A 57,671-nucleotide genomic window follows, 5' to 3' on the forward strand; every position below is an offset into this window, starting at 1 on the left:
GTCGAGAACAGTTCTCGACAGGCTCGAACCGAACGGGGGTTGTTACAGGGTGCGAAAGGCGTTGGTGATCGGATAGCGCCGGTCGCGCCCGAAATTGCGGCTGCCCAGTTTTACGCCGGGCGGCGACTGGCGGCGCTTATATTCAGCCACATAGAGCAGTCGCTCGATCCGCGCGACCGTCTCCTTCTCAAATCCGCGCGCGACCAGTTGCTCGACCGACAGTTCCTCCTCGACCAGGCCGTATAGGATCGGGTCCAGCACCTCATAGGGCGGCAGGCTGTCGTCGTCGCGCTGGTCATCGCGCAACTCGGCGCTCGGCGGCTTGGTAATCACCCGATCGGGCATGACCGGACCGGTCGGCCCGAAATGTTCGCCCAACGAAGGGACATTCTCGTTGCGCCAGCGCGACAGGTCGAACACCGTCGTCTTATACGCGTCCTTCAGCACCGAATAACCGCCCGCCATGTCGCCATAGATGGTCGCATAGCCAACCGACATCTCGCTCTTGTTGCCGGTGGTCAGCAGCATGTGGCCAAATTTGTTGGACAGCGCCATCAGCGTGACACCCCGGATGCGCGACTGGATATTTTCTTCGGTCAAATCGCGCTGCCGCTCTGCAAAAACCGGTCCCAGCATCGTGTCGAACGCCCCGACCGCCGGTTCGATGGGAATAGTGTCATATCGCACGCTCAGCAGCCGCGCGCATTCCACCGCATCGTCCAGACTGTCCTGACTGGTAAAGCGCGACGGCATCATCACGCACCACACCCGGTCTGCGCCCAGCGCATCGACCGCCACCGCCGCTGAAAGCGCACTGTCGATCCCGCCCGACAGGCCCAGCACAACGCCGGGAAAGCGATTGCGGTTCACATAATCGCGCAGGCCCAGCACCATCGCGTTGTAGATGTCGCCGGGACGCTCATCGAGAGGATGCAGGTCGCCGGTCTGGCACACCCACGCCCCCTCGCGCTTGTCCCAACGCGTCAGCACCAGCGCCTCGTCCCAGTCAGGCAATTGCTGGGCAATCGACAGGTCGCCATTCATGACGAAGGACGCGCCATCGAACACCAGTTCGTCCTGCCCGCCGACACGGTTCAGATAGATGAGCGGCAGGCCGGTCTCGCGCACCCGCGTCCCCGCCACGCCGTTGATCCGCCGGTCGTCCTTGTCGACCTCGAACGGGCTGCCATTGGGGCTGATTAAAATTTCCGCGCCTTGCGCCTTCAGATGTGCCGTCACGAACGGGAACCAGATATCCTCGCAGATCGGCACGCCGATCTTCACGCCGCGAAAGTCGATCGGTTCCGGCAACGGTCCCGGTGCGAACAGCCGCTTTTCGTCGAACGTCCCATAATTGGGCAATTCGCGCTTCTGCCGAATATGCGTCACCGCGCCGCCGTCTAGCAGCGCCACGACATTGAACAGGACGCCCTGCGCCGCGACCACCGTGCCGACCAGCATCGCCGGGCCGCCATCGGCGGTTGCCTGTGCCAGTCGGTCCAGTTCCTGATTCGCCCGCTCCACCAGCGCGGGTTTCAGCACCAGATCCTCGGGCGGATAGCCGATCAGCTGCAATTCGGGAAAGACGATCAGGTCGGCATCGCCCGCGCGCGCGCGCCATGCGAGCATCGCATCGGCATTGGCGGTCAGGTCGCCCACCGATTGCGTCATCTGGGCCAGGGCGATCACGAGTTTGTCGGTCATGACCGCGCGCCCTAGAGCATTTTATGTCAAGGCGCAAAAGCGCCTTTCAACTCGCGACCGGCGCGTCTAAAGGGACCGCGTTTCGCGCATCGTCATCAATTCGTCACGCCTTATGCAATCAGGGGGATTGGCCATGAAGCTCATGACCGGCAATTCCAATAAGCCGCTCGCGGCCGCTATCGCCGACTATATCGAAATACCCCTGACCGACGTCAGCGTGCGGCGCTTTGCCGACGAGGAAGTTTTCGTGGAAATCCATGAAAATGTCCGGGGCGAGGACGTGTTCGTCATTCAATCGACGGCCTATCCCACCAACGACAATCTGATGGAACTGCTCATCATGATCGACGCGCTCAAGCGCGCGTCGGCCAAGCGAATCACGGCGGTCATCCCCTATTTCGGCTATGCGCGCCAGGACCGGAAGCCCGGCCCGCGCACCCCCATCAGCGCCAAGCTGGTCGCCAACCTCATCACCACCGCAGGTGCCGACCGCGTCCTGTCGGTCGATCTGCACGCTGGGCAGATTCAGGGCTTCTTCGACATCCCGACCGACAATCTGTTCGGCGCGCCGGTCATGTCGGCGGATATCCAGGCGCGCTTTGGCGATCGCAACATCATGGTCGTGTCACCTGACGTGGGCGGCGTGGTGCGCGCCCGCGCTCTGGCCAAACGCCTCGACAACGCGCCGCTCGCCATCGTGGACAAACGCCGCGAACGGGCGGGCGAATCGGAAGTCATGAACATCATCGGCGATGTGTCGGGCCGCTTCTGCATCCTGATCGACGACATCGTTGATTCGGCCGGCACGCTCTGCAACGCAGCCGCAGCGCTCAAGGCGTCGGGGGCGGAGGATGTCGTCGCCTATGTCAGCCATGGCGTATTGTCGGGCGGCGCGGTGGCCCGTGTCGAAACATCGGAACTGCGCGAACTGGTCATCACCGATACGATCCAGGGCACCGATGCGGTTCTCAATGCCAAGCATATCCGCCACCTGCCCATCGCCCCGCTGCTCGGTGAAGCGATCAAGCGCATTGCTGACGAAAGTTCGGTATCCAGCCTGTTCGACTAAAGGCGTCAGCCGTGGGGCAGTAGAACCCACGGCACCGTCAAAATCATGATCAGCGCCACGACGATCCGCTGCCCGCGCGACACGCCCATCGGCTTGTCGCGCCACACCATCGGGCATGTCAGCACCGCCAGGCCGAACAGCATGTCGGATAGCGTCGCCGATCCATTGACCGGCATGTCCTGCCGCATGGCAAGCCCGGCGAACAGCGCCACGAAACTCAGGAACCAGCCGATCAGCGCCATGCGCTCTCCCTTGTTGATCGAAGGATAGAACGGTCGGGTTGCATAAGGCTTAACCGCCCACTGGCGCACAGCGGCCAGAGCGGCTAGTCGGAGGGCATGACGACCCGTGACGATCTGGCTCTAGCCCACCGCCTTGCCGACGCCGCCGGCGATGCGATCCGCCCCTTCTTCCGCGCCCGCTACGACATGGAGATCAAGGCGGACAAGTCGCCCGTGACGGAGGCCGACCGCGCCGCCGAAGCCGCGATCCGCGCGATCCTCGAAAAGGAACGCCCCGATGACGGCATCATCGGCGAAGAATATGGATCGGTGCGCGAAGATGCCGAACGGGTCTGGATTCTCGACCCCATCGACGGCACGCGCAGTTTCATCGCCGGGCGGCCAATCTTCGGCACGCTGATCGCGCTCACGCAGGCAGGCTGGCCGACCATCGGCATCATCGATCAACCGATTGCGCGCGAACGCTGGGCCGGGATGGCGGGCCAGCCCACCACCTTCAACGGACAGCCGGTGCGCACCCGCACCTGCCGCGCGCTGGAAGGCGCGGCAATCGCCACTACCAGCCCGCACCTGTTCGATGACGGCGACGTGCCTGCCTATATGGCGCTGGTCGCGGCGGTCTCCGGCGGCGCACCCCGACAGGGACCGGTCTATGGCGGGGATTGTTATAATTACGGCCTGCTGGCGTCCGGCTTCCTCGACATCGTCATCGAATCAGGCCTGCAAAGCTATGACTTTGCGGCGCTGGTGCCAGTCGTCGAAGGGGCAGGCGGCCTGATGTGCGACTGGAACGGCGATCCCCTGACCGCCGACAGCGACGGGCATGTGCTGGCGCTGGGCGATCCCGCCCGGCTGGAGGATGTGCTCGAAGCCATGGCCAGCGCGCAGACGGGCCATCATCACGATCACTAATGCGCGATAGCGTCAGAAAATCCCCAGAAACTTCTTCTCCTGCGCTTTCGCCTCGCCCTTATTGCCCTTGCCCGCCTCATCCTTGGCCGTCGTGCCACGACCCACATCGTCGCGTGGATTGCCGCGCTTGGTCCGCTGTCCCTGCGCATTGGCGCCAGACAGGATCGGCCCGCACGCCGCACCCTTGGCATCGCCCACATCGGCAAAGGCCAATACCGCCGCCAAAGGTGTGCCAACCACCGCCAGCGCTGCTGCCGCTCCGCCCCGCGCCATCAGTTCGGGGCTGATCACATTGATGCCGGGCTGTGCGAAATAGCCGTTGATGCCGACCGGCGACTGGCCGGAAAACAGGCTGACTTTCTTGCCGTCAGCGCGGAAGGCGATGTCGATACTCTCATTCTTGAACGAAAATCCGCCGCGCCCCGTCATGACATTCTTGCGCGTGTCGATCAGGATCGGGTCCGCCGCCGCCACGCCATTGCGCACGGTAAAGGCGATCAGCCCGCAATTGATCTGCACCGGCTGCTTCAGCTTGCCCGAAAACATTTTCGTAACGAAAGTACCGACATCCAGTTCGGACAATTGCACATTGCGCGCCCACATCGACCCGGCGGGCAGTATGATCGCAATCCGGCCATTGGCGGTGGACAGTGAATCATGCAGCGTATCGCCCAGCCCCGTCATCTGCACCCGTCCCTTGATCGTGCCGGACGTCCCCGATTCCGCCACGCCCCATCGCGCCAGCAATTTGCCCATCGGGGTTGGCGACAGGCGAATGTCGTAAGCGGTGCGTACCGGCTGCTGCCGTGCATCGATGCGTATGTCGGATGAAACCTGACCACCCGACATGGCGAAAGTCAGCGGCGACAGCGTCAGCAGGCTATGGTCGAGCGTCAGCGTCACCGCACCATCGGAGATCGGTATGTTGGGCGCGCGCAGCGTTTTGACCGTATAGCGCACATTCGCGTCGAAATTGCGGATCGCCTCGATCCGTAACGGCGTATCCGGCAGGACGCGAGGTGCGCCGCTCACGGTTTCGATCGCGCCGCTCGCGCCCTGCGTCGCAACCCTTTGCAGATCATATCCGATGAACGGTGCGACATCTATGATGTCCAACTTCTGCGTGGCCAGATCCGCGTCGATCAGCAGCCGACCGTTGGGCAGCGACGCTGTCATCCTGCCCGCCAGATCGCTGTCCCCGAACCGGCCCTTCAAATGGGTAAAGCGCCATTCCTGACCCACTTTGGTCAGGGCCGACGTAAAGCGATAGTCGCGCGTATCGGGGATGGCCGCACCCAGAAAATCGAACAATCGACGAAGATTTTGCCCCTTCGCCACCAGCCGCAGGTCGCTGCCCTCCAACTGTGTCACGCCCGGCAATGTGCCGGTCACATCGACCACCGTAGCGCCCGCCACCGCGCGCCCGACGAGGCTGTTCTTGCCGCCACTCACCGTCGCGTTGGGCGACAGCAGCTGCCCGGTCAGTGTAAAGGGCAGCGTCCGCATCGTCCCAGTGCCAGATAGGCTGATGGCCTGCGCGAATCGGGTATCGCGCGCCTTGGCCGTTTCAAAGGCGATGTCTGTGCCCAACTGCAACTGCGGATCGCGATAGCGCAGCGTCGTTCCAGCCAGCAAAGCGCGGGTGATGAGCGGCATGTTGACCGGCTCGCCCTTTTTATCGGGATCGCCCAGCGTCCACGTATTATGCCGGTGATCGCGCGACCATTCCATGTCCACGGCCGCGTTGCGCAGTTCCAGCCACGGCACGCGCACCTTGTCGCCAAAGATCAGGCTCAGCGGCGCAATGCGACTGTCGATCAGGTCGGCGCGCAGAAAATCAGGCTTGCTGGCCCAGGGCAGGTTGGCAACGCGCAGCCCTTCGGCCCGAAACTTGATCGCGATCGGCGCGAAATAGAGCTGGAAATCGCCATCGACAGTTACCGACCGCTCCAACCGGCTGGTCAGCGTGCGCTCGAACGGCCCTTTGAGGAACCGGCCCTTGGTGATGAACAGGATCAGCCACAGCGCAAACAGGACGCCCACGATCCACAGAGCGATCCTGGCAATGAGCGGTAATCGACGCCAGCGATCACGCACGCGTTGCGCCAATGGGCGTGATCCAGCATCGGGGGTGGGTATAGCGTCATCGACCATCGCGCCCTCAACGCCGCACCGATCCATTGGGTCCGAATCATCTTGCTTTCCCGCGCTTCCCCGCTTAAGCGCGCCCTTCGCGATATTCAGTGAGACCGCCCGGCTAACTAGGGCTGCCGGGGCTGTCTGTAATCGTCGCGCCAGAAAAGGAGACGAAAATGCCCAAGATGAAGACCAAGAGCGGTGTGAAGAAGCGCTTCAAGTTCACCGCGACCGGCAAGGTCAAGCATGGTTTCGCTGGCAAGCGTCACCGTTTGATGAGCCACAACTCGAAATATATTCGCCAGAACCGTGGTACTTCCGTGCTGTCCGATGCCGACGTGGCTCACGTCCGCCTCTGGGCGCCCTACGGCCTCAAGTAAGGATTAGGGACATATGGCACGCGTAAAACGGGGTGTAACCACCCGCGCCAAGCATAAGCGGCTTCTGGTACAGGCGAAGGGCTATTATGGCCGTCGCAAGAACACGATCCGCATCGCCCGTCAGGCTGTCGAAAAGGCTGGCCAGTATGCGTATCGCGATCGCAAGGTCAAGAAGCGCAGCTTCCGTGGCCTGTGGATTCAGCGTATCAACGCTGGTGTCCGCGCCGAAGGTCTGACCTATTCGCAATTCATGCACGGCCTCAAGCTGGCCGGCGTCGAACTGGACCGCAAGGTTCTGGCCGACATCGCGATGCACGAAGGCGAGGCGTTCAGCGCCATCATCGCTCAGGCCAAGGCTGCGCTGCCCGCAGCATAAGGCCAATCGATCGCAGGATCGTCAAAAGGGCGCCGGGGCAGATGCTTCCGGCGCCCTTTTTGTTTCTCAACCTCCGTTTGTTTCGAGCGAAGTCGAGAAACCCCAGCGCTAATGCTTCTCGACTTCGCTCGAAACGAACGGAGGTGAGCGGCCCCTTGAAAAGGCATGTCCCATGTCGCTGCATCTCTGGTGGTTATATGTCACGGCGGTCTTCCTGATCTCCGCCACGCCCGGTCCCAACATGCTGCACGTCATGACGCAGAGCATCGCTCATGGCCCGCGCAAGGCGATGATGACGATGGCGGGCCTGATGAGCGCCGTCCTGCTGTGCCTCGTCGCGTCGGCGCTGGGGCTGGGGGCTTTGCTGAAGGCGTCGCCGGACCTGTTCGATGTGCTGCGCTATGCAGGCGTCGCCTATCTCATCTGGCTGGGCGTCAAGGCATGGCGCGCGCCCGTGGGCGGCAGCGATGATGTTGCGGCGACCCGCGCCCGTTCGGCAGGCGCACTTTATGCGACCGGGCTGCTGACTGGCCTCTCCAACCCCAAACTCATCATCTTCGCCGCCGCGCTCTTCCCCCAGTTCATCGACCTCCATCGGCCCTTCTGGCTCCAGCTTGGCGTGTTGATCGCCAGCTTCGTGGTCATCGAAAGCCTCTGGTACGCGATCTACGCGCTGGGCGGCCTGCGCCTCGCCCGCTGGCTGGCCCCCACCAACCGCCAGCGCCTCTTCAACCGCGCCACCGGCCTGATGTTCATCGGCTTCGGCGGGGCATTGCTGGGCGCGCGGGCGTAAAACCCGCCCACCACTCATCGAACCCGCCCTCCATCGTCATCCCCGCGAAGGCGGGGACCCATCTCCAGGGTCATGTATGAAGCGCGAAATCAGCCCGACAGTCTATATGTTGGCCAGCCGCAAGAACGGCACGCTATACATTGGCGTAACCGCCGATCTCCTAAAGCGGCTCTACGAACATCGAAACGGCTTGATCGAAGGCTTCACCAAAGACTACGGCGTACATCGACTGGTCTGGTTCGAACCGCATGATCGCTTGGACAGCGCTATCCTTCGCGAGAAGCGAATCAAGAAATGGAACAGGGCGTGGAAGATCAATCTGATTGAAGGTGAAAATCCCGATTGGGACGATCTGGCTTTGGGCTTTGGCTTCGGACCTCTGCCCTTTCTACGCAGCGAATGACCGACGGGTTGGGAGCTAGGTTCCCGCCTTCGCGGGAATGACGGGATGGTGACGGAACATATGACTGATATTGCCAATCTGAAAGCCGGCCTGATCGCCGACATCGCCGCCGCCGACACGGTGGACGCGGTGGAGGCGCTGCGCGTCGGCGCGCTGGGCAAGAATGGGGTCATCACCGGCCTGCTCAAGACGCTCGGCCCCATGTCGCCGCAGGAACGGCTGGAACAGGGGCCGCCGATCCAGGATCTGCGCGAATCGGTCACCGCCGCCATCGCCGCGCGCAAGGCGGCTCTGGAAAGCGCCGCGCTGGACGCGCGCCTGTCAGCCGAAACGATCGACATGACCCTCCCTGCCGACATCGGTCCGCAGGGCAGCGTGCATCCAGTCAGCCAGGTCATGGACGAACTGGCCGAAATCTTCGCTGACCTGGGCTTTTCCGTCGCCACCGGGCCGGAGATCGAGGACGACTGGCATAATTTCACCGCGCTCAACATTCCCGAAACCCATCCGGCGCGCGCGATGCACGACACCTTCTACTTCCCGGACGAGGAAGGGCAGAAGCGGATGCTGCTGCGCACCCACACCTCCCCGGTGCAGATCCGCACGATGATGACGACGCCCCCGCCGATCCGCATCATCGCGCCGGGCCGCGTCTATCGCAGCGACAGCGACGCGACTCACACGCCGATGTTCCACCAGATCGAAGGACTGGTGATCGACAAGGGCATTACCCTTGGCCATCTCAAATGGACGCTGGAAACCTTCCTCAAGGCTTTCTTCGAGCGCGAGGACATCGTCCTGCGCCTGCGCCCCAGCTATTTCCCCTTCACCGAACCCTCGGTCGAGGTCGATGTCGGCTATACGCTGGTGAACGGCCAGCGCGTCATCGGCGGCGACGGCGATGCGCCCGGCGGCGGCTGGCTCGAAGTGCTGGGCAGCGGCATGGTCAATCGCCGCGTGATCGAGGCGTGCGGGCTGGACCCCGATGAGTGGCAGGGCTTTGCCTTTGGCACAGGCGTCGATCGTCTGGCGATGCTCAAATATGGGATGAACGACTTGCGGGCCTTCTTCGACGGCGATCTGCGCTGGCTCAAACATTATGGGTTCACGGCCTTCGATGTGCCGACGTTGAGCGGAGGCGTAGGCGCATGAAGTTCACCCTGAGCTGGCTCAAGACGCATCTGGCCACTGACGCCGACCTGCCCACCATCCTCAAGACGCTCAACGCCATTGGGCTGGAAGTCGAAGGCGTCGAGAACCCGGCCGAAAAGCTGGGCGCGTTCAGGATCGCCAAAGTCCTGACGGCCGAACGCCATCCGCAGGCCGACAAGTTGCAGGTGCTCACCGTCGATCACGGCACTGATTTGAATGGGGGCACCCCGCTTCAGGTCGTGTGCGGCGCGCCCAACGCCCGCGCGGGCCTTGTCGGCGTGTTCGGCGTGGAGGGCGCTGTCGTGCCGTCCAACGGCATGGTGCTCAAGAAAACCGCGATCCGTGGCGTCGATTCCAACGGTATGATGTGCTCTTTCCGCGAACTGGAACTGGGCGAAGATCATGACGGCATCATCGAACTCGCCCCCGACGCGCCGGTGGGGCAGGTCTATGCCGACTGGGCTGGCCTTAACGATCCGGTCATCGACCTGTCCATCACCCCCAATCGTCAGGATTGCATGGGCGTGCGCGGCATTGCGCGCGATCTGGCGGCGGCGGGCCTCGGCACGCTCAACGCCATCATCGTGCCGCCGGTCGAGGGCGTCGGCCCCGGCCCGGACGTCCGCATCGAAGACGCCGAAGGCTGCCCCGCCTTCTACGCCCGCACCGTGCGCGGCGTCACCAACGGTCAGTCGCCCGACTGGATGGCCAAACGCCTCAAAGCCATCGGGCAAAAGCCGATCAGCACGCTGGTCGACATCACCAACTATATCATGATCGACCTTGGCCGCCCGCTGCACGTCTATGACATGGCGACCCTGAAAGGCGGCCTCGTCGCGCGCAAGGGGAAGCCGGGCGAGCAGGTGCTGGCGCTCAATGGCAAGAGCTACACCGTCGATGACACGATGACCGTCATCGCCGACGATGAAGCCGTCCACGACATTGGCGGCATCATGGGCGGTGAACATTCCGGCGCGACCGACGCCACCACCGACGTGCTGATCGAATGCGCCTATTTCACGCCCGAACGCATCGCCATGACCGGGCAGAAACTCATCCTGACATCGGACGCGCGCGGCCGGTTCGAACGCGGCGTCGATCCCGCCTTCCTCGACGACGGCCTGTCGATCGCCACCAGCCTCGTCACCATGCTCTGCGGCGGCACGCCTAGCGAAGCGACCCGCGCAGGTAGTCCGCCGACCACCCCAAAGATCGTCACCTATATGCCCGACCAGTGCCTCGCGTTGGCCGGGGTCGATGTGCCGGGCCACGAACAGCGGCGCATCCTGGAATGGCTTGGCTTCGGTGTGGAGGGCGACTCTCCCCGCATCGATTATGAAGACGGCATGCCCGTCAGCGTGCCGGGCCATTGGGCGATCACTGTCCCCTCATGGCGGCGCGACGTCGATGGCTGGCCCGACATTGTCGAGGAAATCGTGCGCATCGTCGGGCTGGACCATGTGCCCTCCACTCCGCTGCCCCGCGCCCCCGGCGTTGCCCGCCCAACCGCCACGCCCGAACAGCTTGTCGAGCGCAAGGTGCGCCGCACGGCGGCTGCGCGCGGTCTGGCCGAAGCGATCAACTGGTCCTTCCTGTCCGAAAAGGAAGCCGCCGCCGTCGGCGGTGGCCAATGGACGCTCGCCAACCCGATTTCCGAAGACCTCAAGGTCATGCGTCCCTCGCTACTGCCCGGCCTTTTGTCGGCCACGCGTCGCAACATGGATCGTGGCGCGGCGTCCGTGCGCCTGTTCGAACTGGGCCGTCGCTATTTTCGTCAGGGCGAACGCGCCACCGTCGGCTTCATCCTGACCGGCGACAAAAGCCCACGCAGCTGGCAGGGGGGCAAGGCTCAGCTCTTTTCCGCCTTCGACGCGAAGGCCGAAGTCATCGCCCTGCTGTCCGCCGCCGGTGCGCCGGTCGCCAATCTGCAAAGTTTCGGCGAAGCATCCGCGGCCTACCATCCGGGTCAATCCGGCACGTTGCGGCTGGGGCCAAAGGCCGTGTTGGCGGAATATGGCGTGCTGCATCCCGGCCTTGCCAAGCAGTTTGGCCTGACGGGTATAGTCGTTGCAGGCGAAATCTTCCTCGACGCCATTCCCGCCAAACGCAAAAGCGGCTTCATGCGCGCGCCCTACGCCCCACCCGCGTTGCAGGCGGTGAAGCGCGACTTCGCCTTCATCGTGCCGGACATGGTGGAGGCGGACGCACTGGTCCGCGCGGTGCGTGGCGCGGACAAGAAAGCAATCGTGGACGCTCGCCTGTTCGACGTCTTCACCGGCCCCGGCGTGGATGAAGGCCACAAGTCGCTGGCGATCGAAATCACGCTCCAGCCGGGCGACAAAAGTTTCGGTCAGGAAGAACTGGACGCCATCAGCGCGGCAGTGGTGAAAGCCGCGCAGAAACTGGGCGGCACGTTGCGCGGATAGAACTAGATGTTGAATGGATGACCCTACTTCCGTTCGTTTCGAGCGAAGTCGAGAAACATAAGTTTTGTGCTATGTGTTTCTCGACTTCGCTCGAAGCGAACGGATGAAGATAGAGTTATTCGGCTCTAAGATTACAATTGTTCATCGCCGCAGTCTGAGGAACAGCACCTACCCCCGCTTCGCCCGCAACGCGATCACCATCCCCGCCACCGCCAGCACCGCGCCCGAAGCCGCCAGCCCCGTCCAGCGATAACCCTCCACCAAAGTCGAGATCAGCATAGCGATCACGGGAATCAGCACGCTGGTATAGGCTGCACGCCCCGCACCCACGCGCTGGATCAGCCGGAAATAGAGCGGGAAAGTCACGACCGACCCGGCTATGCCCAGCCAGCCAATGCCCAGCAGATAGCCCGCCCGCCATTCCACGACCGGCGGCCCCACCGTCGTCCATGCAAAGGCCGCATCCACCGCCGCGCCGATCAGCATCGCCCATGCCAGCACGGCGATCATCGGCAATCGCCGCGCAATCTCCATCCCCTGCATCACATTGGCTGCCGAAGCGCTCAGCAGCCCAGCCAGCGCGAACCCCGCGCCCAGCAGCACCATCGTCGGATCGATGCTGGCGGCGCGATATTCATGCCCCAGCATCATCGCGATCCCCGCCATCGCCACCGCCGACCCGGCGATGAACGCGCGGCCCACCGGCTGGCGAAAGATCAGATACGCCAGTATCGAATTGGGGATCAGCAGCATGGCATAGATCACCGCGACCACGCCGGATGTCAGATAATGCTCCGCGCGATAGACGAAGTTGAAGTTCAGCACGAACTGCGCGATCCCCACCATCGCGGCATAGGCGATGCCCGCCCCGCCAATGCGCAGCGATACGCCCCGCATCCGCGCGAACGCGGCCATGGCGACGCCCGCCAGCGCGAACCGATAGCAGACCGACCAGCTTGCCGGGACCGACCCGATCTGGTCGCGAATGACGATCCAGGTCGAACTCCAGATCAGCGTGACCAGGATGAAGGGCAGGACGATGCCGCCCTTCGCATCGTCGTCAGCCATGGTCCAGCGCCCGCAAGGCGGCGGCCAGCGGCGCGACGCTGCCTGCATCCTGCGACCAGTTCGTTACCAGCCGCGCCGCGCCTTCGCCCCAGTCGTAAAAATCGAAACCCTGATCGCGCAGCGCCTTCGCCTCCGCAGCCGAAAGACGAATGAACAGCTCATTCGCCTCAACCCGATGCAGCAGCCGCGTCTCCGCCCCTTGGGCCAGCGCCTGCGCGGCGGCATTGGCCGCGCGCGCATTGTCCAGCCAGAGTCCGTCTTCGATCAGCGCCAGTATCTGCGCGGCCAGATAACGACCCTTGGAAAACAGATGCCCCGACCGCTTGCGCCACCGCGCCGCCAATGCTGCGAGATGTTCCCGCTCCGGGCCGAAGAACAGCAGCGCCTCGCCGATCATTCCGCCATTCTTGACGCAGCCGAACGACAGCGCGTCCACGCCCGCACGCCATGTGATGTCGGCAGGCGCGCAGTCCGCAAAGGCCACCGCATTGGCAAAACGTGCGCCATCCATATGCAGCGCGATGCCATGCCTACGCGCGATCTCGCCCAGCGCAGCGACGTCATCGGGGCTGTAGGTCAGCCCATATTCGGTCGCATTGGTGATGCTGATCGCTTGGCCCGGCACCTGATGCACGTCGGGCCGGATCGTCGCCAGCCTGTCCGTCACCACGTCGGGCGTCAGCTTCGCGCCAGCACCCGGCAGCGGCATCAGGCTCGCGCCATGCGTGAAGAAGCCCGGCGCGCCGCATTCGTCCACGACGATATGCGCCTCTTCATGGCAGATGATGCCGCCATAGGGCTGGCACAGACATGCCAGCGCAATGCTGTTCGCCGCCGTGCCGCTGGCAACCCACAGCGCACTGACCGGCGTTTCGAACAGGTCGGAAAAGGCGCCGTCGATCCGCGCGCTCCACCGGTCGCCATCATAACCATGGTCGGCATGGTCGGCCCCCGCGATCGCGGCCATGACCTGTGGGCAGACGGGTGTCGCATTGTCGGAAAAAAAGTGCATGTCGGCGCGATAGCGGCGCATCGCTGGTGCGCCAAGAGGCCAGCTTGATGCCAAAGGCCTGATGGGTCAGTATAGTTGACGTTGTTTCGCGTCACCATCTGTGACATAGGCTCTCCGTCCAACCCCAAGGAGATCCATCATGGACGTCGAGCAGACATCGCGTTTCACCGTTACCCAAAGCCAGAAGGCTGTAGCGGCGAATGATCGCGCGGTCCTGCTGGAAGATCCGGGTTTCGGGCGTCTTTTCACCGACCATATGGTCACGATTCGCTATACCGAAGGGCAGGGGTGGCACAGCCATGCCGTTGGTCCGCGTGAACCGTTCCAGATCGATCCCGCCTGCGCCGTGCTGCATTATGCGCAGGAAATCTTCGAAGGAATGAAGGCCTACCGCCGCGAAGATGGCAGCATCGCCATGTTCCGGCCGGAGGAAAACGCCCGCCGCTTCGCCGATTCGGCTGAACGCCTTGCCATGCCTGCATTGCCAGAAGACGTGTTTCTCGAAGCGGTCGAGCAACTGGTCCGCATTGACGCTGACTGGATCCCGACGGGCGAGGGCAGCCTCTATCTGCGCCCCTTCCTCTTCGCGAGCGAGACCTTCCTGGGCGTGCGCCCGTCCAACGAATATATCTTCTGCGTCATCGCATCCCCTGCCGGCGCCTATTTCAAGGGCGGCAAGAAGGCCGTGACCCTGTGGGTGTCCGACCATTATACCCGCGCCGCGCGCGGCGGCACCGGCGCTGCCAAATGCGGCGGCAACTATGCCGCCAGTCTGGTCGCGCAGAAAGAAGCGATCGGCCACGGATGCGATCAGGTCGTGTTTCTCGACGCGGCTGAAAATAAGTGGGTCGAGGAACTGGGCGGCATGAACGTTTTCTTCGTCATGGACGATGGGTCTATCGTTACGCCTCCGTTACGGGGCACCATCCTGCCCGGTATCACCCGCAACAGCATCATCGCGCTCGCCCGGACAAAGGGGCATGACGTGCGTGAAGAACCCTACAGCTTCGCCCAGTGGCGCGACGACGCCGCCAGCGGCAAGCTGCGCGAAGCCTTCGCCTGCGGCACCGCAGCGGTCGTCACCGCGATCGGCACTGTCCGCAGCAAGGATGGCGATTTCACCATCGGCAATGGCGACGGCGGCATCGTCACCGAAAGCCTGCGCAGCGAACTGACGGGTATCCAGCGCGGCACGGTCGCCGATCCGGCCGGATGGGTGCGCACGGTTTAACCCGACTGGTCATAGGTGCAGGGTAGGGGAAGGGTGCTTCCCAATCCCCGCCCGAACGCCTAGACAGGCGGCCATGGAACGCTTCGACGTCGTGATATTGGGTGGTGGCCTCGTCGGCCTGACCCTTGGCATCGCCCTTTCGCATCACGGCGTCAAAACCGCCGTGATCGACCCCGCCAACCCGGTGGACACCGCCGCTGCAGGCTTCGATGGCCGGGTATCGGCGATCAGCTCGACCAGCTGCGCCATGCTCTCGGCCATCGGCGTCATGCCGTATCTGGAGGATAAGGGCTGTCCGATCGACCGCATCTGGGTCAGCGACGGACTGGAACCGGGCGCGCTCGATTTCGTCCCCGACAGTGACGATGGCGTGATGGGCACCATGTTCCCCAATCGCGATCTGCGCGTCGCCCTTGAACAGGCGGCTCAGGCCGCCGAACGGGACGGCGGCAACCTCACCCGCTTCCAGCCCAACCGCGCCGTCCATGTCGACCGTAGTGCAGAAGCTGTGGTCCTCACTCTGGAAAATGGCACGACGATCCGGGGCGCTTTGCTCGTTGCAGCGGAGGGACGCAACAGCCCCACGCGCGAAGCGGCGGGCATCCGCACCACCCGCTGGCAGTATAAACACACCGCCATGGTGGGCGCGATCGACCATGAAGTGCCCCACGCGAACACCGCCTATGAAATCTTCTATGTCGGCGGCCCCTTCGCGCTGCTGCCGATGTTGCCCGGCACCCGATCCGCCGTGGTGTGGACCGTCCCCACCAATCAGGCGCCCGCGATGCTCAAATTGTCGGACCGCGCCTGGCTCGCCGAAGCGCAAAAGCGGATCGGCGGTTTCCTGGGCGACATCAGCATGGCCGGACCGCGATCTTCCTACCCGCTGGGCTTCCACCACGCCGCCACCATCACCGACACCCGCCTCGCGCTGGTCGGCGACAGCGCACACGCCATCCATCCGATCGCGGGGCAGGGGCTGAACCTGGGCCTGCGCGACGTCGCTGCTCTGGTCGAGGTGCTGGTGGAGGGCATGCGCCTGGGCCTCGACCCCGGCGACGCCCAACTGCTCGCCCGCTACCAGCGCTGGCGCGGGCTGGACGCGCTTTCGGTCAGCGTGGCGATGGACGGCCTCGTGCGCCTCTTCGACATTCCCGGCCGCCTGCCAGCCCTCGCCCGTCGCGCGGGCCTCGCGGTGGTGCAACGCACCTCGCTGCTCAAGGGCCGCTTCATGGCCGAAGCCCGCGGCCAGTCCGGCGCACTGCCAAGATTACTGACGGGCGAGTTGGTCTAAAGCCCGCGATCCCGTTTCCTCCGGGCGGCCGAGAAATGGCTGATGGCCCGCCTCTCCAAAGCCGCCTTTCAGGTCCGCGCCATTCATTGATGGCGCGGTAGGATCGTCGTGGCGGCAGACCCAACGCCACCACGACGATCCCTTCAAACCTGCCGATTGGCGACCAGATTGTCCACGACCGATGGATCGGCCAGCGTGCTGGTGTCGCCCAGCGCTTGTGCCGACACCTCGCCCTCAGCGATCTTGCGCAGAATCCGGCGCATGATCTTGCCCGACCGGGTTTTGGGCAGGCCGGGCGCGAACTGAACCGCATCGGGCGTCGCGATCGGTCCGATTTCGGATCGCACCCATTTGACCAGCGCTTTGCGCAATTCATCGCTCGGCTCCTCATGCGCGTTCAGCGTCACATAGGCATAGATGCCCTGCCCCTTGATGTCGTGTGGGAAGCCGACGACGGCGGCTTCGGCGACCGATTCATGCAGCACCAGCGCGCTCTCGACCTCGGCGGTGCCCATGCGATGACCCGACACGTTGATGACATCATCGACCCGGCCCGTGATCCAGTAATAGCCATCGGCGTCACGCCGTGCGCCATCCCCGGTCGTATATTTGCCGGGGAAGGTGCTGAAATATGTTTGAAAGAAACGATCATGATCGCCCCAGACCGTGCGCATCTGTCCGGGCCAGCTTGCCGCGATGACCAGATTGCCCTCTGCCGCGCCATCCAGCAGCTTGCCCTCCGCGTCCACGATCTGCGGCACAACGCCAGGCATCGGGAATGTCGCGGACCCCGGCTTCAGGTCGGTCGCGCCGGGGGTGGGGGCTATCATCGCGCCGCCTGTTTCCGTCTGCCACCAAGTATCGATGATCGGGCAACGCCCTTCGCCCACGATATGGTGATACCAGCGCCACGCTTCGGGATTGATCGGCTCGCCCACCGTCCCCAGCAGGCGCAACGACGCGCGACTGGTGCGGGTCACGAAATCATCGCCTTCCTTCATCAGCGCGCGCAGGGCGGTCGGCGCGGTGAAAAGGGTATGCACCTGATGCTTGTCCACTATTTCCCAGATGCGACTGGGCGATGGATGGTTGGGTACGCCTTCATACATTACCGTCGTCGCGCCGTTGGCCAGCGGGCCATAGACGATATAGCTGTGCCCCGTGACCCAGCCTATGTCCGCCGCGCACCAGTAAATGTCGCCGGGACGATAATCGAAGCACAGTTCGTGGGTCAGCGCGACCCACAGCAGATAGCCGCCGGTCGTATGCAGCACGCCCTTGGGCTTGCCGGTCGAACCGGACGTGTAGAGGATGAACAGCGGGTCTTCCGCCTTCATGGGTTCGGGCGGACAGTCCGCATCGACCTTGACCGCTTCCTCATGCAGCCACAGGTCGCGACCCTCCTGCATCGTCGCTTCGGTGCCGGTCGCCTTGACTACGATCACCTTCTTGACGCTCGGACAGTCTTTCAGCGCGGCATCGACATTGGCCTTGAGCGGCACGGCCCTGCCCGCGCGGCATCCGCCGTCAGCGGTGATGACGATCGTCGAATCGCAATCCTGAATACGCCCTGCCAGCGCATCGGGCGAAAAGCCGCCGAACACGACGCTATGCACCGCCCCGATCCGCGCGCACGCGAGCAACGCGAAAGCCGCCTCGGGGATCATCGGCAAATATAGTGTGATGCGGTCGCCCTTGCGCGCGCCGGCGCCCTTGAGCACGTTGGCCATGCGGCAAACCTCCTCATGCACCTGGGCATAGGTGAAACGGCGCACCGGCGCGTCGGGCGAATCGGGTTCCCAGATGATCGCTGTCTGGTCGCCGCGCGTCGCCAGATGCCGGTCGATGCAGTTGGCGCTGACGTTCAACACGCCATCGGCGAACCATCGAACGCCGAAATCGCCCTCGGCAAAGCTGCTTTCATTGGCGCGTGTGGGCGGGGTGATCCAGTCGAGCCTTTTGGCGCGGTCCAGCCAATAGGAGTCGGCATCGTCGATCGAGCGTGCATAATCGGCGTCCCGTGCTGCGCGATCCATCAACGCATTTTTGGCCCAATCCTCCGGCACCGGGAAGAAATCGTCAGACATCGGGCATCCTTTCCATCACGAAACCATTATCAGGGTCACTCTCTATCCCCCTGATAGCGGGATCGGAAGCACCGACGCGCCGTATGTTACCATCTTTCAGGCAGTATGATGCGAAGATGCTTTGCCCGATTGCTGATTTTGCCGCTTTCCCCCGCGCCCCCTCGGCCCTAACAGGAAACGCCTATGTGGCTTTTGTATCAATTCCCGCTCTGCCCTTTTTCTCGCAAGGTGCGCCTGCTGCTTGGTGAGAAGGGCGTCGGCTATGATCTGGTGCGCGAATCGCCCTGGGCCATGCGTGACGAATTTCTGGATCTGAACCCCGCCGGGACGACGCCTGTGATGGCGGAACAGGACAAGGGCGTGACCCTGATCGACAGTCAGGCGATTTGCGAATATTTCGAGGAAACGGTCGAGAAATTTCCGCTGATTTCCGGCACTGCGGCGGGTCGTGCTGAAGTGCGACGACTGACCGCCTTTTTCGACCAGAATTTCTATGGCGACGTGGTAGGGCCGTTGCTGCACGAACGCATGAAAAAGCGGCTGATCGAACGCGCGCCGCCTGACGCCCGCGTCCTGCGCGAAGCGATGAAGCGAGCCAACGTCCATATGGATTATATGGATTATCTGCTCGATCATCGCAGTTGGATGGCTGGCGGCACGCTGAGCTTGGCCGACATTGCGGCGGCGGCGCATCTGTCGGTGGCGGATTATCTGGGCGGCATCGACTGGGCGGGGCACGAGCCGGTCAAGCGCTGGTATGCCGGGTTCAAATCACGCCCGTCCTTCCGCCCGCTCCTGTCCGAACGGATGGAAGTCATCACGCCGCCTGCTCATTATGAAAAGCCTGACTTCTAATTCCGCACATCAATCCAGGTCGGCGGCCAGATAGACGCGATTGCGGCCATGTTCCTTGGCCAGATAGAGTGCCCTGTCGGCGGCCTTGAGCGCCGCGCGCGGATCGTCATAGGCGAGCACGTTGGCGACGCCGGCTGAAAAGCTGACCCGTTCCATCCGCTCGCCATTGGATCGGTTGACCAGGCTGCGGGTGGCCAGATCCTCTCGCACGCTATCGACCGCCTCGCACGCTTCGGCTGCGGTCTTGCCCCGGAACAGCATGACGAATTCCTCACCCCCATGACGGGCGACATGGCACCGGTCGTTGGAAGCCTTCGTCAGCAGGCCCGCGATGAATTTGAGCACCCGGTCGCCCGTGTCGTGGCCATGGGTGTCGTTGATATGCTTGAAATGGTCGATGTCGCAGAAAGCGACTGACAATTGCTCGCCCTGCGCTTGTGCCACCTTCAGTTCATCGTTCAGCACGCTTTCGAAAGCGCGGCGATTGGGCAGGCCGGTCAGGTGATCATGTTCTGCCGCCCGCCGTGCAGTTTCCAGACTCGATTTGAGCGCCTGCGTATGCTTCTGGTTCTCCCGCAATTGGGTTTCGACCAGCCGGGTTTTCTCGACCATCGACCGGGTCAGACCGACCAGTCGGGCCAGCACGGGTTCGCTGTCGCTGCCCTCCGACAATCCCTTGGCCTGTTCCTGAAGGGCGGCACCATAATCCTTCGCGCTATTGCGCGATTCATGCATCAGGCCGGTGAACTGCGTCAGATTCTCTTCGACCTTGTCCAGCATAGTCGCCAGCGAATCGGGCGTGATGTCGTCTGCGCGCTGCTCGGCGGCTACCGTTTCCATCCATCCGTTAGTGATCTTGCCGCGCTCCATCAACACGGCCCGGACGGCTTTTTCCACGCCGAGATTGGCACCAGTCAGATAATCCAGCGCCACGCTGAAATTGACCGGTGTCAGGTCCAGGTCATGGGCGAAAAGGAAATCGCCAATATCGCTGTAGAGCTGGCGGCGTCGACCGATCTCGCGGTTGGACGCGGTGCCGACGCGGGGTCGTTCCTGCTCGCCTTGATTTACCTCCTCCTCTTCGGGCCTGCCCGACAGGCCTTTGGCCCAGCGTGCAAGACGGTCGGTCAACCCACTTTGTGAGTGTGCGGAAGAAGATATGGTCCCAGTCATGAACGCTATAACGGCGACGGCAGGGCATGGTTAAGAGCGCAGGACAAAAGAATCACATACGCAATGAAATGGGGGATTTGCTCGGTTAAATGTCGGCGGCGATCAACCAGTCGCGGAAGATGCGGACGGCGCGGGTCTGCAGCGCGCGGGGTCGGCATACGAAATAATAGCGATAGGGACTTTCGACCCGGATCGGGAACAGCCGCACCAGTCGCGCGTCACCTGCTTCCTTGAAATGGCTGGCATGCATGAACGCGACGCCCAGTCCCTGCGCAGCGGCCTCCAGCATTAACTGGCCAGAGTCATAATTGTCGATAGCGAGCGGTTGCAGGTCGGGCAGCCCTGCGGCTTCCTTCCACGCGTCGAACGCCTGGGGCATGTCGCGGTGGAGCAGGATCGTATGCTGCGACAATTCGCCCGGCTCGGTCGGCGCATGGGGCGAATCCAGCAGCGCACGCGCGCCGATGGCATAGACTTCTTCATGATCCAGTTCATGGGCGTAAAGCGCCGGGTCGATATCCTTGGCCAGCACGATCGCCGCATCCAGCCCTTCGCCCAGTCGCGCGACGGCATGGGGCGTGGTTTCTATGTCGATATGCAACTGGGGATGCTGGCTGCGTAGCGCGCCCAGATGGGGGAACAGTCGCTGGCTGGCAAAGAGCGGCAGGACCGCAAGGCGCAGGCGCAACTGGTTGCCGCCGCTCTGGATATTCTCCAGCGCCAGATTGAGCGAGTCCAGCGCGGGCGCGATGTCGTCGAGCAGACGCTGGCCGTCGCTATTGATTTCCAGCGCCTGATGCTTGCGATCGAATAGCGGACGACCGATGAAACGTTCGAGCGCCTGGACACGGCGGCTGAGCGCCGGCGTCGACAAGGCAAGCTCTTCCGCCGCCGCTTTCACCGAACCGAGCCGGGCGACCTGAACGAAGGCCTCCAGGGCCGTAAGTGGCGGTAATCTCCGCATAATCGATCAAATTCCAGTGCCAGTACGTTGCGCCGCGTCATTATTTCTTATCAGCCGCGACATGAACCGGGTTCACGCATCCTCGCCCCAATGAGCAGGAAAAAACGCCAAATGGCAAGATGCAATTTCTGCAACTGTCCATTTCTTTTCGCACTTGCAATATAATGTGTCGCGCCGCACATAGAGGACGCCTTTCAGGCATCCTCTCCTAAAACTTATCGGGCTGATCTTCGGGTCAGCCCTTTTTTTGTGTCTGGCGATTGTCTGGCCAAGGGTCTTTCCGTTCGCATTTGCGTTTCCTATCTCGTTACGCACACAGACGAGCGGGGACTGGAATGGCCGATCAGGAAAGCACAGGGCGCAGGATTCAGGTCGCGAACGCGCGGCCGGAAGACGCCGGGCGCGGGCTTGCTCGCCTGCCAGTATCGGTCATGGCCGAATTGCATCTGGCCGAAGGCGATGTCGTGGCGATCGTGGGCAAGCGATCGACCTCCGCGCGGGTGGTGCGCCCCTATAAGGAGGATGAAGGTCTCGACGTGCTGCGCCTCGACGGGTTGCAGCGCGCCAATGCCGGTGTCGGCTCCGGCGATTTCGTTCAGATCGATAAGGTTGACCCTCGCCCTGCCCAGCGCGTCATATTCGCACCTGCACAAAATAATCTGCGGCTTCAGGGCAATCCCGAAGCATTGAAGCGCGTATTCTTTCAACGCCCTCTGGCGGCGGGCGACGTCATCGCGACGGCGGGCCAGCAGCAGGTGCCGCCGGGCGACATGCCGCCACAGTTGCGCCAGATGTTGGCCGCGCCCGCTTATGCGTTGCAGGAAATTCGCCTCGTCGTGGTATCGACCGTGCCCAAGGGCGTGGTGGTGATCGACGAAGATACCGAAGTCGAACTGCGCGCCGAATATGAAGAGCCGCGCGAATCGCGCCGTGCCGACGTCACTTATGACGACGTCGGCGGCATGGCGGACACGATCGACCAATTGCGCGAAATGGTCGAACTGCCGCTGCGCTATCCCGAACTGTTTCAGCGGCTGGGCGTCGATCCGCCGCGCGGCGTGTTGCTCCACGGGCCGCCGGGGACCGGCAAGACGCGCCTTGCCCGCGCGGTGGCCAACGAATCGGAAGCTGAATTTTTTCTGATCAACGGGCCGGAAATCATGGGGTCTGCCTATGGCGAATCCGAAAAGCAGCTGCGCGAGATATTCGAGGCGGCGGCCAAGGCTGCGCCGTCCATCCTGTTCATCGACGAAATTGATTCGATCGCGCCCAAACGGGGGCAGGTGACGGGTGAGACCGAAAAGCGCCTTGTCGCGCAGCTTCTGACGCTGATGGACGGGCTGGAACCGCGCACCAATTTGGTGGTGATCGCGGCCACCAATCGTCCCGAAGCGATCGATGAGGCGCTCCGTCGCCCCGGCCGCTTCGACCGCGAAATCGTGGTGGGCGTGCCTGACGAGCGTGGACGGCGCGAGATATTGGGCATCCACACGCGCGGCATGCCGCTTGGAGACAAAGTCGATCTGTCCGAACTGGCGCGCATGACTTATGGTTTCGTCGGTGCGGATATGGCGGCGCTCAGCCGGGAAGCGGCGATCGAGACGGTGCGCCGTTTCATGCCGCGCCTCAATCTGGAGGACGGGACGATCCCGCCGGACGTGCTGGAGGAACTGTCCGTCACGCGCGAAGATTTCATGGCCGCCATCAAGCGCGTCCAGCCGTCCGCCATGCGCGAAGTGATGGTGCAGGCGCCTGACATCGCCTGGTCCGACATTGGCGGGCTGGACGACGCGCAGATGCGCCTGAAGGAAGGGGTCGAACTGCCGCTCAAAGACCCCGACGCCTTCCGCCGCATCGGTATCCGTCCGGCCAAGGGCTTTCTGCTCTACGGCCCGCCCGGCACCGGCAAGACTTTGCTGGCCAAGGCGGTGGCGCGCGAGGCACAGGCCAATTTCATCGCCACCAAATCCAGCGACCTGCTGTCCAAATGGTATGGTGAGAGCGAGCAGCAGATCGCCCGCCTTTTCGCGCGCGCGCGGCAGGTGGCACCGACGGTCATCTTCATCGACGAACTGGACAGTCTGGTCCCTGCGCGCGGCGGCGGGCTGGGCGAACCGGCCGTGACGGAAAGGGTCGTCAACACGATCCTGGCTGAAATGGACGGGCTGGAGGAACTGCAATCGGTCGTCGTCATCGGCGCGACCAACCGCCCGACGCTGATCGATCCTGCGCTGTTGCGGCCGGGACGTTTCGATGAGCTGATCTATGTGCCGGTGCCTGACGAAGCCGGGCGCGCTCGCATTCTTTCGATCCACACTGCCAAAATGCCGCTGGCTCCGGGCGTCAATCTCGAAGCGCTTGCGCGGCAAACGGCACGGTTTACCGGCGCGGATCTGGAGGATTTGGCTCGGCGGGCTGGCCTGTTCGCCCTACGCGAATCGCTGACGATTGAGAAAGTGACAATGGCCCATTTCGAGGCGGCACTGGAAGAAACCCGCGCATCCGTGACCCCGGAAATGGAACGGGAATATGAACAGATACAGGCGACGCTCAAGCAAAGCGCGATGCAGGTGGATCCCATCGGCTTCGTCGCACCGGGCATGTTGCGTAGCCGGGAACGGGGGCAGGGGTCATAGGTTGATAAGGCGGGGCGACGGGATTGGCCGTTGCCGCGCCTTGAACGCAAAGCATCTTGCCACCTGGGCTGATATTTGCGAGCGGGCAAAGTGACGAGAGACCGCATGAAGAAAGCCTCCATCCCCTTGACCCGGAATCAAGCCTCACGCCCGACAAGTGGCTCGGTTAACTTTATCGATCAATGGCGCATATTCTTTCGCCAGTTCGTCCGTCATCCCGGAATGATCGGCTCGATCATTCCGACATCGACGGCGGTGGTGAACCGGATACTGGATCAGGTCGACTGGAACCGAACGCGTCTGTTCGTGGAATATGGGCCGGGCGTCGGCACCTTCACCCACGCCATCCTGGAAAGGATGCGCCCTGACGCCTGTTTGCTCGCGATTGACCTCAATCTCGATTTCGTCGCCTATCTGGAGGCGCAATCCAATGATCCCCGGCTCAGGATCGTGCATGGCTCGGCGGCGGACGTCCGTCGTTTCATCAAGGAAGCCGGGCATATGCAGGCCGACTATATCCTGTCGGGCATCCCTTTTTCGACGCTGCCTGCGGGGGTGGGTGAATCCATCGCTGCGGAAACACATGCCGCGTTGCGACCGGGCGGCGCGTTTCTGGTCTATCAATATTCCCGCTTCGTCCGCCGCCTGATCGACCCATTGTTCGGGCGGATTCAGGCTGGCCGCACATGGCGCAATATTCCTCCCTGCTATGTTTTCCACGCGGTTAAGGACGAAGCGCTGGCGCAGGCGGCCTGATCCCGATCGTCGGTCGAATTTGACTCGCGCCATGATTTGCGCAAATTGCTGCGCGGGGCTTTGGGGGTTTGCACATGGCGCAGCGCGCCGATGGCGGGGAAGATTGGGCGGACCTGTTTCTGTCCGCAGCGCTCGAACCGCATAAGTGGGACACCGCGATCAGGGCGATGGCGACTGCAACTGGCTCACGTCATGGCCAGCTTATCGGATTCGGGCCGGGTGCGGGGTCCTTCAACTGGATCAGCGACATTGACGAAAGCCTCATCGCCAGAACTGCGATGATCGACCAGTCCAGGCCTGACCTGAACTTCCGCGTTGCCGCCGATGGGCTGCCCGACAACCCCGACGTCGTCCATGAGAGCCATTATGACATCGCCCGTCAGTCCCTGCGATCGGACGACTATCTCGACCTCTGCGCCGAGTTCGACATTTTCGATGGCTGTCAGGCCAGGCTCGTTTCGGGGCGGGAGGGGATGATCGGGCTGGCCTTGCTGCGCGACAGCAAGGACGGGCGCACGAGCGAGGACCAGCGCAACCTGTTCGCCGACATCGCCAAACATGCCCGCACCGCCGTGCGCCTCCAGCGGGCGATCGAGCAGCAGGGTTTCGCCCTGCTGGCCGGCACGTTCGAGGCGATGGACCGGGCCTGCTGGCTGCTCGACGCGACCGGGCGGGTCGGGGACATGACCCCCAATGCCGAAGAATTGCTGTCGACCAGTCGCCTCGCGATCAAGGATGGCTGGCTGACCAGCGCGCGTGCGGACGAAAGCCGCGCGATCGGGCGAGCAGTCCGCATGGCGTGCGATCCGCCCGGCCGCGCGGCCGATCCGGTGGCGCTCGCTGACGATGCGGGCGGTGTGGCGATCATGATGGAAATCTATCCCTTGCCCGCACGGCCATGGGCGCTGCCCTATGCACCGCGCGCCATTGCCATCGCAAGGGTCGGCGCGCCGTCCGACCGTCACGTCCAGTTGCTGATCCGCACCTTCGCTCTGACCCCGGCGGAGGCGGATATCGCGATCAGGCTGGCCGCTGGACAATCGCGCCCCGCCATCGCGGCCGCTCGTGGCGTGTCCACCGAAACGCTCAAGGTCCAGTTGCGCAGCATCTACGACAAGACCGGTTGCAGCCGCGAATCCCAACTGGTGCGCATGGTCGGCCTGATCAGTCATTAGGCCCACGCGCTTCCGGTGCTCACGTCCTTTGAGTACGCTGCGCTCCAGGTCATGATAAATCACCATTTTCGGCTCGTCATCATCTGAATGGCGATCGGGCCGGACACCGGGGCCAGCGCCGTTTCCCTTTGCAAAGCCAGCGAAATCCCCAATAAGCGTGTCGATGATCCGCCGCATCCTGCCCATCGCCCTTCTGGTTCTGCCAACCGCCGCATTGGCGCAAACCCCAGCCGATACGCCGAACATTGTTGTCACCGGGGCGGGCCTCGGCCTGCCGCCCGGCACGGCGGCCTATGGCGCAGTCATTCTCGACCGTGCCCGGTTGCAGGACAGTGCATCGGGCCGGATCGAAAGCGTGCTGGGCGACGTCGCGGGCTTTCAGCAGTTCCGTCGCTCCGACAGCCGCTCCGCCAACCCGTCGGCGCAGGGGGCTACGCTGCGCGCGCTGGGCGGCAACGCGTCCAGCCGTACGCTGGTTCTGCTCGATGGCGTGCCGATGGCGGACCCGTTCTTCGGCTATATCCCGTTCAGTGCTTTGGTGCCGGACCGGTTGTCTGTCGTGCGGGTGACGCGCGGTGGTGGTATCGGGGCTTTCGGCGCGGGGGCAGTTGCAGGCACGATCGAAATGGCGAGTGCGACTCGCGACCAGTTGCCCACTCTGTCGGCCAGCGCTTTCTACGGCAGCCGCAATGCGACCGAGATCGCCGCCAGCGTCACGCCGGATCTGGGTAATGGCTATGTCTCCCTGTCCGGTCGATGGGACAGGGGCGATGGTTTCCAGACCACCCCAGTTGCGCAGCGCGTCGCGGCGACCGTGCCTGCCGCCTATGATAGCTGGTCCACCAACCTGCGCGCCGTTGCACCCCTGTCCGCCACATCCGAACTGCAATTTCGTGCGACTGTCTTTCAGGACGATCGCACGTTGCGCTTTGCCGGGGCCGATAGTCGCAGCCAGGGGCAGGATGCCTCCATTCGCTATATCGCGCGCGGCCCGTGGCAGGTCGATGCGCTGGCCTATATTCAGGCGCGCAATTTCGCCAATGTCGTGATTTCCTCCAGCGCGCCGTTCCGCAAGTCGCTGAACCAGCGCAATACGCCTTCGACCGGGCTGGGCGGCAAGATCGAACTGCGCCCGCCGGTTGGCGCGGATCATGTCCTGCGCATCGGCATCGACACCCGCTTTGCGACCGGCGATATGGTGGAGGACGCCTATAACGCCAGTATCGCCAGCAATCCCGTGACCTTCCGCCGTCATGCGGGCGGGCAGCAGCAGACCAGCGGCCTGTTCGTGGAGGATGACTGGACGCTGGGTCGCCTGATCCTGACCGGCGGTCTGCGCGGGGACCGGTGGACGATCACCAACGGCTTCTACCGACAGGTCAACGCCACCACTGACGCTGTGAGTGCCAACGCCTATGCCGACCGGTCGGGCTGGGAAATGTCAGGCCGGGCAGGGGCGCTTTATCATGCCAGCGACGCGCTGGCCCTGCGCGCGGCGGCCTATAGCGGTTTCCGCCTGCCGACGCTCAACGAACTCTATCGCCCCTTCGTGGTCTTTCCGATCACGACGCAGGCCAACGCCGCGTTGCAACCCGAACGGCTCAAAGGTGCGGAGGTCGGTCTGGACCTGACGCCTGTCCCCGGCATCACCCTGTCGGCGACCGGCTTCTATAATCGGCTGGACGATGCGATCGCCAACATCACCCTGACGCCCACGACGCGCCGACGGGGCAATGTCGATCGGATCGTGGCCAAGGGCGTGGAACTGACCGCAGCCGCGCGTCTGGGCGACCTGAACCTGTCAGCCTCCTACGCCTATAGCCACAGCAGCGTCCATGCGCCCGGCGCAGCATTCGACGGCCTGACCCCGGCGCAAAGCCCGCGCCACGCCGCCAGCGCCACGATCGCCTACGGCCCGGCCACCGGCCTGACCCTGTCGACCACTTTGCGCTATGTCGCCCGGCAATATGAGGATGATCTGCAAAGCGACGTCCTGCCCGACGCCCTGACGATCGACGCCATAGCGCGTCTGCCGCTATGGGATGGGGCGCGTCTGGTGGTCAGGGGGGAAAATCTGTTCGATGCGCAGATCGTGGCTCGGAACGCTGGCGGTTCGATGGATCTGGGTACGCCACGCACGCTATGGGTCGGGGTCAGCTTCGCGCGATAATCCGCGATCGGCATGACATTTCCTGAATGAGGACCACATATGTACGCGATTTCAAACAGAGGAATTCGTTAGTAAGCTAACTATCATTACGAGGAAGCCAGCCGTTTAGCGCGAAGCGATGACCTGTCGTTATATGATGGGATTACCGGGCTTCGGGAAAGAAATGGTGCTGCTGGGGAGGATTGAACTCCCGACCTCGTCATTACCAATGACGCGCTCTACCACTGAGCTACAGCAGCATTATATTTCCTGCCTGCGCATACGCTCACGCGCTGCGGAGCCGGGCCTATGGCTGCGTGGACCGGCCTTGTCAAGGCGACTTGCGGCGATCGCGGCAATTTGCTTATGCACGGGCCATGGCTGAAACGCAGGATCAACGACAGGCGCGGCTGGCGCAGGCATTGCGCACCAATTTGCGCCGCCGCAAAGCGCAAACGCGCGAAGGGGCGGGGGATGCGCCGCCAGCCCCCGCCCCCGATAGCCCCGAAGACTAACCGCTTACAACGGCTCGCAGGCAGCCGTGAGCCACGCCAGCGCGTCGCCATCCAGCTGCGGCCCGACAACCGCCAGTACCCTGGCATGATAGGCATCGATCCAGCCGCGCTCGCCCGCGTCCAGCATGTCGGTCGCGATCAGATTCCGGTCGATCGGCGCAAAGGTCAGCGTTTCGAACCCCAGCATCGGTTTTTCCGCGCCCGGCACGGCGCGTTCTTCGACCAGCACCAGATTTTCGATGCGGATGCCATATTCATGGGCCTTGTAATAGCCCGGCTCGTTGCTCAGGATCATGCCAGCGGCCAGCGGTTCGTCACCACCGCCAAATGTCGCAATCCGCTGCGGCCCTTCATGCACGGACAGGAAACTGCCCACGCCATGGCCGGTGCCATGGGCATAATCGAGACCCTGCGCCCACAGATACTGCCGCGCCAATATATCGAGCTGCCCGCCCCGCGTACCGACCGGAAAGACAGCGCGGGCGAGCGCAACATGCCCCTTGAGCACCAGCGTAAACCGTTCGCGCATTTCCGGCGTCGGCGTGCCGATCGCCAGCGTGCGGGTGACGTCGGTGGTGCCGTCGCGATACTGGCCGCCTGAATCTACCAGATAGAGCGTGCCGGTTTCGATCGGCCGGTTGGTCTTTTCCTCCACCCGGTAGTGGACGACCGCGCCGTTCGGCCCCGCGCCGCTGATCGTGTCGAACGACAGATCCTCCAGCAGGCCGGTTTCCTTGCGGAATGCCTCCAGCCGGTCGGCGGCGGACAGTTCGGTCTGGCCGCCCTTCGGCGCTTCGACCGAAACCCAGTGCAGGAACCGGCTGAGCGCCGCGCCGTCGCGCGCCTGCGCAGCCTTTTGCCCGGCAATTTCGACGCTGTTCTTGATCGCCTTTGGCAGGACAGCGGGGTCACGCAGCGGCAGCACCGTCGCGCCGCCCCGTTCCAGCGCGTCGAAGATCGCGGCGACCGCCCGTTCGGGGTCGGCCACCACGCGCTTTCCGTCCAGCGCCGTCAGCGCATCGGCAAAGGCGGTGCGATCATGCACGCGTACGGCGTTGCCCAGATGCTGCGCCACCGTTTCGTCCATCTTTTCCGGCGCGACATAGAGGTCGGCGGTCGCGTCGGCATGGACGATGGCATAGGCCAGCGCGACGGGCGTGCGATCGACATCCTTGCCCCGAATGTTGAAGGTCCAGGCGATCGAATCCAGTGCCGACAGCACCACCGCGTCGGCCTGCGTCTGCGTCAGCCAGTCCGCCATCGCGGCACGCTTTTCCGCTGCGCTCTGCCCGGCAAAACGATCGTCATGCACCACCAGCCGCGCGTCGCTGGGGGCGGGGCGATCCGGCCACACCGCGTCGATCGGATTGGTATCGACCGCGACCAGTTCCGCGCCCTTCTGCGCCAATGCCTGTGTCGCCTGCCTGACCCATGCGGCGGTGTGCAGCCATGGATCATATCCGATACGCGCGCCCTGACCCGCATGATCCTTCAGCCACGCCGCGATCGATGTCTGCGGCACGCTCTCATAGGTCCAGTGCGCGCCGTCCACCTGCTCGCGCACCTGCAAGGTATAGCGCCCGTCGGTAAAGATCGCTGCTTCTTCCGGCAGCACCACTGCGCTGCCTGCAGACCCCTGAAACCCCGTCAGCCAGGCCAGCCGCTGAGCATAGGCACCGACATATTCGCTCATATGCTCATCGGTCAGCGGAACGACGAACCCATCCAGCCGGTCACGCACCAGTTGCGCGCGCAGGGCTTTCAGGCGGTCTTCATAGGTGGACATTCACACTTCCTTGGACTTAAGCCCTTGCACGGGCCGTAAAGGCGACAACATAAGCAGGCTGGCGGGCAGATGCCAGCGCCGCCGATCTAGCCATAATGGATACTGAATGACCAAATCCTTGCAGCCACCCGTCGCCAACCGTCGTGCGCATGAATTTTCCCACCATGGCATCACGGTGACTGACGACTATGCCTGGCTGCGCGACCCCGGCTACCCGGATGTGAAGGACAAGGACATATTGTCCTATCTGGCCGAAGAAAACGTCTGGTTCGAAGCCGCCATGGCCCCGCACAAGGCGCTGACCGATACGCTGTTTGCCGAAATGAAGGCGCGTATCAAGGAAGACGACCAGTCCGTCCCGCAAAAGGATGGCGACTATATCTACTGGCGCGCGTTCGAAACCGGGGCGCAATATCGCAAATGGTATCGCAAGCCCGTGGCAGGCGGCCCGGACCAGTTGATTCTGGACGAAACCGCGCTGGCGCAGGGGCATGAGTATTTTCGTCTGGGCGCGATGTCGGTCAGCCCGGATGGACGCTACCTCGCCTATGCGATCGACACGGACGGGTCCGAACGGTTCGAAGCGCGGATCAAGGATCTGTTCAGCGGCGAGATATTGCCCGAAGTCATCCCCGATACCTTATCGTCGCTGGTGTGGACGTCGGACAGCAAGGGGCTGCTCTATGGCCTCGCCAACGAAAACTGGCGCACGGACAATGCGCGCCTGCACTGGCTGGGGCAGGGCGTCGATAGTGACGTCGAACTGTTCCATGAACATGATGAGGGCTTTCGCGTCTCGGTCGGGCTGACGTCTTCGGAAAAATATATCGTCATCGCGACGGGCGATCATGTGACGACCGAAGCCTGGCTGTTGCCCGCCAACGATCCGCTGGCGACCCCGGTGCTGATCGCGGCGCGCCAGCCGGGCCGCGAATATGAAGCGGACGAGCATGACGGCACGCTCTATATCCGCACCAACGACACCCATCCCAATTTCCGTCTGGTCCAGGCGACGATCGACGCACCAGACCAGTGGAGCGAGGTGATCGCGCCCGACGATCATTTCTACCTGACCGACTTCACCCTGTTCCAGCGTTTCTACGTCACCGAAGGGCGTCAGGACGGCCTGGATCAGATCGAACTGCGCGATTACGCCACGCACAGCCCCAAACGCATCCCTTTCCCGGAGGCGAGCTATTCGGCGGGGCTGGACGACAATCCCGAATATGATGTGACGACGCTGCGCATCGGTTATGAATCGATGGTCACGCCCGACACCATCTACGACTATCATCTCGATAGCGGGGCGATGGACGTGTTGAAGGTGCAGGAAATCCCGTCCGGGTACGATGCGACCCGCTACACCACCGAACGGCTGATGATCCCCGCGCGCGACGGCACGCAGGTGCCGGTGTCGATCGTCTATCCCAAAGACACGCCGCGCGATGGCAGCGCGCCGCTGCACCTCTATGGCTATGGCGCTTATGGCATGGCGATGGAGCCGGGCTTTTCCACCGGACGCCTTTCGCTGCTGGATCGCGGTATCGTCTTTGCGCTCGCCCATATCCGGGGCGGCGACGATCTGGGCCAGCAATGGTATCTCGACGGCAAGCTGGACAAGCGGACCAATACCTTCACCGACTTCGTGGATGTGGCGAAGGGGTTGATCGACCTGGGCTATACATCGGCGGGCAAGATCGGCATTTCCGGCGGATCGGCGGGCGGTGAACTGATGGGCGCGGTGGTCAATTCGGACCCGGCATTATGGGGCGCGGTGGTCGCGCATGTCCCCTTCGTCGATGTGCTCAACACCATGCTGGACGACAGCCTGCCGCTGACGCCGGGGGAATGGCCCGAATGGGGCAACCCGATCGAGGATAAGGCCGCGTTTGAAACCATCCTTGGCTATGACCCCTACAGCAATGTGAAGGCGCAGTCCTATCCGCCGATGATGGTGACGGCAGGTCTCAACGACCCGCGCGTCACCTATTGGGAGCCAGCCAAATGGGTGGCGAAGCTGCGCGCGACCAAGACGGACGACAATCTGCTGCTGCTGAAAACCAATATGGGCGCAGGCCATGGCGGCAAGTCGGGGCGCTTCGAATCCCTGCACGAAAGCGCGGAGGAATTTGCGTTTCTGTTGTGGCAGTTGGGGGTGGCGGGGTGATCGGGTTGACTCTCCCTCCGTTCGCCCTGAGCGAAGTCGAAGGGTCGCTTGAACGCAGTGAAGGCACTTCGCTCCGCTCAGAAAAGGGCTTCGACAGGCTCAGCCCGAACGGAGAATAATATGGCATCGTCTTACACCTGCACCATCACGGCGACCCCCGCCGACATCGACATCCTCGGCCACGTCAACAACGCCGTGTGGGTGCAGTGGATGGAGCAGGTGTCGGTCGATCACTGGAACCGCGATGCCGATCCCGCCCATGTCGATGCCTATGTTTGGGTCGTGACGCGCCACGAAATCGACTATCGCGGCAATGTGCAGGCGGGGGAGACCGTCGCCGCGCGGACGTGGATAGCGGAGCCGCCACGCGGCGCACGCTTCGACCGGATGATGGAGTTCACCGGTCCCGACGGCAAGGTGACGGTCGCGGCCAAATCCACCTGGGCGATCATCGACAAGGCGACCGGGCGAATACTGCGCGTGCCGCCAGAGGTCGCGGCGAACTTCGTCGATTAAGGCGTGACGACCGCAAAAACGTCCTCAACCCCCGGCCCGGCCGGCATATCCTCGCGCTCGCTCGCCTGCCGGTTCCACATCAGCGCATAGAGGCCGTCCGCCCGCACCAGATCGGCATGGCGTCCACGTTCGACGATGCGGCCCTGATCCAGCACGATGATCTCGTCGGCATCCACCACGGTGGACAGGCGATGCGCCACGACCAGCGTCGTTCTTTTGCGCGATATGTTGCGCAGCACGGTCTGTATTTCCGTCTCGGTCCGGCTATCGAGCGCGCTCGTCGCCTCGTCCAGCACCAGAACCGGCGGGTCTTTCAATAGCGTGCGGGCGATCGCCACCCGCTGCTTTTCCCCGCCCGACAGCTTCAGGCCACGCTCGCCAACCCGCGTGTCATAGCCGTGCGCCAGGCTCAGGATGAAATCATGGATCGACGCAGCTTTCGCCGCCGCCTCGATTTCGGCCTGCGATGCGCCTTCGCGGCCATAGCCGATATTATAGCCCACCGTGTCGTTGAACAGCACCATGTCCTGCGGCACGATGCCGATCGACGCGCGCAGCGACGCCTGCTTCACGGCGGCAATGTCCTGCCCGTCGATCGTCACCTGCCCGTCCTGAATGTCGTAAAATCGGAACAGGATGCGCGCGATGGTGGATTTGCCCGCGCCCGAAGGCCCGACGATGGCCAGCGTATGCCCGGCTGGCACGGCGAAGCTGACGTCGTGCAATATCTCGCGTTCGGGATCGTAGCCGAACCGCACATGGTCGAACCGCACAGCGCCGCCCTTTGCCTGCAACGCTGTCGCGCCCGGCGCATCGGCGATCTCCTGCGGCGTGTCCATCAGCTTGTACATCGCTTCCATGTCGATCAGCCCCTGCCGGATCGTGCGATACACCATGCCGAGCAGGTCGAGCGGCCGGAAAAGCTGGGCCAGCAGCGTATTGACCAGCACCACGTCGCCGGTCGTGAACTGCCCTTTGCTCCACCCCCACACGCTGTACGCCATCGCACCGCCCATCATCAGGTTGGTGATGAGCGACTGGCCGATGTTCAGCCATGCGAGGCTATTCTCGCTCTTGACCGCAGCTTTCGCGTAATTGCGCATCGACGTGGCATAGCGGTCTGCCTCACGGCTCTCCGCGCCGAAATATTTGACCGTCTCGAAATTCAGCAGGCTGTCGACCGCATGGGCCACTGCATTGGTGTCCATGTCCACCATGTCGCGGCGCAACTGGTTGCGCCATTCAGTGACGGTCCGCGTGAACCAGATATAGGCCGCCACCATCGCCAGCGTAGCGCCGACCATGCCGACGCCGAATTTGACGAGGAAGATGACGCACACCGCGACCAGTTCCAGGATCGTCGGCGCGATGTTGAACAGCAGGAAATAGAGCATCGTGTCGATGCTCTTGGTCCCGCGCTCGACCACCTTGGTGACAGCGCCCGTGCGCCGGTCGAGATGAAAACGCAGCGACAGCCGGTGCAGATGCACGAACACATCGTCCGCCAGCCGCCGTCCGGCTTCCTGCCCGACCTTCTCGAACACGGCGTTGCGCAGATTGTCGAACAATACGCCGCTGAACCGCGCGCCCGCATAGGCGACCACCAGAGCGATGGCGAGGCCCACCGCCGCCTCCATCCCCGGCGCCATCGCATCGATCGCGCCCTTATAGGCAAAGGGCATGGCGAGGCTGATGAGCTTGGCCGCCACCACCAGCACCATCGCGATAACGACCCGCCGCCGCAACGCGGGCGCATCGGCAGGCCAGAGATAAGGCAGGAAACGGCGGAACGTCGCCCAAACGGGGGGCAGAGGCGCAGAAGTGGGCATGTCGGGAGGCATGGACGCTATGTAGGGCGTGGCGCGCCGAAGTAAAAGCGCATGTCAGACCATGCCGTTATGTTGGCTATGCTGTCACCCGATGGCAAATGGTGCGATTGCGCCCGCCGTTCTTCGCCTCATACAGGGCGCTGTCCGCATCCTTGAGCGCCTGTTGCGGATCGGATGTGGTTACGGCGATCCCTGCCGAAAATGTCACCTGACCCAGTGGCTGATCGGTGTCGCGGACCCTGAACGTCCTCTCGCCTAGCGCAATCCGGGCTTTTTCGACCAGCACAAACGCATCGGCGTCGGAGGTTTCGGGAAACAATGCCACAAACTCCTCGCCGCCAAAGCGGGCGACGGGGTAGGGGGCCAGTTCCGATTGCAGGACTTCGGCAACGACCTTGAGCACCCGGTCGCCCACCGCATGTCCAAAGCGGTCGTTGATCGACTTGAAATGATCAATATCGCAAAATCCCAGAGTGATGCTGCCACACCGTTCAAATGCCTCGCGGATTTTACCGTCCATACATCTGCGGTTGGCCAGGCTGGTCAACGCATCTAGCGAGGCGTCATTGCGTGCCGTATCCAGTTCGAGCCGGAGCCGTTCGGTCTCCTTTTGGTTTTCGGCCAGTTCGCGTTCGACCTTCATCGTCTTTTCGCGCATGGCGTTGAGCACGTCCGCGACATCGAAACCGGAGGCAAGCTGCTCCATGCCCTCCGCCAGGTCGCGATTAAACGCACTTGTATGGGACAGGGCGGACGTGGCCAGATCGCTGAAGGTCAGTGCCTGCCTACGCAACTGGCTTTGCAGTTCGTCCATCGCATCCGATGGCATGGGGACAGCATCGTCCGCCGAATTGACCATCATTTCATTGACTTCACCTTGGGTCAGCCGGACCCCGCCGTCGGTGATATCATCGACCATTTTCCGCAAAAGGCCATTGTTTTGCGTCGTGTACAGAAATGCAAAGGCGTAATTGGCGGGGGTGGGATCAAGCAGATGCTGGTCGAGAAAGCGGATGACATCCTCCGCCACCTTTCTGTTTGAACTTTTTTTCCCCACCATGTGCAGTTCCCCCTTTTAGCCAATCTGATATGGCTTTAGTGCTGTCCGCCATAGAGCAACAAATTCAACTTTGCAGCATTTTCTGTATGATGCCAAAGCCCAACGGGATCGTGCCCGATCTGTGCCTCCATCGCGCGGCCAAACCCTTCGATCCTGCCGCCCGCATCGCGCGGCGCTGGACCGGCTTTGCGGTCGAACAGATCGCCATCGACGGCACGGAGCCGTTCAGTTTCCGGCGGTTCAGCGACACACATTATCTGGCGCTCCACGACATCGTCATGGATGAAGGGGAAATGCGCGTCGATGATACTGCGCCAACCGCAATCCGCGATTTAAGGGATACGATCACCTATCTTCCGTCGGGTTGCGCGATCGAGGGATGGTCCGCGCCTGCATCGCGCAGCAACAGCTTCATCGCGCTCTATTTCGACCCGTCCATGCTCAGGGACGAACTGGAGGTCAGCTACGAAACCGCCTCGCTCGCGCCCGCTCTCCATGTCCGCGAAAAACGGTTGTCGGCGACGATGCGAAAATTCAAGGCGGTCCTGCCCTCCGCCACGCTCGACGGCATTTACGCCGAAAGTGCATGTCTGCTTGCGGCGGTCGAAATATTATCGATGGCGCGGGCCACGAAAATCGGCGGCTTGTCGTCGCGCCAGACCCATAGCGTGCTCGCCCATATCGACGCGCATCTGGACCAGGATATGGGCTTGGCCGACTTGGCGGGGCTTGTCGGCCTCAGCCGTTTCCATTTCGGACGCGCGTTCAAGAAAACCACCGGCCAGTCGCCCTATGCCTTTATCCAACAGCGCAGGGTGGAAGCGGCAACCCTGCTGTTATCGAACAGCAAATGTTCGATCGAGGATGTGGCCCGGCGCTGCGGGTTCAGGACGACCGCCAATCTGCGACGGCAATTTCTGGTGGCCAAAGGGGCGACGCCAGCCGCGTTCCGGCGCGCGCTACAATGAAGGCGCGTCAACCTGCCCCGCGTGCCTGCCCCTATCGCCCGAACTTCTTCTGCGTCTTGCCATAGCGCAATTTCCGCGTCCCCGGTTTCCCCTCGGTCGCGCGCCCGCGAATGGCCGCGACCTGTTCGTGCGGTGGCAGGCCTAGTTCCTCGGCTTCCAGCTTGCGGATTTCGTCGCGGATGCGCCCGGCCGTCTCGAACTCCAGATCGGCGGCAGCCGCGCGCATCTTCTTTTCCAGATCTTCGATATAGGCGCGCAGATTGTGGCCGACCATGTGGGGGCGGTCGGCGTCGCCGGTATCGACCAGCACGCTGTCCTTGTTGGACACATGGGCGATGATGTCGCCGATGTTGCGCTTGATCGTGGTCGGCGTGATGCCATGTTCCAGATTATAGGCTTCCTGCTTTTCACGCCTGCGCCCGGTTTCGTTGAGCGCGCGCTCCATGGAGCCAGTGATCCGGTCGGCGTAGAGGATCACCCGCCCATCCACGTTACGCGCTGCCCGGCCGATCGTCTGGATCAGCGATGTTTCGGATCGCAGAAAGCCTTCCTTGTCCGCGTCGAGAATGGCGACGAGGCCACATTCGGGAATGTCCAGCCCTTCGCGCAGCAGGTTGATGCCGATCAGCACATCATAGACGCCCAGCCGCAGGTCGCGGATCAGCTCGATCCGTTCCAGCGTCTCTACGTCGCTATGCATGTAGCGGACCTTGATCCCCGCCTCGTGCATGAACTCGGTCAGATCCTCCGCCATCCGCTTGGTCAGCGTGGTGACGAGCGTACGATAGCCCTGCGCCGCGACCTTGCGACATTCGTTGATAAGGTCATCGACCTGATCTTCGACAGGCTTGATCTCGACCGGCGGGTCGATCAGCCCGGTGGGGCGGATCACCTGTTCGCTGAACACGCCGCCGGTCTGCTCCATTTCCCACTTGCCCGGCGTCGCGGACACGCTGACCGTCTGCGGTCGCATCACGTCCCATTCGTTGAAACGCAGCGGGCGGTTGTCGATGCAGGACGGCAGGCGGAAACCATATTCGGCCAGCGTGATCTTGCGCCGGTGATCGCCCCGCGCCATCGCGCCGATCTGCGGCACGGTCTGGTGGCTTTCATCCACGAACAATAGCGCGTTTTCGGGCAGATATTCGAACAGGGTCGGCGGCGGCTCGCCCGGCAGGCGTCCGGTCAGAAAGCGGCTGTAATTCTCGATCCCCGCGCAACTTCCCGTCGCCGCGATCATCTCCAGATCGAAATTGGTCCGCTGCTCCAGCCGCTGCGCCTCCAGCAGCTTGCCCTCGATCTCCAGTTCCTTCAACCGCTCTGTCAGTTCAAAGCGGATCGCCTCCATCGCCTGTTTCAGCGTCGGGCCGGGGGTCACATGGTGGCTGTTAGGAAAGACCTTCACATAGTCCAGGCTCGCGACCTTCTTGCCCGACAGCGGATCGAACTCGACGATCTCCTCAATCTCATTGCCGAAAAAGCTGATCCGCCAGGCCGTATCCTCATAATGGGACGGGAAAATCTCCAGATTGTCGCCCTTCACCCGGAAATTGCCGCGCGCGAAGGCCACATCGTTGCGCTTATATTGCAGCGCCACCAGCTTGCGGATCGTCTCGCGCTGGTCCTCGATCCCGCCCTTCTTCATCGAAAAGGTCATCGCCGAATAGGTTTCGACCGACCCGATACCATAAAGGCAACTGACGGACGCGACGATGATACAGTCGTCCCGTTCCAGCAGCGACCGGGTCGCCGAATGGCGCATCCGGTCGATGCTCTCGTTTACGCTGGATTCCTTCTCGATATAGGTGTCCGACCGCGCGACATAGGCTTCGGGCTGGTAATAATCATAATAGCTGACGAAATATTCGACCGCATTATCGGGAAAGAAGCTCTTGAACTCGCCATAAAGCTGCGCTGCCAGAATCTTGTTGGGCGCCAGGATCAGCGCCGGACGCTGCAACGCTTCGATCACCTTGGCCATGGTGAATGTCTTGCCGGACCCGGTGACGCCCAGCAGCACCTGGTCCCGCTCACCCGCCAGCGCCTGCTCCACCAATTCGGGGATCGCGGTGCGCTGGTCGCCCGATGGCTCATATTCGCTCACCAGCGTAAACGGCCTGCCGCCCTCGGTCTTTTCGGGGCGTGCGGGACGATGCGGAACGAAATTCTCATCCGTTTCCGGCTCGTCGAGCGTGGTGCGTATCTGAATGGCCATGGCGGGAATATGGTGTCTTCGGGCTAAGGTGCAATCGGGGTCAGGGTTTCAATTCAAAGCTGCCTTTGGGCATGGGCGGATAGACGACCGGCTTGTCGCCAAAGCGCGCGCGCAGGGCGGCTTCGCGGCGGTCGTCGTCCAGCACATCGACGTTCACTTCTTCGGGATATTTCAGGCTGACATGGAATTTCTTGCCCGTGATAGAATATTCCAGCACCGACCAGCGCATGTTGGGCTCATCCGATTCCAGATACCACGCATCCCAAAGCAATTCTGAAAGTGCCATGCCGCTGGGATCATACCAGCGCACTATGTCACCTTCATCTTTATAGAGACTTGGTCTGACCCATCCGTCACCGATTTCTACATAAAGAAATATTCCATTGGGGTCACCTCCGACTAGATCGGCAAGTTCCAGACCAATATCATTCATGAGCGGTCCCAACGCATCCAATTTATCACTTTCCACTGGGCTTGCCTTTCGCTTCGTTGGAGAAATCTTGGACGTTGGGCTTCCCATCGACATACCATTTGACGGTAAGTTTATAGGGCCGTTTGGACGCGCCCTCATAAAGCGGGATGATGGTGACAGATATTTTTCTGCCCGCGCGTAGCTCCTTGGACCATTCGTCCTCCATGGAACGATAGGCGCCACGATTGAAATTGGCGTCCTGCGCAAAATGATTGATGCTTTCGCGGGGCCCGTTGAAGCGAGCAGCGATGAAATGGCCGCCATCGTCGCCAGACCGACGATCGGGTTTGCCCGCATTTCTCTGATGTGTGCGAGAGCGTGACGCCGCCGGCCCATTCTGCAAATCTCCCGAAATTTGTCTGGCTCTCTTGATGGGATCGACGTCGAACGCATAGCCATTTTTCACCTCCCTTCGCCAATTTTCGCTAAGTATCTGGCGTTCCAGCGACGGCGGCTTGGCCACGTTTGGCGGCAGCTTCCCGTCGTGCGTATCGCTGTAATAGGCTAAGGCCAGAAGCTTATTTTTCGCCGCCCGTCCTGCATCCAGATAGGCCTGATGCGGCACCTTGATCCGTTGGCCGATCTGGAGCGGCTGGTCGACTGATTGCCCGTTCAGCCATGCGAGGCTGCGTGGGGTCAGCCCCTTACGCCGCGCCGCGATGCGCGACAGCGTATCGCCGGGCTGCACGGTATGAACCGAGTGGTTGGCAGGATGATGGGGACTGTTGGCCCTGCGCTCCAAGGTCCCGCCATCGCGACGCGGGGACGGCGATGACGAACTGTCCTGCGCACCTGCCCCGCCGAAGGAGCCGCCACCCCGGAACGACCCGCCAGAACTGCCTGGCCCAAAATGGCGTCCTTGGCCAGCAAAGGTGAAGCGGCCCGTCTCCTCATCATGCCAGGGATTATATTTTACCTCGACATCGATCGGCGCGATCCTTCGCCCCGTTCGCAGGTAAAGGCCAAAAGCGGTCAATGCGCCCGACATTATGCGTTGCATTCAAACTCCCCCCAAAGTTCGATTGATGCGCTAACATAAAACAAGGAACATAACAAGAACAAACTTCTTATCGCATTCTCCTTATCGCTTGATATGCTGTCCGTTCGGATATGTGCCGGACAAGGGGGATGCACCATGATCAAAGCCACCATATCAGCCGCCCTGATGACGCTCACTCTCGTTGCCTGCAACGACCAACCCGGCGAGAAGGCAGGCAACATCGCTGCCACCGACGCGATGAGCCAGGCGGACGTCAAGGCCGCCGTGGACAAGGTGCAGTTGAAGCCGGGTCAATGGGAAGGGGGCTTCGAAATCAAGGATATCGACCTGTCCGGTGTCCCCGGCGCGCCCGCGAATATGAAGCAGCAGATGCAGCGCATGATGAACCAGACGGGCCTGCGCTACTGCGTTACGCCAGAGCAGGCCGCCAACCCCAGCGCCGACATGTTCGGCGGGCAGGAGAGCAAGGACTGCACCTATGCCGGGTTCGATGCGTCGGGCGGCAAGGTGAAGGGGCAGGTGTCGTGCAAATCGCCCGGCGGCACGATGAACGCAGCCATGTCCGGCACCTATGCGCCCGAAAGCTACGCCATGACGCTGGACATGAAGATGGAGGGTGGCGCGAATGGACAGGCAATGGCGATGACTGCGCAATCGCACGGTCGATGGATCGGCCCGACCTGCGCCCCGTCAGGCAGCGCGGTGAAATAGCGCTGCGCGAAACCGCTTGCGCTTTCCTTCCGGTCAGTAGAGCCTCCCCTCGTTCCATCGCAAGAATGGGGAGAGGATATGCGTACCATTATATCGGCGGCCCTGCCGCTAGGGGCCATCTGTCTGCTCGCGTCCTGCGGCAGTGACCCCGCACCACCGCCACAGGTGGAGGAAGCCCCCGTCATGATGCGCGCGGGCCAGTGGGCCATCACGCGCAAAACGACCGGCTACAACACCCCCACTGTTACGCCTGCCCAATATCAGGCGGCGCTCAGGCAGGTCAGCGAAGACAAAATCTGCATCGCGATCGACAAGGACGGCGTCCCCGCCGCCGATGCGCTGGCCGGTGCGGATGGCAAGGATTGCACCTATAAGGACAAGATGGTGCGCAAGGGCCGCCTGATCGCGACGCTGAGTTGCACGGCTGGAAAAGGTACGTCGGAAATCGTGGTGGAGGGCAATTACACCGCCGACACGCTGACGCTGGGCACGACGATGACAAAGACGGAAGGCGGCAGCCCGGTGCTGCGCACGACGCAGGATCTGACCGGCAAGCGGGACGGGGACTGCCCGCCATCATGATCGGGCGGCGATCCGGTGCTATTCCAGCGCCCGGATCGCCCGCTCGTCACATTGCGCCTTCACGCGCGGCACCGGGCTGACCGTGGGCACCGCCATCGACTGGCCGATGCGCAGGGGAGCGAAGCGCTTGCCGTCGATCCCGGCGCAGCGCATCGCCAGCCGCAGCATCTTGGGCGGCGTATCCCATTGTTCGTAGGACAGGCGGAACGTTCCCCAGTGGATCGGGATCGCACTCGACGCGCCCAGCCGCTTGAACACCTCCACCGCCTGTTCCGGCCCGATATGCGCATTCGACGCCATCTGCCCTTTGGTAAAGCGGAACGCGCCGATCGGGATCAGCGCCAGCCGGATCGGCCCGATCCGCGCTGCCTGCGCTGGCCAGCCCATGTCGCCCGCGCCCGTGTCCCCGGCAAAGAAGATGTTGCCCGCGCGCGTTGCGATGACGAAACTCGACCATAAGGCCCGGTTGCGGTCGCTGCCCCAGCGGCTGCCCCAATGATGGTTGCGGGTCACATGCACGCGATAGTCGGGGCAATGTTCATATCGCCCGCACTGGATCACCGCCTGCGGTGCCAGCCCGTTCAATGCCGCGCCGCTGACCGACTGGCCCCAGTCCAGCGCTGTGGACGGAATGCCGTTGGCCTTCAAAATCGCGTCGTTGCCAAGGCTGGTGACGATCCGTGGCCGGTCGCGCGCCCATAATCGTTTCAGCGTCGGCAAATCCATATGGTCGTAATGATTGTGGCTCAACAGGATCAGGTCGATCTTGGGCAGGTCGTCGAACCGGATGCCCGGCTCCGCCACGCGCCTGGGGCCAAAGGGCGGCAGGGGGCTGGCATAGTCGGACCACACCGGATCGGTCAGGATATTGATCCCCGCCGCCTGCACCAGCACGGTCGCATGCCCTACCCATGTCGCCACCATCCCACGCGGCGCGGCAAAGGGCGCTGGTCGCGCAGGCTTGACCGCAATCCCCAGCGGCCATTGCGGCCGGTCATCATCCCCGATCAGCCAGCGCGCGATAAACCCCACCCGACTGCCGCCCGCTGGCCCCGGCATCGCGATCGCCCCATCGGGATTGAAGAAATGCGCCCCGTCATAATGCCGGCTGACCGGCCCCTCATAATAGAGGCGGTCCAGAAACGGCGGCACGATCGTCACGATCAGACACAGCGCCACGACCGCGAACAGCAGCGCAATCCCCATACCGCGAAGGATGGCGACCAGGCGACCTATGGCTGGCGACGATATGTTCATGCCCAGCGCCATAACGCATGGCGGTGTGGGGGCAAGAGGGCAGGAGATGAGGGTGCGTGGAGGAGCCGCCCAACCTTCCCGTCATTCCCGCGAATGCGGGAACCCATCTCCTGCTGTCGCGCCAAAACACAGCCTATCATGCATCATCCCTCCACGCCTCCGCGCGAAAAAGATGAAATCGCGCAGAGCCGCAGAGAAGCAGGTCGTGTGTGCGGGTGATTACAATTTGAAGTGGGAAGCGGACTGTCGGATTTTACTGCAGGGAGAAGAAAGCCGTTATCGCGCAGCCGTCTCTAAAAACGGCCGGAAAATGAGATTGAGCTTCTTGTTTCTCCACTCAGGTGTGCCTGAGTGTCCATCGGTTAATCCACGGGCGGTCATAAACGTCCACCAGTTTTGGCAGAGAGCATCGAACCGGCTGAGAGCGAAGCCCTCGCTATGGCTATGGGCAATCGCATGGTAAAGCACATAGCCGGACGGAACATCGTTATCTCCCTCTTCATATGCCAGTACCACCTCGCCATTGCGCCATCGCCGCTCCCTAAACTCGGAATGCTTTGACGTGTTCGCGATGGCGACGCAGGCGGATTGCTCCGGCACGGATGATATTACGTCTTTAAAAAAGATGTTGTCTTCCCACGAGATGCCAGCATCCTCAGCCGTGCGTTTGAGATGCTCTCGCACCCAGTCTTGGAGACTCGCCGCCGCGATGCAGACATTGATGGCCGCGTAAGCTAGGGGTTCCCTCTCATCGGGATAACTTATCTGAATGTCCCGGAAGCAATCTGCGTCCCATGCCAGCTTCGACCACATACCTACAGAATCACTTATGATTGCGGTGTGTTTTGTCGCTTGTGACATTATTGCCGCTTATCATGTTCAACTGGCAATGCTCAATTGTTATGTGAGCAGATTGTTAGTTTCGGAGAGATGATTTTTAGCTGGGTAATAGCAAATATTGTCATTGTCATGCGTCGGTATGCAGGAACCCGAGCATCAACTTCCCCATTCATCGCCCCACAGACCAGCCTCTTCCAAAATAGGATTTCCTCTGGTCTATCCTGTGCGGTGAAGGCCTCCGCCCCCTCGACCACCCCAACGCGTGCCTGTCGCGCCAGTGGCGCGTCCGTGTCGCCATCCCGTCGCGCTGATGTCGCGTCACCGTGGCCCCACCGACGCATCCCCGTGGCTTCGCAGGCGCATCCCCGTCGCTTCCCGCTCAAATCACCCGACGACAGTGTGAACTTCGCCCGTCGCGTCGATGCGACCCTATCCCTGATCCTGATAGGCCATTTGCAGGATACCCCAATGCCGTCCCCTGACATGGATCGATGCGATCACCTGTTTGAGCAGGATGACGGTGCCATCGGCGGTCAGGCGGCGATAGGCCTTGATGCAAAAGGGCTGGGTGGTCTTGGCCTGCGCGCGCGTGTCGGGGAAATCGAAGATCAGCCCCTGCCGGGAATGTTCGGCATTCCAGACGTCGTCGCCGGGTCGCTGCGGCTGGGCGCGTTCGGGCATGGCGATCGCGCCATAGGCGTTGCGGTCGGTAAAGGTCATGCCGAAAAGGCCGCTATACTGGCGCGCCAGTTCCTGCCGCGCCCGCGCCGTCGGCAACATCGCCGCCTGCACCGGATGGCTATATTGCGGCGGGCTGGTGCCGGGGATCGGCGCATAATCCTCGCTGAACAGCGCGTCTTCCCGCAACTGCCCCGAATCGATCGCCTGTTCCAGCACGTCGCTCATCGCCTGCGCCGATTCCAGGCTGAAGCGGATATAGGGCGAGTCGGGAATCGCCACGCCGCTTTCGGCCAGATATTGCAACAGCATGTTGGTGTCTTCGCTGGCGGTCGAAACGCGCCCGGACAGGCGTTGCAGCCCGTCCGCATTGTCGGTCGACGTGCTCGCCAGCGCGCTCAGCCCCGTGCGGATTTCCCCCGCCGATCCCACCATCGACGCAATGCGCTGCGCCACGGTTTCGCTGTTGTTCGACAGGTCCAGCATCAATGCGCCCAGCCGGTCGACCAGCGCCTCGATATTTTGCGTGTCTTCCTGCGCGGTGCGTGCCGTCTGCGCCCCGCGCGTGATGCTGTCCAGCATCCCGCCCGCTTCCCCGGTCAACGCGCTGATGGACTGTTCGATCTTATGGGTGGCGGTGCCGGTTTCCTGCGCCAGTTTCTTGACCTCTGCCGCGACCACGGCAAAGCCGCGTCCCGCATCGCCTGCGCGTGCCGCCTCGATCGTGGCGTTGAGCGCCAGCAAATTGGTCTGGCTGGCGATGCCGCTGATGACGCTGGTCACATGGGCGACGGTCTCCAACGCCTCGCCAAAGCCGTCCAGCCGCGCATGAATCTGGCTGACCTGATCGATCAGATCGACGAAGACGTGATTGGCGGCGGACAATTGTTTGCCCGAATCGTCGATGATGCCGCGTGCTGCGATGGCTTTCTCCCGCGCATCCTGTCCCGCCAGCGCCACGCGCTCGCCATCCTGCGACAATTGGGTGGCCGCGCCGCTGATCGCCTCGATCGTGCGGGCCTGCTGCGTCACGCGCCCGGCCAGTTCGCTGATGTCGGCCTGCAGGTCGAGCGTGCGGATGCCCAGGTCGCCCGACAATTTGGCGACCTTCATCACGGCCTTTGCGACGCTGTCTGTTTCTGGCTGATGTCCCACGTCAGAAAGGTTATTATACCGTGGTAAAGAAACGGTTAGTGCAGCGCACTGGCCAGCGCGAGCGCCACTCCGGCTGCAACCAGCAGCAAACCGGCCGCCTCGCTGCGCCGTATCCGCTCCTTAAGGTAGAAATGACCCAGCGCCATGGTGAAGGCGATCTCCACCTGCCCCACGATCCGCACCAGCGCGACCGGCGCGGTGGCAAAGCCGGTGAACCAGCAGGCCGAACCCAGCGCTGACAGCAGTCCGACCTGCCCCGAAACCCGCCAGCTTGCGAACACGCGGCCCATCTGCCCCGGCTCCCGCCACAATAGCCACGCGCCCTGCATCACGCTTTGCAACGCGACCGTCATGACCAGAACGACCAGCGCCGCCAGGATCGGGTCGCCCGTCTCCACCGTCTGCGTCGCCCGGCGAATGCCGATCGCGGTCAGGGCAAAGAAGAAACCGGACGCCATGCCGGTGATCGCCGCTGGCTGGCCCAGCGCGCGCACGAAGCCCATTGGTCCCATCCGCTGGCCACCGGTGGACAGGATCATCACCCCCAACACGCCGCATCCGATCCCTGCCCAGCTGAGCGGCGCAAGCGTTTCGCCCAGCAGCAGGAAGGACAATATCGCCCCCTGCACTGCCTCCGTTTTGGAATAGGCGGTGCCGACGACAAAATTACGATGGGCAAAGGCCATGATGAGCAGATTGGTGGCAATGATCTGCGCCAGCCCACCGCCGATACAGAACAGCAAAAACGATGGGCCGATCACTGGAAACGGTGCGGGAAAGGCGATCCGGTATCCGACCAGCAGGAGTAGCGTGAATGGCAGGCCGTAAAGATAGCGCACCAGCCCGGCCCCGTTGATCGACAGCGTCCGGCTGACGCGCCGCTGAAGCGCCGTGCGCCACGCCTGCACCGCGCCCGCCAGCAGCGTGGCGGGCAACCAGATGGGGGAAGTTATCATGCCCGCCCTATACAGCGTGCAGGAGCGCCGTCACCCATCGCCGCTAGCAAGGTGCGGGTAATGTTGCGGGATTGTCACGCACTGCAACATAACGCACAGCGGCACCACTCACCGGACATTTGTCACACTTCAGCAATAATTCAGGTCTAGCGGCACCCCATTCCGGGGGCGCACTTCATCCTGCCGCTGCCCGTGCAACCTGCATATATGATCGGGGACATATCGTGTCGAAATTGCCTTTGCTGCGCCGGGCGCTGGGACTGACCACGGCCTTGGGTGTACTGACGCTCGCCAATGCGGCCCATGCCCAACAGGCTGGCGCGGACGCGCAGCTGGACGAAATCGTCGTCACGGCCGAACGCCGCTCGGAAAATCTGCAAAAGGTGCCGATTTCGGTCGGCGTCGTGGCCGGTGACCAACTGCGCGCCTTCCAGAGCGGCGGCGGCGACATCCTCGAACTCGCCGCGCGTGTGCCCGGTCTCTATGCCGAAACCACGACCGGACGCATCTTCCCGCGCTTCTACATTCGTGGCCTGGGCAATATCGATTTCTATCTCGGCGCGTCGCAGCCCGTCTCGATCATCCAGGACGATGTGGTGCTTGAGCATGTCGTGCTCAAATCCAACCCGGTGTTCGACGTCAATCAGGTCGAAGTGCTGCGCGGCCCGCAGGGGTCGCTGTTCGGTCGCAACACCACGGCGGGCATCATCAAGTTCGATACCAACCGCCCGACCATGGACTGGCAGGGTCGCGCTTCGGCCAGCTATGGCAGCTACAACACCGTGTCGTTCGATGGTGGCATCGGTGGCCCGATCGTGGCGGACAAGCTCGCCTTCCGCGTTTCGGCCCTCTACCAGCATCGCGATGACTGGGTCGATAACACATATACCGGCGCCAGCGCCGACGGCACGACCGGCAAGAAGGACGCCATGGGCGGCTTCAACGAAAAGGACGTCCGCGTCCAGCTACTGATGGCGCCCAACGAAACGCTTTCGATGCTGACCAGCTTTCATGCGCGTGATTATGACGGCACCTCCACCATCTTCCACCGCGCCGGCCTGATCAAGGGGTCGAACAGCGTCGCCAACACGCCGCGCAGCTCGGTCGCGCTCGACGAAGCGATGAACAACCCGCAGGCGTACAAGACCTATGGCGCGTCCGAACATATCGCGCTCGACTTCGGCCCGGTCACGCTGACCTCCATCACCGCTTATGAAACGACCAAGGGCTATAGCCGTGGCGATACCGATGGCGGCGCGGGCGCGAACTTCCCGGTCGGCGGCGTCGCCAACGGCTTTGGCCAGAGCCAGGGCAATATCCGCGATCTCGATCAGTTGAGCCAGGAAGTGCGCCTCGCCAGCAATGGCGACGACGCCTTCAAATGGCAGGTGGGCGGCATGTATTTCGACAGCCGCGACACCACCGATTTCTACCAGCGCGCCTATTTCCTGACGACGGCGGCGAACAACCCCAACAACTGGGTGCGTTTGCGCAACAAGAATGAAAGCTGGGCGCTGTTTGGGCAGGCCAGCTATGAACTGACCCCCGGCTTCACCATCACGGCAGGCGGCCGTTACACCCGCGATGCCAAGGAAACGCGTCTGGTGAAAGCCACCGCCAATGCGGCGGGCGTGTCCACTTATGCCGGGCGTCGTTACGTCAAGCTGGTCGGCAAGGAACCCAGCTGGGACGTCAGCGCCCTGTATGAAGTCAGCCCCGAAGTCAGCCTCTATGCCCGCGTCGCCCGCGGCTTCCGTGGTCCCACGATTCAGGGCCGCTCGGCTGTGTTCAACAGCGATTTCACCACGGCGGATTCGGAAACGATCATGTCCTATGAAGCGGGCATCAAGACCAGCCTGCTCGACAACCGCGTGCGCTTCAACCTGTCGGGCTTCGCCTATCGGGTGAAGGATATCCAGTTGAACGGCAACGACGTCAACGGCAACGGCGTGTTGTTCAATGCAGACAAGGCCGACGCCTATGGCATGGAAGCCGAACTGGAAGCGCGTCCGTTCGAAAACCTGACCCTGTCGGCGGGCCTCAGCCTGCTGCATAGCCAGATCAAGGACAAGAATGTCTATGCGCAGGTCTGCATCCTGAACGGCACGGTCGTCTGCACGGTGGAGGATCCCACGATCAAGGTGGGCGCCAACACCTTTGCCCAGATCGACGGCAATCCGCTCCCCAACGCGCCGAAATATACCGCCAACATCGCGGCCCGCTACGACGTGCCTTTGGGCAATGGCGGCAAGATCTTCGCCGCGACCGACTGGAATATTCAGGGCTACACCAACTTCGTCCTCTATCGGACGAAGGAATTTTATTCGAAGGGCGATTTTGAAGGCGGCCTGAAGGTCGGCTACACAGCGCCCGACGGCAAATATGAAATTGCCGCCTTCGCCCGCAACATCACCAATGAAAAGAACCTCAAGGGCGTGATCGAAAACTATATGGCCGCCGTCTTCAACGAACCACGCGTCATCGGCATATCGCTCAGCGGCAAGCTGTAAGGGCGGCGGGGGAGGCTAACCTCCCCCCATCCGTTCGTTTCGAGCCTTCGACTGCCTGCCAAGTCGATGACAGTCAGGACAGGCCAAGGTCGACAAACACACAAGCGCGCCGTCAGTAATCTGGCGGCGCGCTTTTCCGTTCAACTCGGCTTTGTCGTTGCTACATCTTTCGCCCATTCGGGCGCATGCTGCAATGTGCGGCCCATGGTCCAGTTGGACTCCAGCCGCACCACTGGATTGGGCGCGCACCATATCTCCCCCGAATCGGTCAATCCCGTCACCCAGATCAGATTATGTTCCTGCCCATAATCGATGACGGCCAGGGCATAGCCCTTGCCCTTTCCCTCGACATGAACGGGTAGAGGCGGATCAAGCTGCGTGAAGGACATGGGCGATGCTCCGACGGTGTGAAGGTGCCGGTGATAATGCAGCGCGAAGGGCGCAGTTCCTCCATGATCGAGCAGAGTTAACGACGATCAGTCATTTTCCTCTCCCCATGTCAGGCATGGGGAGAATGAAAGCCTCATGCCTGCTCCAACAGTCCCTCGCGCTTGATCTTTTCCTGCCACACCAGCGGGGCGAGGCGATGGACATTCTGCCCTTCGCTATCGACCGCCACCGTCACCGGCATGTCCTGCACGTCGAACTCGTAGATCGCTTCCATGCCCAGATCCTCGAAACCGACGACCTTTGCGCCCTTGATCGCGCGCGCAACCAGATAGGCCGCACCGCCGACCGCCATCAAATAGGCGCTCTTGTGCTTCGCGATGCTGTCCGTGGCAGCAGGGCCACGTTCGGCCTTGCCGATGCAGGCTGCCAGCCCCTGTTCCAGCATCATGTCCATGAAGCTGTCCATGCGGGTCGCGGTGGTAGGACCGGCCGGGCCAACCACTTCGTCGCGCACCGGATCGACCGGCCCGACATAATAGATTACTCGTCCCCTGAAATCGACCGGCAGTGGCTCACCCCGGCTCAGCATATCCTTGATCCGCTTGTGCGCAGCGTCGCGTCCGGTCAGCATCTTGCCATTGAGCAGCAGCCGGTCGCCATGCTTCCAGCTTTGCACGATCTGCGGCGTCAGAGTGTTGAGATCGACATGGATAGCCTCCTTGCTCGGCTTCCAGTCGACCTGCGGCCATTCAGAAATCTTGGGCGCTTCCAGATAGGTGGGGCCGGACCCGTCGAGCGTGAAATGCGCGTGGCGCGTCGCTGCGCAATTGGGGATCATCGCCACCGGCTTTCCCGCCGCATGGCAGGGATAGTCGGAAATCTTGACGTCCAATATGGTCGATAATCCGCCCAGACCCTGCGCGCCGATGCCCAGCGCATTGACCTTGTCGAAAATCTCGATCCGCATCTCTTCGATCTTGTTCTGCGGCCCGCGCAGCTTGAGTTCGCCCATGTCGATGGGTTCCATCAGGCTTTCCTTGGCCAGCGCCACCGCCTTTTCCGCAGTGCCGCCGATGCCGATGCCCAACATGCCGGGCGGGCACCAGCCAGCGCCCATCTGCGGGATCATGTCCAACACCCAGTCGACGATCGAATCGCTGGGGTTCATCATCTTGAACTTGGTCTTGTTCTCAGACCCGCCGCCCTTGGCCGCGACGTCGATGATGACCTTGTTCCCCGGCACCATCTCCACGTTCAGTACGCAGGGCGTATTATCTTTGGTGTTCTGTCTGGAAAAGGCCGGATCGCGCAGGATCGACGCCCTCAACCGATTCTCCGGGTTAAGGTACGCCTTGCGCACGCCATCATCCACGATGTCCTGCATCGACCGGCTGTTATCGTCCAGACGGCAATCCATGCCCCATTTGACGAAGACGTTGACGATGCCGGTGTCCTGGCAGATCGGGCGATGCCCCTCCGCGCACATGCGGCTGTTGGTCAGGATCTGCGCGATCGCGTCCTTGGCCGCCGGATTGGCTTCCGCGTCATAGGCTTTGCCCAGCGCCCGGATATAATCCATCGGATGATAATAGCTGATGAACTGGAGCGCGTCGGCGACGCTGTCGATCAGATCGGCGGTCTTGATGATGGTCATCGTGGCCATATATCCCTTGTTGCGGCCCGCCTCTGCACGGCAGTCCCTGCAAGGGTGAGCGGCTAGTGCGGAATCGCGGCCAAGTCCAGAGAGGTTCAGGATCATGCAGGCGACTCCGGTATCTGCATGACGATGCCATCGCGCCGCCCGACGGGTTTGCGTGGCAAGGCAAAATTATTTTTTATTCGACTTTCCTCTACTTGTCTTTTGCGGGGGCCGCGAAAGTCCGTGCGTCGCTGCAATGCGGGGGTGGCAATGCGGGCATCGTGGCGCTGGTTGCATATGCCAAGAGTCCCTAAACCGTCATTTACCCCCTTGTGTCTGCCAAGGGCTATGGCACTATCTGTGGTATCGGGTTAACAGGGGTTACCCAACAGATTGTGATTGCGGCGCTGGAACGCTTTTCTGCGCGGGGAGAAATTTCCCTCATAATCCGGTCGGTTGGAGCCTTCTCTGTCCCGGCGATGGGTCGGTGCCATAAGCGGCTTGACCGAATCGAACGGAACAGGAACATTTGAGGGCTGATATGGATTTTCGCGATAGTGGACAGGGTGGTGCAGGCGACGTGGCGACGGTGATGGACGATCTGATCGAAAAGACGATGGATGACGCAAAGGTGACGGCCGCCGCCGCTGCCAAGGCCGCGCCCTTGTCTTCCTCCTCCGTGGCGGAACGGCGCTTCGATGTCGTGACCGATTCGTCGCGCGACGCGCTGCTGACGGAGTTTGGCAAGGACACGCTGAACGACCGCTATCTGTTGCCCGGCGAATCCTATCAGGATCTGTTCGCCCGCGTCGCGTCGGCCTATTCCGACGATCAGGATCATGCCCAGCGGGTCTATGATTATATTTCGCGCCTGTGGTTCATGCCCGCCACGCCCGTCCTGTCGAACGGCGGCACCGGGCGCGGTCTGCCGATCAGCTGCTATCTCAACAGCGTGGACGACAGTCTGGAAGGTATCGTCAACACCTGGAACGAAAATGTCTGGCTCGCCTCGCGCGGCGGCGGCATCGGCACCTATTGGGGCAGCGTGCGCGGCATCGGCGAGCCGGTCGGCCTGAATGGCAAGACCAGCGGCATCATCCCCTTCGTCCGCGTGATGGACAGCCTGACGCTGGCGATTTCGCAAGGGTCGCTGCGCCGGGGTTCGGCCGCCTGCTATCTCGACGTGTCCCACCCGGAGATTGAAGAGTTTCTGGAAATTCGCAAACCGTCGGGCGATTTCAATCGCAAGGCATTGAACCTGCACCACGGCGTCCTGCTGACCGACGAATTTATGGAAGCCGTGCGCGATGGCAGCGACTTCCATTTGCGCAGTCCCAAGGATCAGTCGATCCGCAGCACGGTCAATGCCCGCGCGCTGTTCCAGAAGCTGGTCGAAACCCGTCTGGCCACCGGCGAACCCTATATCGTGTTCAACGACACGGTGAACCGCATGATGCCCAAACATCATCGCGATCTGGGGCTGAAGGTTTCGACGTCGAACCTCTGTTCCGAAATCACCCTGCCGACGGGGCGCGACCATCTGGGCAATGATCGCACGGCGGTCTGCTGCCTGTCGTCGATGAACCTGGAGACATGGGACGAGTGGAAGGACGAAAAGCTCTTCGCCGAAGACATCATGCGCTTCCTCGACAATGTGCTGCAGGATTATATCGACCGCGCGCCGCCCGAAATGGCGCGCGCCAAATATAGCGCCGGACGCGAACGCTCGGTCGGCCTTGGCGTCATGGGCTTCCACAGCTTCCTTCAGGCCCGTGGCATCCCGTTCGAAGGCGCGATGGCCAAGTCGTGGAACCTGCGGATGTTCAAACATATCAAGGCTCAGGTGGACGAAGCCTCGATGCAACTCGCGATCGAGCGCGGCCCATGCCCCGACGCCGCCGATCAGGGCGTGATGGAACGGTTCAGCTGCAAGATGGCGATCGCGCCCACTGCGTCGATCTCGATCATCTGCGGCGGCACGTCCGCCTGCATCGAGCCGATCCCGGCCAACATCTACACGCACAAGACGCTGTCGGGCAGCTTCTCGATCAAGAATCCCTATCTGGAAAAGCTGCTGGTCGCCAAGTCCAAGGATTCGACCAACGTCTGGAACTCGATCCTCGAACGTGGCGGCAGCGTCCAGCATCTCGACTTCCTGAGCCAGGAAGAAAAGGACACGTTCAAGACCAGCTTTGAAATCGACCAGCGCTGGCTGCTGGAACTGGCCGCCGACCGCACGCCCTATATCGATCAGGCGCAGTCGCTGAACCTGTTCATCCCGGCGGACGTGGAAAAATGGGATCTGCTCATGCTCCACTTCCGCGCATGGGAACTGGGCATCAAGTCGCTTTATTATCTGCGGTCCAAATCGGTGCAGCGCGCCGGCTTTGCGGGTGGGGTAGAGGCCGACAACACGATCGATGCGCCCAAGTTCGAAATCGGCGAAACCACGGATTATGACGAGTGTCTGGCCTGTCAGTAATCCTTGCGAGCAGGGAGTTGGCGCGGCGGTTGATGCCGCCGCGCCGCCCGGCTTACTCTTCTTCCTCGAACGTCACGGCGACATCGCCATTGGCGCTCAACCGTACCGTGCCGTCGCTTTCGATGTCGGCGATCAGGCCCTGGCTGATATAATGATGATGCCCTTGATGCGATCCTTCTCCGCTGTCCTTCTTGGTCAGCTTGATACGGTCTCCGTCCATATGGTCGACGGTGCCGACATGCACGCCGTCCGCGCCGATGATTTCGGCATGTTCCTTGATCTGGCTAACATCAACCATCTTTACGCTCCTGTGCCGGGGGTGGCGTGTTCTGAACGCGCCGTAACCGCACGGGTTGCGCCCACCTTTTAAAGCGGAGCCGTCCCATGTCCCTTCTCAAAGCCTCCAAGGTCTATAAGCCGTTCGAATATCCATGGGCCTATGATTTCTGGAAGCGCCAGCAGCAGTTGCACTGGCTACCCGAAGAAGTGCCTTTGGGGGAGGATTGCCGCGACTGGGCGCAAAAGCTGTCCGACCATGAACGCAATCTGCTGACCCAGATCTTCCGCTTTTTCACCCAGGCGGACGTGGAAGTGCAGGATTGCTACCACGAAAAATATGGCCGCGTGTTCAAACCGACCGAGGTCAAGATGATGCTGACCGCGTTCAGCAACATGGAAACGGTCCACATCGCTGCCTATTCGCATCTGCTCGACACGATCGGCATGCCCGAAAGCGAATATAGCGCCTTCCTCCAATATAAGGAGATGAAGGACAAGCACGACTATCTGCAACAGTTCGGCGTCGACACGGACGAGGATATCGCCCGCACGCTGGCCATGTTCGGCGGCTTTACCGAGGGTTTGCAGCTCTTCGCTTCCTTCGCGATGCTGATGAACTTCCCGCGCTTCAACAAGATGAAGGGCATGGGCCAGATCGTCACCTGGTCGATCCGTGACGAAACCCTCCATTGCGAGGGGATCATCAAGCTGTTCCACGCCTTCTGCGCCGAACGCAACTGCCTGACCCCTGCGGTCAAGGACGACATCATGGACATGTGCCAGAAAACCGTGCGGATCGAGGATGCGTTCGTCGATCTCGTCTTCGAAATGGGTCCGGTCCCCGGCATGACGCCCAAGGACATCAAGAAATATGTCCGCTACATCGCCGACTGGCGGCTGGGCCAGTTGGGCCTCAAGCCCATCTACATGATCGACGAACATCCGCTGCCCTGGCTCGCGCCGATGCTGAACGGCGTGGAACATGCCAACTTCTTCGAAACCCGCTCGACCGAATATAGCAAGGGCGCGACACGCGGCCAGTGGAACGAAGTCTGGGACGCCTTCGACCGCCGCAAAACCCTCAAAACCCCTGCCGCCAACAGCGACGACACCGACCCGGACATGTTCAAGGCCGCGGGCATCGCGGCGGAGTAAGAGCGTCAGTTGACCAATTCCCGGCGAACGGACGCTCTTATTAAAGCGTCCGTTCGCCACGCTTCCTTAATCCCACTCGCTTATCCTCCACGCCATGATCTTCGGCGTTCGCCTCCGCTCGCTTTTTACCAGCCGCTGGATGGCGATCCTGTGGGCGATCCTCATTTGCCTTTCCGCGATCCAGTTTGTCGGGGCGGGTGACGACAAGGCGGGGCAGGGGCATAGCGCCGCCGCCGTCCCCGATGGCCTGACTGACCAGCAACGCGACGCGATCGCGCACGCGCTCTAATTCGATGGCACGACGCTACGGACCGTCTGTCCTCCTGCTGAACATGATGTTTTATTCCGTTCATGCAACAATCATGCATGGGCCGGGTTCTACGCTCATGAATATCGCAGATATAAGGAGCAGGAACCCATGACCCCCTTCATCAGGAAAGCGCTGACCGCCTTTTCGCTCGGCGCAATGACGCTGACCGGCATTGCTGCCACCCCCGTGCTGGCCCAGCCCGGTCGCGATGCACGCGAATGGCGGGATGATCGGCAGGACCGTCGTGAGGACCGGCGCGAAGATCGGCAGGATCGGCGCGACGATCGCCGCGATCAGCGTGCCGACCGCCGGGATGACAGGCGCGACGATCGTCGCGGCAATTATCGTCGCCCCGGCAAAGTCGTCTACAATTACGACTATAACCGCCCCGATCCACGCTATGGCCGCACCTATCGCCCGGATCGCTATTATCAGACCGGCTATGAACCGATCCGCGTTAATCGCCAGACCCGCATCTATCGCGGCAATGACGACCGCTATTATTGCCGCCGCTCGGATGGCACGACTGGCCTGATCGTGGGTGCAGCGCTCGGTGGCGTGCTGGGCAATCAGGTCGCGCGGGGCCAGTCCAACCTGCTTGGCACGCTAATTGGCGGCGGTGCAGGCGCGCTGCTGGGCCGTGAGATCGATCGCGGCGGGGTCAACTGCCGCTAACCAATATGGGCGGGCGGGCATATCCTTATGTCCGCCCGTCCCTTTCAGCACCAGGGATGGCGACGCCCGTCCCACGCACGCGCCAGCCCCTCATTCACCAGCATTACCCCGATCGATCGGCCGCCCCGCGTCACGATGCGCAAGGCCCGACCATAACGATCATTCCTCCGCTCGCCCGTCTCCAGCGAGAAAGCGCCATCATTCAGCAATGCCTGCAATCGCCGGGTCGCCTGCGCACCCAAGACGGCTTCCGATGCGCAGCCAGGCCCATGCGTTTCCGGCGTATCAATGTCCGCAATTCGGTATTTTACGCCGGAGAGCCTGAATGTGTCGCCATCCACCACGCAATTGCTCCCGCCGCCTGTGGGGCAATATCCAAATCGCGCGGAAATCGTGTCGAACGGGTTGGTGGAGTCGGATGCCAACGTCGGCGAGCGATCATATCGCCTGACCCATTCCGGCCCAACCCAGCCGATCAATAATGCAAGGCTGGACAGGCAACATAGGGCCGAGCCGCTGAGCCTGCGACTTTGCCCATATCGATAGGTGCGTCTTGCCATGGCGCGGCTTTAGCGGGCACCGAGCAGGTCGCGCGCTAAAGCCGATCCAGCTTCCCACCGGATCGGCGAGGTTCGCCAGCCATAAGGACGAACCGCTCGGAAAAGGGGATCGTTACACGACGCCAATATCACCGAAACGGAGCCGGTCGATCATCCCGCCGACCATGCCCCGCCGTCCGAATCTCAGTCTTCGTCGTCCTCGATCGGACTTAAGCCATCCATATCGTCATCGACATCTTCCGTTGGCCCCATGCCATCTTCTTCATCGTCCATCTGCGGCTCCCCGGCATAGGCGTCCATGTCGATCCGACCGGACTGGTTCATCGCGTTCATGGTTTCGACCAGATCGGGCGTATCGTCAGGGATGATCTGCGCCGGATTGGTCTTGCCGCCACGTTCGCTGGCTTCGCTCAGATCGGTCGCGCGATGGCGCGCATCGTCGGCGACATCCTGCGCCTGCGTGCCAGCGTCGGCCTGCTCGCTATTGTCTTCATTTTCATTCTCGCTGGCGGGGCGGTCCATGGCCTGTCTCCTTGATCGGGGTGTGCCTTCCCAACGGTTCGCCACGCGCGCCGTTCCCGGCAAAAGCGCTGGACAGCCGCTGGCCAAGGGGGCAAAGGCCGCGCGATCCTTTCGCAGTGCAGCAGGAATCCCTCATGTCTCGTCATCTTATCACCTCCGGCTCCCCTTTCGAGGCGCAGGTCGGTTATTCGCGCGCCGTCGTTCAGGGCGACTGGTGCTTCGTTGCGGGCACCACCGGAACCGACCCGGACACCAAAGAGATGCCCGATAGTGTCGTGGATCAGGGTGTCAACGCGCTCAAGGTCATCGGCAAGGCGCTCGACGAAGCGGGCTTTTCCTTTGCGGACGTGGTGCGCGTCACCTATTATATCACTGACGCGGCCTATTGGGACGATCTGGGTAAAGCGACCGCGCCGATCTTTGGCGACATCCGTCCGGCGGCCAGCTGC

Annotated in this window: 50 protein-coding genes and 1 tRNA gene (1 of these 51 running past the window's edge); 27 read left to right on the forward strand and 24 right to left on the reverse strand. The window is 62.3% G+C overall.

What is annotated here, in order from left to right; genetic code table 11:
- Positions 1–42: 42 nt before the first annotated feature.
- Positions 43–1,704 (reverse strand): NAD+ synthase, encoded by a 1,662-nt coding sequence (locus WA070_RS04330; RefSeq protein WP_422632928.1) that lies wholly within the window; start codon positions 1,702–1,704, stop codon positions 43–45.
- Positions 1,705–1,837: 133 nt separating this feature from the next.
- Between WA070_RS04330 and WA070_RS04335 the strand changes: the two genes are divergently transcribed.
- Complete coding sequence (locus WA070_RS04335; RefSeq protein ID WP_422632929.1) at positions 1,838–2,773, forward strand: ribose-phosphate pyrophosphokinase; 936 nt, start codon at positions 1,838–1,840, stop codon at positions 2,771–2,773.
- A 5-nt stretch (positions 2,774–2,778) separates the two neighbouring features.
- Here the strand turns inward: WA070_RS04335 and WA070_RS04340 are convergent, their stop codons facing one another.
- Entirely contained in the window at positions 2,779–3,015 is a 237-nt protein-coding gene (locus WA070_RS04340) for a hypothetical protein (RefSeq protein ID WP_422632930.1), read from the reverse strand.
- Positions 3,016–3,111: 96 nt separating this feature from the next.
- On the opposite strand from WA070_RS04340, the gene hisN reads away from it, so the two are divergent.
- The gene (gene hisN, locus WA070_RS04345) at positions 3,112–3,927 is read left to right on the forward strand and encodes a histidinol-phosphatase (RefSeq protein WP_422632931.1); all 816 of its coding nucleotides are present in this window, start codon (positions 3,112–3,114) and stop codon (positions 3,925–3,927) included.
- A 12-nt stretch (positions 3,928–3,939) separates the two neighbouring features.
- Here the strand turns inward: hisN and WA070_RS04350 are convergent, their stop codons facing one another.
- Positions 3,940–6,081, reverse strand: a complete 2,142-nt coding sequence (locus tag WA070_RS04350) for an AsmA family protein (protein WP_422632932.1) — start codon at positions 6,079–6,081, stop codon at positions 3,940–3,942.
- Between the two features lie 158 nt (positions 6,082–6,239).
- On the opposite strand from WA070_RS04350, the gene rpmI reads away from it, so the two are divergent.
- From rpmI to pheT, 6 genes are all read left to right on the forward strand, one after another.
- Entirely contained in the window at positions 6,240–6,443 is a 204-nt protein-coding gene (gene rpmI / locus WA070_RS04355; RefSeq protein WP_422632933.1) for a 50S ribosomal protein L35, read from the forward strand.
- 13 nt (positions 6,444–6,456) lie between these two features.
- The gene (gene rplT, locus WA070_RS04360) at positions 6,457–6,819 is read left to right on the forward strand and encodes a 50S ribosomal protein L20 (RefSeq protein WP_422632934.1); all 363 of its coding nucleotides are present in this window, start codon (positions 6,457–6,459) and stop codon (positions 6,817–6,819) included.
- A 172-nt stretch (positions 6,820–6,991) separates the two neighbouring features.
- A complete protein-coding gene (locus tag WA070_RS04365) occupies positions 6,992–7,612 on the forward strand; it encodes a LysE family translocator (RefSeq protein WP_422632935.1) in 621 nt (206 codons plus the stop codon).
- A 76-nt stretch (positions 7,613–7,688) separates the two neighbouring features.
- On the forward strand, positions 7,689–8,015 hold the full coding sequence (locus WA070_RS04370; RefSeq protein WP_422632936.1) for a GIY-YIG nuclease family protein: 327 nt from the start codon (positions 7,689–7,691) through the stop codon (positions 8,013–8,015).
- A gap of 60 nt (positions 8,016–8,075) precedes the next feature.
- Positions 8,076–9,167: a phenylalanine--tRNA ligase subunit alpha gene (gene pheS / locus WA070_RS04375; RefSeq protein ID WP_422632937.1), complete on the forward strand. Its 1,092-nt coding sequence runs from the start codon at positions 8,076–8,078 to the stop codon at positions 9,165–9,167.
- Positions 9,164–11,593 (forward strand): phenylalanine--tRNA ligase subunit beta, encoded by a 2,430-nt coding sequence (gene pheT / locus WA070_RS04380; protein WP_422632938.1) that lies wholly within the window; start codon positions 9,164–9,166, stop codon positions 11,591–11,593. The genes pheS and pheT overlap by 4 nt, the downstream gene beginning before the upstream one ends.
- A 168-nt stretch (positions 11,594–11,761) precedes the next feature.
- Here the strand turns inward: pheT and WA070_RS04385 are convergent, their stop codons facing one another.
- Positions 11,762–12,661: a DMT family transporter gene (locus WA070_RS04385; protein ID WP_422632939.1), complete on the reverse strand. Its 900-nt coding sequence runs from the start codon at positions 12,659–12,661 to the stop codon at positions 11,762–11,764.
- Positions 12,654–13,673 carry a threonine aldolase family protein gene (locus tag WA070_RS04390; RefSeq protein WP_422633059.1) on the reverse strand — a complete coding sequence of 340 codons (1,020 nt, stop codon included), beginning with the start codon at positions 13,671–13,673 and terminating at the stop codon, positions 12,654–12,656. Before WA070_RS04390 ends, WA070_RS04385 begins: the two co-directional genes overlap by 8 nt.
- A gap of 139 nt (positions 13,674–13,812) precedes the next feature.
- On the opposite strand from WA070_RS04390, the gene WA070_RS04395 reads away from it, so the two are divergent.
- Together WA070_RS04395 and WA070_RS04400 are read left to right on the forward strand one after the other, a co-directional pair.
- Positions 13,813–14,904 carry a branched-chain amino acid aminotransferase gene (locus tag WA070_RS04395; RefSeq protein WP_422632940.1) on the forward strand — a complete coding sequence of 364 codons (1,092 nt, stop codon included), beginning with the start codon at positions 13,813–13,815 and terminating at the stop codon, positions 14,902–14,904.
- A gap of 73 nt (positions 14,905–14,977) precedes the next feature.
- Positions 14,978–16,198, forward strand: coding sequence for an FAD-dependent monooxygenase (locus WA070_RS04400; RefSeq protein ID WP_422632941.1), 1,221 nt, complete (start codon positions 14,978–14,980; stop codon positions 16,196–16,198).
- Between the two features lie 143 nt (positions 16,199–16,341).
- Here WA070_RS04400 and acs read toward each other — a convergent pair whose 3' ends face one another.
- The gene (gene acs / locus WA070_RS04405) at positions 16,342–18,285 is read right to left on the reverse strand and encodes an acetate--CoA ligase (RefSeq protein ID WP_422632942.1); all 1,944 of its coding nucleotides are present in this window, start codon (positions 18,283–18,285) and stop codon (positions 16,342–16,344) included.
- A 183-nt stretch (positions 18,286–18,468) separates the two neighbouring features.
- Here acs and WA070_RS04410 point away from each other — a divergent pair, with 183 nt between their 5' ends.
- On the forward strand, positions 18,469–19,140 hold the full coding sequence (locus tag WA070_RS04410; protein WP_422632943.1) for a glutathione S-transferase family protein: 672 nt from the start codon (positions 18,469–18,471) through the stop codon (positions 19,138–19,140).
- Between the two features lie 9 nt (positions 19,141–19,149).
- Here the strand turns inward: WA070_RS04410 and WA070_RS04415 are convergent, their stop codons facing one another.
- Together WA070_RS04415 and WA070_RS04420 are read right to left on the reverse strand one after the other, a co-directional pair.
- Positions 19,150–20,313, reverse strand: a complete 1,164-nt coding sequence (locus tag WA070_RS04415; RefSeq protein ID WP_422632944.1) for a diguanylate cyclase — start codon at positions 20,311–20,313, stop codon at positions 19,150–19,152.
- Positions 20,314–20,398: 85 nt separating this feature from the next.
- Positions 20,399–21,277 carry a LysR substrate-binding domain-containing protein gene (locus tag WA070_RS04420; RefSeq protein WP_422632945.1) on the reverse strand — a complete coding sequence of 293 codons (879 nt, stop codon included), beginning with the start codon at positions 21,275–21,277 and terminating at the stop codon, positions 20,399–20,401.
- A gap of 335 nt (positions 21,278–21,612) precedes the next feature.
- Here WA070_RS04420 and WA070_RS04425 point away from each other — a divergent pair, with 335 nt between their 5' ends.
- The 4 genes from WA070_RS04425 (at position 21,613) to WA070_RS04440 (ending at position 28,014) form a co-directional block, all read left to right on the forward strand.
- Positions 21,613–23,913, forward strand: a complete 2,301-nt coding sequence (locus WA070_RS04425; RefSeq protein ID WP_422632946.1) for a CDC48 family AAA ATPase — start codon at positions 21,613–21,615, stop codon at positions 23,911–23,913.
- Between the two features lie 105 nt (positions 23,914–24,018).
- Positions 24,019–24,669: a class I SAM-dependent methyltransferase gene (locus WA070_RS04430; protein ID WP_422632947.1), complete on the forward strand. Its 651-nt coding sequence runs from the start codon at positions 24,019–24,021 to the stop codon at positions 24,667–24,669.
- A gap of 74 nt (positions 24,670–24,743) precedes the next feature.
- Entirely contained in the window at positions 24,744–25,844 is a 1,101-nt protein-coding gene (locus tag WA070_RS04435) for a helix-turn-helix transcriptional regulator (protein WP_422632948.1), read from the forward strand.
- 163 nt (positions 25,845–26,007) lie between these two features.
- The gene (locus tag WA070_RS04440) at positions 26,008–28,014 is read left to right on the forward strand and encodes a TonB-dependent receptor (RefSeq protein WP_422632949.1); all 2,007 of its coding nucleotides are present in this window, start codon (positions 26,008–26,010) and stop codon (positions 28,012–28,014) included.
- A gap of 164 nt (positions 28,015–28,178) precedes the next feature.
- On the opposite strand, the gene WA070_RS04445 is transcribed toward WA070_RS04440, so the two are convergent.
- Positions 28,179–28,253 (reverse strand) — tRNA-Thr (locus tag WA070_RS04445).
- A 117-nt stretch (positions 28,254–28,370) separates the two neighbouring features.
- On the opposite strand from WA070_RS04445, the gene WA070_RS04450 reads away from it, so the two are divergent.
- Entirely contained in the window at positions 28,371–28,508 is a 138-nt protein-coding gene (locus WA070_RS04450) for a hypothetical protein (RefSeq protein WP_422632950.1), read from the forward strand.
- Between the two features lie 4 nt (positions 28,509–28,512).
- On the opposite strand, the gene WA070_RS04455 is transcribed toward WA070_RS04450, so the two are convergent.
- Positions 28,513–30,294, reverse strand: a complete 1,782-nt coding sequence (locus WA070_RS04455) for an aminopeptidase P family protein (protein WP_422632951.1) — start codon at positions 30,292–30,294, stop codon at positions 28,513–28,515.
- A 106-nt stretch (positions 30,295–30,400) separates the two neighbouring features.
- On the opposite strand from WA070_RS04455, the gene WA070_RS04460 reads away from it, so the two are divergent.
- Together WA070_RS04460 and WA070_RS04465 are read left to right on the forward strand one after the other, a co-directional pair.
- A complete protein-coding gene (locus tag WA070_RS04460; RefSeq protein ID WP_422632952.1) occupies positions 30,401–32,461 on the forward strand; it encodes a S9 family peptidase in 2,061 nt (686 codons plus the stop codon).
- Positions 32,462–32,581: 120 nt separating this feature from the next.
- Positions 32,582–32,977 (forward strand): acyl-CoA thioesterase, encoded by a 396-nt coding sequence (locus WA070_RS04465; protein WP_422632953.1) that lies wholly within the window; start codon positions 32,582–32,584, stop codon positions 32,975–32,977.
- Here the strand turns inward: WA070_RS04465 and WA070_RS04470 are convergent.
- Complete coding sequence (locus tag WA070_RS04470) at positions 32,974–34,818, reverse strand: ABCB family ABC transporter ATP-binding protein/permease (RefSeq protein WP_422632954.1); 1,845 nt, start codon at positions 34,816–34,818, stop codon at positions 32,974–32,976. The genes WA070_RS04465 and WA070_RS04470 overlap by 4 nt on opposite strands.
- A 64-nt stretch (positions 34,819–34,882) precedes the next feature.
- Entirely contained in the window at positions 34,883–35,866 is a 984-nt protein-coding gene (locus WA070_RS04475; RefSeq protein ID WP_422632955.1) for a diguanylate cyclase, read from the reverse strand.
- A gap of 86 nt (positions 35,867–35,952) precedes the next feature.
- Here WA070_RS04475 and WA070_RS04480 point away from each other — a divergent pair, with 86 nt between their 5' ends.
- On the forward strand, positions 35,953–36,834 hold the full coding sequence (locus tag WA070_RS04480; RefSeq protein ID WP_422632956.1) for a helix-turn-helix domain-containing protein: 882 nt from the start codon (positions 35,953–35,955) through the stop codon (positions 36,832–36,834).
- Positions 36,835–36,865: 31 nt separating this feature from the next.
- Here the strand turns inward: WA070_RS04480 and uvrB are convergent, their stop codons facing one another.
- The 3 genes from uvrB to WA070_RS04495 are packed head-to-tail and all read right to left on the reverse strand — an operon-like array spanning position 36,866 to position 40,521.
- On the reverse strand, positions 36,866–39,049 hold the full coding sequence (uvrB, locus tag WA070_RS04485; protein WP_422632957.1) for an excinuclease ABC subunit UvrB: 2,184 nt from the start codon (positions 39,047–39,049) through the stop codon (positions 36,866–36,868).
- A 40-nt stretch (positions 39,050–39,089) separates the two neighbouring features.
- Entirely contained in the window at positions 39,090–39,518 is a 429-nt protein-coding gene (locus WA070_RS04490; RefSeq protein ID WP_422632958.1) for a hypothetical protein, read from the reverse strand.
- Positions 39,508–40,521, reverse strand: coding sequence for a DNA/RNA non-specific endonuclease (locus WA070_RS04495; protein ID WP_422632959.1), 1,014 nt, complete (start codon positions 40,519–40,521; stop codon positions 39,508–39,510). The genes WA070_RS04490 and WA070_RS04495 overlap by 11 nt, the downstream gene beginning before the upstream one ends.
- Before the next feature lie 135 nt (positions 40,522–40,656).
- Here WA070_RS04495 and WA070_RS04500 point away from each other — a divergent pair, with 135 nt between their 5' ends.
- Both WA070_RS04500 and WA070_RS04505 read left to right on the forward strand, forming a co-directional pair.
- Positions 40,657–41,232: a DUF3617 domain-containing protein gene (locus WA070_RS04500; RefSeq protein ID WP_422632960.1), complete on the forward strand. Its 576-nt coding sequence runs from the start codon at positions 40,657–40,659 to the stop codon at positions 41,230–41,232.
- 78 nt (positions 41,233–41,310) lie between these two features.
- Positions 41,311–41,814, forward strand: coding sequence for a DUF3617 domain-containing protein (locus WA070_RS04505; protein WP_422632961.1), 504 nt, complete (start codon positions 41,311–41,313; stop codon positions 41,812–41,814).
- An 18-nt stretch (positions 41,815–41,832) separates the two neighbouring features.
- On the opposite strand, the gene WA070_RS04510 is transcribed toward WA070_RS04505, so the two are convergent.
- The 4 genes from WA070_RS04510 to WA070_RS04525 form a co-directional block, all read right to left on the reverse strand.
- A complete protein-coding gene (locus tag WA070_RS04510; RefSeq protein ID WP_422632962.1) occupies positions 41,833–43,071 on the reverse strand; it encodes an MBL fold metallo-hydrolase in 1,239 nt (412 codons plus the stop codon).
- 276 nt (positions 43,072–43,347) lie between these two features.
- A complete protein-coding gene (locus WA070_RS04515) occupies positions 43,348–43,932 on the reverse strand; it encodes a hypothetical protein (RefSeq protein ID WP_422632963.1) in 585 nt (194 codons plus the stop codon).
- 408 nt (positions 43,933–44,340) lie between these two features.
- Complete coding sequence (locus WA070_RS04520; RefSeq protein ID WP_422633060.1) at positions 44,341–45,702, reverse strand: methyl-accepting chemotaxis protein; 1,362 nt, start codon at positions 45,700–45,702, stop codon at positions 44,341–44,343.
- Positions 45,703–45,779: 77 nt separating this feature from the next.
- The gene (locus WA070_RS04525; RefSeq protein WP_422632964.1) at positions 45,780–46,700 is read right to left on the reverse strand and encodes an EamA family transporter; all 921 of its coding nucleotides are present in this window, start codon (positions 46,698–46,700) and stop codon (positions 45,780–45,782) included.
- Positions 46,701–46,924: 224 nt separating this feature from the next.
- Between WA070_RS04525 and WA070_RS04530 the strand changes: the two genes are divergently transcribed.
- Complete coding sequence (locus WA070_RS04530; protein ID WP_422632965.1) at positions 46,925–49,210, forward strand: TonB-dependent receptor; 2,286 nt, start codon at positions 46,925–46,927, stop codon at positions 49,208–49,210.
- 140 nt (positions 49,211–49,350) lie between these two features.
- Here WA070_RS04530 and WA070_RS04535 read toward each other — a convergent pair whose 3' ends face one another.
- Together WA070_RS04535 and WA070_RS04540 are read right to left on the reverse strand one after the other, a co-directional pair.
- Positions 49,351–49,599 carry a hypothetical protein gene (locus WA070_RS04535; RefSeq protein WP_422632966.1) on the reverse strand — a complete coding sequence of 83 codons (249 nt, stop codon included), beginning with the start codon at positions 49,597–49,599 and terminating at the stop codon, positions 49,351–49,353.
- Between the two features lie 134 nt (positions 49,600–49,733).
- The gene (locus WA070_RS04540) at positions 49,734–51,254 is read right to left on the reverse strand and encodes a fumarate hydratase (protein ID WP_422633061.1); all 1,521 of its coding nucleotides are present in this window, start codon (positions 51,252–51,254) and stop codon (positions 49,734–49,736) included.
- A 526-nt stretch (positions 51,255–51,780) separates the two neighbouring features.
- Between WA070_RS04540 and WA070_RS04545 the strand changes: the two genes are divergently transcribed.
- Positions 51,781–53,721: a ribonucleoside-diphosphate reductase subunit alpha gene (locus WA070_RS04545; RefSeq protein ID WP_422632967.1), complete on the forward strand. Its 1,941-nt coding sequence runs from the start codon at positions 51,781–51,783 to the stop codon at positions 53,719–53,721.
- Between the two features lie 52 nt (positions 53,722–53,773).
- Here the strand turns inward: WA070_RS04545 and WA070_RS04550 are convergent, their stop codons facing one another.
- Positions 53,774–54,019, reverse strand: coding sequence for a DUF2171 domain-containing protein (locus tag WA070_RS04550; protein WP_422632968.1), 246 nt, complete (start codon positions 54,017–54,019; stop codon positions 53,774–53,776).
- An 86-nt stretch (positions 54,020–54,105) separates the two neighbouring features.
- Here WA070_RS04550 and WA070_RS04555 point away from each other — a divergent pair, with 86 nt between their 5' ends.
- The 3 genes from WA070_RS04555 to WA070_RS04565 all read left to right on the forward strand — a co-directional run bounded on the left by WA070_RS04555 (position 54,106) and on the right by WA070_RS04565 (position 56,140).
- The gene (locus tag WA070_RS04555; protein ID WP_422632969.1) at positions 54,106–55,155 is read left to right on the forward strand and encodes a ribonucleotide-diphosphate reductase subunit beta; all 1,050 of its coding nucleotides are present in this window, start codon (positions 54,106–54,108) and stop codon (positions 55,153–55,155) included.
- Positions 55,156–55,249: 94 nt separating this feature from the next.
- Complete coding sequence (locus tag WA070_RS04560; protein ID WP_422632970.1) at positions 55,250–55,444, forward strand: hypothetical protein; 195 nt, start codon at positions 55,250–55,252, stop codon at positions 55,442–55,444.
- A 129-nt stretch (positions 55,445–55,573) separates the two neighbouring features.
- The gene (locus WA070_RS04565; RefSeq protein ID WP_422632971.1) at positions 55,574–56,140 is read left to right on the forward strand and encodes a glycine zipper 2TM domain-containing protein; all 567 of its coding nucleotides are present in this window, start codon (positions 55,574–55,576) and stop codon (positions 56,138–56,140) included.
- A 44-nt stretch (positions 56,141–56,184) separates the two neighbouring features.
- Here the strand turns inward: WA070_RS04565 and WA070_RS04570 are convergent, their stop codons facing one another.
- Positions 56,185–56,700: a thermonuclease family protein gene (locus tag WA070_RS04570; RefSeq protein ID WP_422632972.1), complete on the reverse strand. Its 516-nt coding sequence runs from the start codon at positions 56,698–56,700 to the stop codon at positions 56,185–56,187.
- Between the two features lie 183 nt (positions 56,701–56,883).
- On the reverse strand, positions 56,884–57,222 hold the full coding sequence (locus WA070_RS04575) for a hypothetical protein (protein WP_422632973.1): 339 nt from the start codon (positions 57,220–57,222) through the stop codon (positions 56,884–56,886).
- Positions 57,223–57,356: 134 nt separating this feature from the next.
- Between WA070_RS04575 and WA070_RS04580 the strand changes: the two genes are divergently transcribed.
- Positions 57,357–57,671: the 5' portion of a RidA family protein gene (locus WA070_RS04580; RefSeq protein WP_422632974.1), read on the forward strand. The gene runs 66 nt beyond the window's last position; 315 of the gene's 381 nt are visible here — the first part of the coding sequence; it begins with the start codon at positions 57,357–57,359; the stop codon falls past the right edge of the window.

The sequence above is a fragment of the Sphingobium sp. genome, from assembly GCF_049304695.1.
Classification (GTDB): Bacteria; Pseudomonadota; Alphaproteobacteria; order Sphingomonadales; family Sphingomonadaceae; genus Sphingobium.

Bases quoted from the DNA above. Each gene is read 5' to 3' on its own strand.
- WA070_RS04330 (WP_422632928.1), bottom strand. From the start codon at position 1,704: ATGACCGACAAACTCGTGATCGCCCTGGCCCAGATGACGCAATCGGTG.
- WA070_RS04335 (WP_422632929.1), top strand. From the start codon at position 1,838: ATGAAGCTCATGACCGGCAATTCCAATAAGCCGCTCGCGGCCGCTATC.
- WA070_RS04340 (WP_422632930.1), bottom strand. From the start codon at position 3,015: ATGGCGCTGATCGGCTGGTTCCTGAGTTTCGTGGCGCTGTTCGCCGGG.
- hisN (WP_422632931.1), top strand. From the start codon at position 3,112: ATGACGACCCGTGACGATCTGGCTCTAGCCCACCGCCTTGCCGACGCC.
- WA070_RS04350 (WP_422632932.1), bottom strand. From the start codon at position 6,081: ATGGTCGATGACGCTATACCCACCCCCGATGCTGGATCACGCCCATTG.
- rpmI (WP_422632933.1), top strand. From the start codon at position 6,240: ATGCCCAAGATGAAGACCAAGAGCGGTGTGAAGAAGCGCTTCAAGTTC.
- rplT (WP_422632934.1), top strand. From the start codon at position 6,457: ATGGCACGCGTAAAACGGGGTGTAACCACCCGCGCCAAGCATAAGCGG.
- WA070_RS04365 (WP_422632935.1), top strand. From the start codon at position 6,992: ATGTCGCTGCATCTCTGGTGGTTATATGTCACGGCGGTCTTCCTGATC.
- WA070_RS04370 (WP_422632936.1), top strand. From the start codon at position 7,689: ATGAAGCGCGAAATCAGCCCGACAGTCTATATGTTGGCCAGCCGCAAG.
- pheS (WP_422632937.1), top strand. From the start codon at position 8,076: ATGACTGATATTGCCAATCTGAAAGCCGGCCTGATCGCCGACATCGCC.
- pheT (WP_422632938.1), top strand. From the start codon at position 9,164: ATGAAGTTCACCCTGAGCTGGCTCAAGACGCATCTGGCCACTGACGCC.
- WA070_RS04385 (WP_422632939.1), bottom strand. From the start codon at position 12,661: ATGGCTGACGACGATGCGAAGGGCGGCATCGTCCTGCCCTTCATCCTG.
- WA070_RS04390 (WP_422633059.1), bottom strand. From the start codon at position 13,673: ATGCACTTTTTTTCCGACAATGCGACACCCGTCTGCCCACAGGTCATG.
- WA070_RS04395 (WP_422632940.1), top strand. From the start codon at position 13,813: ATGGACGTCGAGCAGACATCGCGTTTCACCGTTACCCAAAGCCAGAAG.
- WA070_RS04400 (WP_422632941.1), top strand. From the start codon at position 14,978: ATGGAACGCTTCGACGTCGTGATATTGGGTGGTGGCCTCGTCGGCCTG.
- acs (WP_422632942.1), bottom strand. From the start codon at position 18,285: ATGTCTGACGATTTCTTCCCGGTGCCGGAGGATTGGGCCAAAAATGCG.
- WA070_RS04410 (WP_422632943.1), top strand. From the start codon at position 18,469: ATGTGGCTTTTGTATCAATTCCCGCTCTGCCCTTTTTCTCGCAAGGTG.
- WA070_RS04415 (WP_422632944.1), bottom strand. From the start codon at position 20,313: ATGACTGGGACCATATCTTCTTCCGCACACTCACAAAGTGGGTTGACC.
- WA070_RS04420 (WP_422632945.1), bottom strand. From the start codon at position 21,277: ATGCGGAGATTACCGCCACTTACGGCCCTGGAGGCCTTCGTTCAGGTC.
- WA070_RS04425 (WP_422632946.1), top strand. From the start codon at position 21,613: ATGGCCGATCAGGAAAGCACAGGGCGCAGGATTCAGGTCGCGAACGCG.
- WA070_RS04430 (WP_422632947.1), top strand. From the start codon at position 24,019: ATGAAGAAAGCCTCCATCCCCTTGACCCGGAATCAAGCCTCACGCCCG.
- WA070_RS04435 (WP_422632948.1), top strand. From the start codon at position 24,744: ATGGCGCAGCGCGCCGATGGCGGGGAAGATTGGGCGGACCTGTTTCTG.
- WA070_RS04440 (WP_422632949.1), top strand. From the start codon at position 26,008: ATGATCCGCCGCATCCTGCCCATCGCCCTTCTGGTTCTGCCAACCGCC.
- WA070_RS04450 (WP_422632950.1), top strand. From the start codon at position 28,371: ATGGCTGAAACGCAGGATCAACGACAGGCGCGGCTGGCGCAGGCATTG.
- WA070_RS04455 (WP_422632951.1), bottom strand. From the start codon at position 30,294: ATGTCCACCTATGAAGACCGCCTGAAAGCCCTGCGCGCGCAACTGGTG.
- WA070_RS04460 (WP_422632952.1), top strand. From the start codon at position 30,401: ATGACCAAATCCTTGCAGCCACCCGTCGCCAACCGTCGTGCGCATGAA.
- WA070_RS04465 (WP_422632953.1), top strand. From the start codon at position 32,582: ATGGCATCGTCTTACACCTGCACCATCACGGCGACCCCCGCCGACATC.
- WA070_RS04470 (WP_422632954.1), bottom strand. From the start codon at position 34,818: ATGCCTCCCGACATGCCCACTTCTGCGCCTCTGCCCCCCGTTTGGGCG.
- WA070_RS04475 (WP_422632955.1), bottom strand. From the start codon at position 35,866: ATGGTGGGGAAAAAAAGTTCAAACAGAAAGGTGGCGGAGGATGTCATC.
- WA070_RS04480 (WP_422632956.1), top strand. From the start codon at position 35,953: ATGATGCCAAAGCCCAACGGGATCGTGCCCGATCTGTGCCTCCATCGC.
- uvrB (WP_422632957.1), bottom strand. From the start codon at position 39,049: ATGGCCATTCAGATACGCACCACGCTCGACGAGCCGGAAACGGATGAG.
- WA070_RS04495 (WP_422632959.1), bottom strand. From the start codon at position 40,521: ATGCAACGCATAATGTCGGGCGCATTGACCGCTTTTGGCCTTTACCTG.
- WA070_RS04500 (WP_422632960.1), top strand. From the start codon at position 40,657: ATGATCAAAGCCACCATATCAGCCGCCCTGATGACGCTCACTCTCGTT.
- WA070_RS04505 (WP_422632961.1), top strand. From the start codon at position 41,311: ATGCGTACCATTATATCGGCGGCCCTGCCGCTAGGGGCCATCTGTCTG.
- WA070_RS04510 (WP_422632962.1), bottom strand. From the start codon at position 43,071: ATGAACATATCGTCGCCAGCCATAGGTCGCCTGGTCGCCATCCTTCGC.
- WA070_RS04515 (WP_422632963.1), bottom strand. From the start codon at position 43,932: ATGTCACAAGCGACAAAACACACCGCAATCATAAGTGATTCTGTAGGT.
- WA070_RS04520 (WP_422633060.1), bottom strand. From the start codon at position 45,702: ATGAAGGTCGCCAAATTGTCGGGCGACCTGGGCATCCGCACGCTCGAC.
- WA070_RS04525 (WP_422632964.1), bottom strand. From the start codon at position 46,700: ATGATAACTTCCCCCATCTGGTTGCCCGCCACGCTGCTGGCGGGCGCG.
- WA070_RS04535 (WP_422632966.1), bottom strand. From the start codon at position 49,599: ATGTCCTTCACGCAGCTTGATCCGCCTCTACCCGTTCATGTCGAGGGA.
- WA070_RS04540 (WP_422633061.1), bottom strand. From the start codon at position 51,254: ATGACCATCATCAAGACCGCCGATCTGATCGACAGCGTCGCCGACGCG.
- WA070_RS04545 (WP_422632967.1), top strand. From the start codon at position 51,781: ATGGATTTTCGCGATAGTGGACAGGGTGGTGCAGGCGACGTGGCGACG.
- WA070_RS04550 (WP_422632968.1), bottom strand. From the start codon at position 54,019: ATGGTTGATGTTAGCCAGATCAAGGAACATGCCGAAATCATCGGCGCG.
- WA070_RS04555 (WP_422632969.1), top strand. From the start codon at position 54,106: ATGTCCCTTCTCAAAGCCTCCAAGGTCTATAAGCCGTTCGAATATCCA.
- WA070_RS04560 (WP_422632970.1), top strand. From the start codon at position 55,250: ATGATCTTCGGCGTTCGCCTCCGCTCGCTTTTTACCAGCCGCTGGATG.
- WA070_RS04565 (WP_422632971.1), top strand. From the start codon at position 55,574: ATGACCCCCTTCATCAGGAAAGCGCTGACCGCCTTTTCGCTCGGCGCA.
- WA070_RS04570 (WP_422632972.1), bottom strand. From the start codon at position 56,700: ATGGCAAGACGCACCTATCGATATGGGCAAAGTCGCAGGCTCAGCGGC.
- WA070_RS04575 (WP_422632973.1), bottom strand. From the start codon at position 57,222: ATGGACCGCCCCGCCAGCGAGAATGAAAATGAAGACAATAGCGAGCAG.